Here is a 57,671-nt window from a genome sequence, read left to right on the forward strand (position 1 = left end):
GTCCTTGCCCACCTGGCCCGCAACGCCGACGCCTTCGTCAACCTGCTCACCTCGGCCCGCTCCGGTGCGCGGATCCCGATGTACGCCAGTGCGCAGTCCCGGGACGCCGACATCGCCGCTGGCGCGCCCCGCCCGCCCGAGGAGCAGCTCGACGATCTGCGCCGCAGCGCGGACCGGTTCACCGAGGCGGTCGCCGCGATGCCGCCACAGGCATGGTCGGCAACGGTCGAGACCCGACGCGGGTCCTGGCCGGCCGCCCTGCTGGTCTGGGGCCGGTTGCGGGAGCTGGAGGTGCACCACGTCGACCTGGCCGCCGGTTACCAGCCGGCCGACTGGGCGGCCGAGTTCGGTCACCGGCTGCTGCACGAGGTGGCCACCGCGTTCGCCGGCCGCGACGACGCCCCGCCGATGGTGTTGCGCTTCGACGGCAGCCGCCACGAACTGGTGATCGGCGACCGCGAGCAGGCCCCCGTCGTCGCCGGTACGGCAGCCGAGTTGGCCGGCTGGCTGACCGGCCGCAGCCCCGGCACCAACCTGACCGTCACCCCCGACGGCCAGCTGCCCCGCCCACCCGAATGGATCTAGGAGCTATGCCCTACAGCGGAGACGTCACTTCCGGCGGCCCCCCGGCGGTACGCGAACTCGACCGACTGATCATCACCAAGCTCTCGGTCGGACCGATGGACAACAACGCGTACCTGCTGCGCTGCCGCTCCACCGGCGAGCAGCTGCTCATCGACGCGGCAAACGAGGCGCCCCGCCTGCTGGAGCTGATCGGCGAGGACGGGCTGCGTACGGTGGTCACCACCCACCAACACATGGACCACTGGGTGGGGCTGGCCGAGGTGGTGGCCAGGACCGGCGCTCGCGCGCTGGTGCACGCCGACGACGCGGCCGGCCTGCCGATCGAGACGCAGACCCTGGTCGACGGCGACACCGTGCCGGTCGGCGACTGCACCCTGGAGGTAATCCACATCAAGGGGCACACGCCGGGCTCGGTGGCCCTGCTCTACCGCGACCCCGAGGGCACCCCGCACCTCTTCACCGGCGACAGCCTCTTCCCGGGTGGGGTGGGCAACACCGATCAGGACCCGGAGCGCTTCGCCACGCTCATCGACGACGTCGAGCAGAAGCTCTTCGACCGGCTGCCGGACGAGACCTGGTTCTACCCGGGGCACGGTCGAGACTCGACGCTCGGCGCAGAGCGTCCGCAGCTGCCCGAGTGGCGGGCGCGCGGCTGGTAGCCACGGCGTTGCCTCGGCTCCCGGCCCGACCCTGCCCCGCGCGGCGGTCGGGCCGGCTGCTGTCCGGTACCTGACGGGGTCCGCATGCTGGGCGCAGCCACGGCTCAGCCTGGTCATGCATCGATAAACTCGGATGCCATCTCTTACCCCTTCGGGAGGTGGCCCAGTGCAGCCCCAGTCCCTCTTCGGCAGTCTGACCGCTGCGAATCCATTCTGGACAGACAGGCACTGCGCCGCGTCAACTGGTGGGGCCAGGCCACACCGTGATCCGCACGGTCGACCCGGCCGGGCCGGCCGGGTCGTCAGCCGGTGACGGTACGCAGCCGACGCCGGGTGGCGAGCAGCACCAGGGTGGCCAGCAGCAGGCCACCGACCATGGTGACCAGCAGCGGGCTCGCGCCGGCCGGGAACAGCCCGGCCAGCAACCGCGACGCGGTGCCCACCGCCAGGTAGAGACCGGCCCACGCGCCCGCACCGAGCGCGGCGAAGCCGAGGAAACGCCGGTACGACATGTGCAGCCCGCCCGCCGCCAGGGGCAGCAGCGCGTTGAACACCGGCAGGAAGGGTGCGACGAACACCAGCCGCCCGCCGTCGCGGCGCAGGATGCCCTCCGCGGCCACCCACCGAGCCTCGCCGACCCAGCCGCCGAACCGGCTGTGCCGTAGCCGGTCGCCCCACCTGCGGCCGACGAGGAAGCTCAGGGACCAGCCGGCGAGGCAACCGGTGACCACCGAGACGAAGGCCGCCAGCCCGGTGCCGGGGCTGCCGACCGCCACCGCCGCGAGCACCGCCACGTCGCCCGGGACGAGCACACCGAACAACGGCACCGCGTCGAAGAGCATGACCACCCCGAGCACCGTCATCAGCAGTGCCACAGGTAGCTCTCCGATCTGGGCCAGATGTTCTGCCATACCTCGTACGCTAGGGCCTGCCCCCGGACGTCCGACACCGGGATTCCACCTGAGGTTTCTCCGGGTCGGCCTGGTCCACGACGTGCGGGCTGGCCGGGCGGCGACGTCACCGCGCCGTCATTCCTGAGGCGCTTCGCCCGGCAAATTGCCTTTCCACCGGTTACTGTCGGGAAGGTATTGGGCGATCACCGTCAGAGATCCGGTGACCGTCCGCGAAACAAGGAGAGAGAACGTATGGCAACCGGCACCGTGAAGTGGTTCAACTCGGAAAAGGGCTTCGGGTTCATCGAGCAGGACGGCGGAGGCCCCGACGTCTTCGTCCATTACTCGGCAATCGCGTCGAGCGGCTACCGCGAGCTGGCCGAGGGCCAGAAGGTCGAGTTCGAGGTGACTCAGGGGCAGAAGGGACCGCAGGCGGACAACGTTCGCTCGCTGTGACCGGTGCCACCACGGCTGCGGGCGGTCACCGGTCGTCCGCAGCCAACCCGCACCATTGCCGCCGCCGGCACCATCGGCGCCGGCCCCACGACATCGCAGCCGGCCGTCCATAGCGGCGGCCGGCCTCGCTCAGTGTGCGCCCGGCCACTCGGCCGGGCGCACCACCGGCAAGACCACCGCAGACGGGTGCTCCGGATCGTGCAGGATCTCGCGATAGCCGGCCCGCAGGGTGACCGCCGCACCGAGGGGTTCGCCGGTGCCGGGGTTGCGCGCATACCTCGGGTGGGCGCCGCCGGAGACCTGCACCCGCATCCGGTGCCCGGGCGCGAACCGGTGCGCGGTGGGCCAGAGTTGCACCGGTGCCACCACGACACCCGACGCGTCGGCCGGAAAGCGCACCGGGTCGAGCCGGATCAGGCCGTCGCAGACGTTCCAGGAACGGCCTCGGCGGTCCACGTCGCAGAGCCGCACGAAAACATCGAGGTACGGCAGCTCGCTGCGGAGGTGAATCTCGGCACGGACCGGCCCGACCACCTCGACCGCCCGGTCGAGCGGGTCACTGGTCCAGCTCAGCACGTCCGGACGGGCCTCCACCGGACGGTTGTCGACCGGCCCGGCCCGCTGGGCCACCAGCAGCGGACCGCCCAGCGAGGGCGTCGGGTCGGCGGGGTCGTACCAGAACCCGTCCGGCGAGGACGGCCCGGCTGCCGAGGTTCGCAGCGCCCGACCGGGGTGCAGGTGCCACCGGACGTCCCGGGCCGGGGGCGGCCAGTCCGGCAGGTCGCGCCAGCCCCCGCCGGCACCGCCGACGTGCACCCGTACCGGTGCCGTACCCAGCGGCGCGCCGGTGTCGTCCGGGCGCAGGTGGGCGTCGAGCCAGCGCAGCCCCTCCCGCAGGGCGGCCACCAACAACCCGGGGCTGCCGTGGGTCCACGGCCCGATGGTCAGCCGGGGCCGGGCGCCGCTGGCGCGCAGCGCGGCGTAGTCGCGCAGCTGTGCCGGCAGGAAGAGGTCGTGCCAGCCACTGACCATCGCCACCGGTGCCCGCACCAGGTGCATCCGGTCGTCGAAGACCCGGCGGCGCCAGTAGTCGGACTGCGGGGTGTGCTCGCGCAGCCACTGTTGGAAGAAGGGCACGGTGACCCCGGTGGCCACCCGGTCCGCCTCGACAAGTGGCAGGTGGGACAGCGCGGCGACCAGCCGCGGCTGCCCCCGCTTGAGTTCCCACTGCCGGGCCAGCCACGGCACGGTCTGCGCCTGGAGCAGCTCCGTCCAGGTCAGCACCGTGTCCAGGGCGAACGACTCGCCGTCGTAGGTGGAGTCGCGCATCGCCGAGGCGGTGATCACCGCCACCATGGCCCGCAGTTCCTCGCCCGCCTCGGCCGCCAGGGCCCACTGGACGAAACCCTGGTAACTGGCACCGAACATGCCGAACGCGCCGCACCACCAGCGCTGCCGGCGCAGCCAGTCGAGGGTGTCCAGCCCGTCGTCGCGCTCGTGCACGAACGGGTCGAACGAACCGCCCGAGCCGCCGGTGCCTCGACAGGACTGGATCACCACGTGAAAGCCCTGTTCGGCGGCGAGCCGGCCGAGCAGCCGCATCGGTCCACCCCGGCCGTACGGGGTGCGGATCAGCACGGTGGGCGCGCCCGCCAGGTCGGGGGCGTAGTGGTCGGTGCGCAGGATCACCCCGTCGCGGGCCCGGAGCGCCATGTTCCGGTGGACGGTGATCCCGCGGGTGCGGGCCGGCGGCAGTCGCAGCGCGGCGGTGGCCAGGTGGGACGCGAGTCGCTCCAGCATGGCGCCCCTCAGTCGGTCGGACGTCGGGCCGGTTCGTCCCCGGCGGCCGGCGGCCGGTCCCGGACGTCCCGCGAGCGGTCGCGGTGCTCCCGCAGCCCGTCGCGGTGCTCCCGCAGCCCGTCGCGGTGTTCCCGCAGCGAGGCGCTCATCGCCGTCATGAACCGGTGCACCACTTCGAGTTCCTCGTTCCGGAAGCCGGCCATCACCCGGTCGGTACGCTCGCCAAGCGGCCGGAAGAAATCCATGGCCAGGGCGGCCCCCCGGTCGGCATAGTGCAGCAACACCTTGCGCCGGTCGATGGTGTCCCGATCGCGGCGGATGTGCCCGCCCCGCTCCAGGCGGTCGATCAGCGCGGTGACCGAACCGGAAGAGAGATTCAGCTGTTCACCGAGCCGGCCCGGGGTCATCGGCGCGCCGACGAGTTCGGCGTCCATCACGGCGATCAACGCCTGGAGGTCGGTGGCGTTCAGGCCGTGCCGCCCGGCGAAGGCATGCCCGACGTGCTGGGCATCCGCGCCGTAGCGCCGTAACTCGGCGGCGATCTCCGCGATCAACCAATCCCGCCGCGTGTCACGTCGCCGATACATGCGATGAGCTGCCACGTCCCGCCGTTCCTTCCCCGCCCGAGGGCAGCATAACCGAGCCAGCCGAATATCTCGACTGTCGAGATTCTCACTCCGGGAGAGCTGTTGCGGGATCTCTCTTGATAAGCAAAACTCTCGAAGGTCTAGATATCCCTTGGACAAGATCGGATGGTGCCCGGATGTCCGCGCTCACCCGCGTCGTCGGCAGCCGCCTGGCCGCGTTGCTCACTCTCGTCGCGGCGATCGCGTTCGGTGCGGCCGTCTTCTGGCTGCCGGTACCCGACAATCCGGCTCCGGTCTCCGCCACCGGTCTGTCCGAGCAGTGGCAGTCGACACAGGTCGAGCGGCTCCAGGACGAACTGCCCGGCAGCGACGTCCAGCCCGCCCTGGTGGTGGTCAGCCGCGACGACGGCGCACCACTCACCGACGCCGACCGGGAGGCCGTCACCGGCGGCACCCGTACCCTGGCTCCGCTCGCCGCCGACGGTCAGGTCGCCCCACCGCAGTTCTCCCCCGACGGCACGGTGGCCCTGGTCGCCGTGCCGCTGGCGACCGACGGCGGGCAGCAGGAGGTCACCGACCGGGTGGCCGAGCTGCGCGCGGAGCTGACCGACCTGCCCGCCGAGTTCACCGCCGAGGTGACCGGAGCGCCCGCCTTCACCGCCGACCTGACCAAGGTCTTCGAGGGCGCCGACATCACCCTGCTCGCCTTCACCGCCGCCGTGGTGGCGGTGCTGCTGCTCGTCACCTACCGCAGCCCGCTGCTCTGGATGGTGCCGCTGGCCATCGTGGCCGCCACCGAACAGCTCACCCTGCGTGCCCTCGACACGGTCATTCCGGCGTTCGGCATCAACTTCGCCGGCGGTGCCGTCACCGGCATCGCCAGCGTGCTCGTCTTCGGTGCCGCCACCAACTACGCGCTGCTGCTGATCGCCCGCTACCGGGAGGAACTACGCCGCGAGGAGGACCGTTTCGTCGCCATGCGCGCCGCCCTGCGGCGTACCGCCGAACCGATCCTGGCCAGCGGTGGCACCGTCATGCTCGGGGTGCTCACGCTGCTGCTCAGCGAGCGGGAACTCAACCGTGCGCTCGCCGTCGCCTGCGCCACCGGCATCCTGCTGGCGATGGCCTCGGCCCTGCTCGTGCTGCCCGCCGCGCTGGTGCTGCTCGGGCGCCGCCTGTTCTGGCCGTTCGTGCCGCACGTCGGCAGCACCGGTCGGGAAGGCCGGATCTGGGGCCGGCTCGGCGCCGCCGTGGTACGTCGCCCGGTACCCGTCGCGGTGCTTGCCACCCTGCTGCTGGGCGGCCTCGCCCTGGGTGGGCTGGGCAGCCGCACCGGGCTGTCCGAGACCGAGCAGTTCCGGGTCCAGCCGGAGGCGGTCGCCGGCGCGCAGACCCTCGCCCGCGCCTTCCCCGCCGGCAGCACCCAGTCGGTCGCGGTGATGACCAACCCCGGGGCCGTACCCGAGGTCACCGAGGCCGTCACCGCCGTGCCCGGGGTCGCCTCCGCCCGCCCCGGCACCGCCGGGCCGACCGTCGCCCAGGTGGACGTCGTCCTCGAAGCCGAGCCGGGCACGGCCGCCTCCGACCGTACGCTCAACGAACTGCGGGCCGCCGTCGCCGCCGTCCCCGACTCCGCCCCACCCGCCCCGGCCGGCGTCGACGACCTGACCGGTGCCGTCGTCGGGGGCACCGCCGCAGGTGCCTACGACTCGGCCGAGGCCGACGCCCAGGACCTGCGCCTCATCCTGCCGCTCATCCTGCTGCTCGTCGCCACCGTCCTGGTCCTGCTGCTGCGCGGCCTGGTCGCCCCGGTGCTGCTCGTCGGCACCGTCGTGGCGTCGTACTTCGCCAGCCTCGGCGGCGCCTGGCTGCTCTTCGAGCACGTGCTCGACTTCCCGGCGCTGGACAGCAGCGTGCCGTTGCTCGCCTTCGTCTTCCTCGTCGCGCTCGGCGTCGACTACAACATCTTCCTGGTCACCCGGGCCCGCGAGGACGCCCGCCGGGTCGGCACCCGGGAAGGCATGCTCTCCGCACTGCGGGTCACCGGCGGGGTGATCACCAGCGCCGGCATCCTGCTCGCCGCGGTCTTCGCCCTCCTCGGCGTACTTCCGCTGATCACGCTGACCCAGATCGGGATCATCGTCTGCCTCGGTGTGCTGCTGGACACCCTGCTGGTACGTACCGTGGTCGTTCCCGCCCTGACGTTCCTGCTCGGCGAGCGGTTCTGGTGGCCGGGCCGGATCAAGCCGGCCAGTCAGGTGGAGCAGCCGGCTGGTCAGTAGCCCAGGCAGACGCACTCGGTCATCAGCGCCCGCACGTTGCGTACGTAGTTCGGGTTCGGGATCTTCAGCGGTTGCTCCGGCGCGGCCACCGCCCCGTGCCCGAAGTTGTACGCGGCGATGACCGCGTTGAGCAGGCAGGAGTCCAGCACGCCCGGGGTGCACAGGTCGGCGTCGAGCCGGTAGTCGGCGTCGAAGTACATGTCGCCGATGTACTTGGTGAGCCAGGCCAGATAGGTGGCGCCGAGATACGCGTTGTCCTGGTGATCCCAGACGTCGTAATTCTGGCCGAACCGCTGGTTCATCCAGGTCGCCGTGTCCGGCATCACCTGCATCAGGCCGATGCCCTTGTCGCAGGCGACGATGTTTGACTGCCAGCCGCTCTCCTGCCAGGCGGTCGCCTTGATCAGGGGCAGCGGGATGCTGATGTCCGGGGCCGAGGTCGGCCAGTACGTCCGCCCGGCCGCCTTGGTCAACGCGGCCTTGACCTGTGCCCGGCTGGCTTGGTCGCCCTGGTAGCTGGGCTTGCAGTCGCCCGCCGGTGGCTTCGGCGGCTGCGGCGGCAGCTCCGTCTCCGTCGGCGGCTTCGGCACCTTGCGCGGCGCGGGCGCGCTGCGCTTGGGCTTCGCCTTCGGCTTCGCCGATGCCGACGGCGACGCGCTGGTGCTGGCCTTGGGCGCGGCACCCATCGACTCCACCGCCTTTGGCGTGGCCGTGACGTCATCCGGCAGCGGCGACCCGCTCGGCGTCACCGCCGTGGGCAGATCCTCCGGCAGCGCGACCGGGGCCGGCACCTCCCCCGCCGGGGTCTCCGTGCGGGCGCACGCACCGCCGCTGAGCAGCAGCATCCCCGCGACGAACACGACGCCCAGCCGGGTGATGTTTCGCCCCATGTCGACCCCCTTCGGCAGTGACGAACCCGCCGCACCCTAACAGCCAGCACCGTCACCCGGTGTCCCACGCGATCCGGCCACGCCCGGTACCGAGGGTGACCCCCGACGCGGCGCGGCAACCGCGTAGGCGGGAGGATGGAGTCATGCAGCTGCGCACCGACCTTCGCAACGTCGCCATCATCGCTCACGTCGACCACGGCAAGACCACCCTGGTCGACGCCATGTTGCGGCAGGCCGGCGCCTACGGCGCCCGGGGCGAGGTGACCGAGCGGGTGATGGACTCGATGGACCTCGAACGGGAAAAAGGCATCACCATCCTGGCCAAGAACACCGGCGTGCGCTACCTACCGGCGGACGGCTCCGACCCGGTCACCATCAACATCATCGACACGCCGGGCCACGCCGACTTCGGCGGCGAGGTCGAGCGCGGACTGACCATGGTCGACGGGGTGGTGCTGCTGGTGGACGCCAGCGAGGGCCCGCTGCCGCAGACCCGGTTCGTGCTCCGCAAGGCCCTCAAGGCTCGCCTGCCGATCATCCTGGTGATCAACAAGGTGGACCGTCCCGACGCCCGGATCAAAGAGGTGGTCGACGAGGCGTACGAACTCTTCCTCGACCTGGACGCCGACGAGGAGCAGATCGACTTCCCGATCATCTACGCCTGCGCCCGCGACGGCATCGCCTCGCTGACCCAGCCCGCCGACGGGTCGGTGCCGGACGACAGCCACAGCCTGGAGCCGCTGTTCCGCACCCTGCTGGACACCATCCCGCCGCCCGCGTACGACGAGCAGGCACCGCTCCAGGCGCACGTCACCAACCTCGACGCCTCCCCCTTCCTCGGCCGGCTCGCGCTGTGCCGGGTACGGCAGGGCACCATCGCCAAGGGACAGACCGTGGCCTGGTGCCGCACCGATGGCAGCACCCAACGGGTCCGCATCTCCGAGTTGCTGATGACCGAAGGGCTGGAGCGCAAGCCCGCCGACTCGGCCGGGCCGGGCGACATCATCGCGGTGGCCGGCATCCCCGAGATCATGATCGGTGAGACGCTCGCCGACGCGGAGAACCCCGAGCCGCTGCCGCTGATCACCGTTGACGAGCCAGCCATCTCGATGACCATCGGCACCAACAACTCGCCGCTCGTCGGCCGGGTCAAAGGCGCCAAGGTCACCGCCCGGATGGTCAAGGACCGGCTGGACAAGGAACTGGTCGGCAACGTCTCGCTGCGGGTGCTGCCCACCGAGCGGCCGGACGCCTGGGAGGTGCAGGGCCGCGGCGAGCTGGCGCTGGCCATCCTGGTCGAGCAGATGCGCCGGGAACAGTACGAACTCACCGTCGGCAAGCCGCAGGTGGTGACCCGGGAGGTCGACGGCAAGATCTGCGAGCCGGTCGAGCGGCTCACCATCGACGCGCCGGACGAGTACCTCGGTGCGATCACCCAACTGCTGGCGACCCGTAAGGGCCGGATGGAGCAGCTGGTCAACCACGGCACCGGTTGGATCCGGATGGAGTGGCTGGTGCCGGCGCGCGGCCTGATCGGTTTCCGCACCGAGTTCCTCACCGAGACCCGGGGCACCGGCATCCTGCACCACGTCTTCGAGTCGTACGAGCCGTGGTTCGGCGAGCTGCGTACCCGTAACAACGGCTCGCTGGTCGCCGACCGGTCCGGCGCCGCGACCGCGTTCGCCATGATGAACCTCCAGGAACGCGGCACGCTCTTCGTCGAGCCCGGCACCGAGGTGTACGAGGGCATGATCGTCGGGGAGAACTCCCGCTCCGACGACATGGACGTCAACATCACCAAGGAGAAGAAGCTCACCAACATGCGCTCCTCCACGGCCGAGGAGACCGAGAAGCTGATCCCGCCGCGGAAGCTCTCCCTGGAGCAGGCCCTGGAGTTCTGCCGCGAGGACGAGTGCGTCGAGGTCACCCCCGCCGCCGTACGCATCCGAAAGGTGACCCTCGACCAGACCCAGCGGGCCCGCGCCGCCGCCCGCCGCAAGCACGCCGGCTGACCTGCTTGCCGCTGGTCGGTTAGGAAGGGCCCCTGTCAGTACGGCCTACGGCTGCCCCTGTTAAAAGGGGGCCCTTCCTCTTCACTAGGCGTTAATAAGGGGCCCTTCCTTCCATACTCAAGGGATGGTGTCGGGCACGGTCTCGGTGTACGCGGGTCGACTTGCCGCCCCGCCCACCTGGACCCGGCACGCCGAGGCCACCCACTACGCGGCCAGCACGATGAAGGTGGCCGTGCTCGCGGCCCTGTACCGGGCCGCCGAAGCCGGTCGTCTCGACCTGGCCGCGCCGGTCGAGGTACGCAACCGGTTCACCTCGGCCCGGCCGGACGCGCCCGCGTACTCCTGCGCCCGGCAGCACGACAACGACGGCGCGGTCTGGGATCGGCTCGGCGACCGGGTTCCGCTGCGCTGGCTCGCCGAACGGATGATCGTGATGTCCAGCAACCTCGCCGCCAACCTGGTCATCGAACACGTCGGGCTGGCCGCCGTGGCCGAGGTCTGGGCCCGGGCCGGTGCCCGGCACAGCGTCACCGGTCGCGGCATCGAGGACTTCGCCGCCCGCGAGGCGGGCATCACCAACCTGGTCACCGCCGCCGACCTGGCCGCCCTGCTCGACGCCATCGCCAGCGGCAGCACCATCCCGGGACCGGTCGCCTCCCCCACGGGCTGCGCCGCGATGCTCGATCTGCTCTGCGCCCAACAGATCCGCCAGGATCTGGCCGAAGGGCTCCCCGGCGGCACCCGGCTGGCACACAAGAACGGCTGGGTACGCGGCGTACGGCACGGTGCGGCCGTGGTCTTTCCCGACGACGCCCCCGCCTACCTGCTCGTCGTCTGCACCAGCCGGCCGCTCCGCGACGGCCAGCGCAGCGACCGGGCCGACCGGGCGGCCCGCCGGTTGTTGGCCGGCATCTCCGCCCGGGTCTGGCGCGCCCGCCACGACCTCACCCCCGCACCGCCGGGGCGGTGACCCCGGGCCGCCGGTACGCCTCGGACGGCCCGACTCAGTGGCGTACCTCGGCGAGTTCGCGGCGCCGGTCCCGGGACGACTTGGCCAGGCTGGCCGCGGTGGCGATGCCCAGGGTGGCCACGATGACCAGCAGGGACAACCAGATCGGGATGTGCGGCGCCCAGCTGATCGGCTCGCCACCGTTGAGGAAGGACAGATTGTTCTCCGCAAGCGCCTCCAGGATCAGCTTGACCCCGATGAAGCCGAGCACCACCGCCAGGCCGTAGCTCAGGAAGATCAGCCGGTCCAGCAGCCCGCCGAGCAGGAAGTACAGCTGCCGCAACCCCATCAACGCGAAGACGTTGGCGGTGAAGACCAGGTACGGCTCGTGGGTGATGCCGAAGATCGCCGGGATCGAGTCGAGGGCGAAAATCAGGTCGGTGGTCCCGATAGCGATCATCACGATCAGCATCGGGGTGAACATCCGTCGGCCGTTCTGCCGCGCGGTCAACCGGGCGCCGTCGTATCCACGGGAGATCGGCAGCGCCCGGCGGCTCCACCGGATGAGCACGTTCTCCCGGAACTCATCCTCCTCCGCCGATTCGCCCTGCCGGGCCAGGTTGATCGCGGTGTAGATCAGGAAGGCGCCGAAGATGTAGAAGACCCAGGTGAACTGGTTGATCAGTGCCGCGCCGGCGGCGATGAAGCCACCCCGCATGACCAGTGCGAGCACGATGCCGATGAGCAGCACCTTCTGCTGATACGGCCGGGGCACCGCGAAGCGAGCCATAATGATCATGAAGACGAAGAGATTGTCCACCGAGAGGCTGTACTCGGTCAGCCAGCCGGTGTAGAACTGCCCGGCGACGCTCCCGCCCGCGGTCAGCCAGAGCCCGACACCGAAGAGCAGCGCCAGCCCCACGTAGAAGGCGACCCAGAGGCTCGACTCCCGCACACTCGGCTCGTGCGGCCGGCGCCCGATGATGAACAGATCGACCAGGAGCACCGCGGTCAGCGCGACGAGGGTGGCTGCCCACACCAGTCCGGACACGTTCACAGTCTCATTCCTCCGTCGGGCTCCCGGCAACCGGCACACGGTACGCCTCGATGCCCGGGGCGCTCACGCCCGGCTCCCGGGTGCTCACCCTCGCTTCGGCTTCCTAGGAGGCTAGGTGCATTGCCGGGCACCTGGTGGGCCCGTCCGATCTCGACACCCGCCCGCCGAACGCGCCCGGCCCACCGACCACGCGCCCCGGTCCGGTGGGTGGGAAGCACGGCCCGATGCCGGCGGGACGCTGCCCGCCGTGGCAGGCTGACCGGCATGGTGCTCGAGGTCGCGCTCATCGACATTGTTCCCGGCAGCGAGGACGCCTTCGCCGCCGCGTACGCCGAGGGGCACACGGTGCTCGCCGGCACCCCCGGCTGCCGGTCGGTGCGGATGACCCGGGGCATCGAATCGCCTTCCCGCTTCGTACTGCTGGTCGAGTGGGACTCGGTCGAGGCCCACGAGCAGAACTTCCGGGCCACCGACCGATTCGTACGGTGGCGGGAGCTGATCGGTCCGCACTTCGCCGCCCCGCCCCGGGTCGAGCATTTCATCGACGTACCGGCCTGAGTTTTTGTCACACCCTCGGCCTATCCTGCGCCTCGTGTCGACCTCGGTCCCGACGGCTACGGGGGCGGCGGGCCCGAGGCCGACTCGCCAGCCCCCACTCGGGGCGCGAGCTGCTTCCCGACCGGCGGGCGGGCCGTCACTCGTCGAGTCGGCGGGTCAACACCCGCGCCGTCTCCTCCTCCGGTAACGCCGCCGCCAACAGGCACTCGGTCATCCGCTGGTACCGCTCGACATCGGTCGCGGTGGTCAGCCGCACGTCCGTGGTCAGCGCCTCGACCATCACCGTCCGGGGATCCGCCGGGTCCGGAAACGAGTAGCAGGAGAACGGCGTCAACGGCACCGGCTGCGGCCCGGCACCGGCGGCCGGCAGCAGCCGGATCGTCACGTGCGGCAACTCGGCCAGGTCCAGCAGATGCCGCAACTGCTCGCGCCAGACCTCCACCGGATCGTCGCCCGGCTCGCAGGCCAGCTGCGAGATCAGCGCCGTGTAGTCGGGTGGTTCGACCCGGCGCAGCACCGCGTGCCGCGCCGCGCGGGCCCGCAGATCGGCCTCGATGTCCACCCCGGGATCGACGAGCTGGCCGGCGGCAATGCGCAGGCGGGCGTACGCCGGGGTCTGCAACAGGCCGGGCACCAGGGCCGGCTGGTACTCGACGATGCCCGCCGCACCGGCCTCCAGTTCGGCGTACGTGCGCTGCCGCTCGCCCATCTCCCCAAGCGACTTCCACCAGCCTCTGCTGATCGCGGCGTCCCGGGCGATGACGATAAGCGCGTCCCGCTGCGGCGGCGGCACCTGGTAGACGTCCAGCAGATCGAGCACGTCGGCCAGGTCAGGCCGGCTCTGCCCCAGCTCGATGCGGGACAGCTTGGAGGTCGACGCCCAGCCGAGCCGATCGCACACCTGCTCCAGCGTCAGTGCCTCCCGCCGCCGGAGCTGGCGCAGCTCGGCACCGAGTCGTGCACGTCGAATGACCGGACTCGTTGGTAACGGCATCCCCGCCTCCCCAACGAGGGAGAGTACGCAGGGCCATCACCCAGCGCAATAGTACGCTCGCATAGCGCTATTCCCTCAGTGTGCGAAGTGGACGCGATGACCGGCCCAGCGCTCACTTCACCCCGGCGGCGTCCATCCCGCGCAGTTCCTTCTTCAGCTCGGCGACCTCGTCCCGGATCCGGGCCGCCAACTCGAACTGCAACTCCCGCGCGGCGGCCAGCATCTGGTCGTTGAGTTCCTGGATGAGCTGCGCCAACTCGGCCCGCGCCATGCCCTCCCGGGCCGGGGTGCCGGCGGCGGACCGGACCCGGCTGCGGGTCTCCTTGACCGGCGCCTTGCCCCGGGACAGCTGCCGCACGGCACCACCGACCCGGGTCGCCTCGGTGTCCTCCGCCTCGCGGTAGATGTCGTCAAGAATGTCGTGGATCTTCTTGCGCAGCGGCTCGGGACTGATGCCGTGCGCCTCGTTGTGCGCGATCTGCTTGGCCCGCCGCCGGTTGGTCTCGTCGATCGCGTCCGCCATCGACGGCGTGATCTTGTCGGCGTACATGTGCACCTGGCCGGAGACGTTACGGGCCGCCCGGCCGATGGTCTGGATCAACGACCGGCCGCTGCGCAGGAAGCCCTCCTTGTCCGCGTCCAGGATCGCCACCAGGGACACCTCGGGCAGGTCGAGGCCCTCCCGGAGCAGGTTGATGCCGACAAGCACGTCGTAGTCGCCCCGGCGCAGCTCACGCAGCAGCTCCACCCGGCGCAGGGTGTCCACCTCGGAGTGCAGGTAGCGCACCCGGATGCCGTTCTCCAGGAGGTAGTCCGACAGGTCCTCGGCCATCTTCTTGGTAAGCGTGGTGACAAGCACCCGCTCGTCGCGCTCGGTGCGCAGTTTGATCTCGTGCATCAGGTCGTCGATCTGGCCCTTGGTGGGCTTGACCACGACCTCCGGATCGACCAGGCCGGTCGGGCGGATCACCTGCTCGACGAACTCGCCCTGCGCGTGCTCCAGCTCCCACGGGCCGGGCGTGGCCGACAGGAACACCATCTGGCCGACCCGCTCCAGGAACTCGTCGAACCGCAGCGGCCGGTTGTCGGCGGCGCTGGGCAGCCGGAACCCGTGGTCGATAAGCATCCGCTTGCGGGAGGCGTCGCCCTCGTACATGCCGCCGATCTGCGGAATGGTCACGTGCGACTCGTCGACCACGGTGAGGAAGTCGTCGGGGAAGTAGTCGAGCAGGCAGTGCGGCGGGCTGCCGGGCAGCCGGCCGTCGATGTGCATCGAGTAGTTCTCGATGCCGGAACAGAAGCCGACCTGCCGCATCATCTCGATGTCGTACGTGGTGCGCATCCGCAGCCGCTGCGCCTCCAGCAGCTTGCCCTGCCGCTCCAACTCGGCCAGCCGCTCGGCCAGCTCGGTCTCGATGTCGCGGATCGCCCGCTCCATCCGCTCCGGCCCGGCCGCGTAGTGCGTCGCCGGGAAGATCAGCAGATGGTCCACCTCGCGGACCACGTCACCGGTGAGCGGGTTGAGATAGTAGAGCTTCTCCACCTCGTCACCGAAGAGCTCGATCCGGACCGCCAGCTCCTCGTACGCCGGAATGATCTCCAGCGTGTCGCCGCGGACCCGGAACGTGCCCCGCTGGAAGGCCATGTCGTTGCGGGTGTACTGGATGTCCACCAGCCGGCGCAGCAACTGGTCGCGGTCCAGCTCCTGACCGACCGCGACCCGCACCGCACGGTCGAGGTACTCCTCCGGGGTGCCCAGCCCGTAGATCGCGCTGACCGTGGCGACCACCACCACGTCGCGGCGGGTGAGCAGCGACATGGTCGCCGAGTGCCGCAGCCGCTCGACCTCCTCGTTGATCGAGGAATCCTTCTCGATGTAGGTGTCGGTCTGCGGGATGTACGCCTCGGGCTGGTAGTAGTCGTAGTAGGAGACGAAGTATTCCACCGCGTTGTCCGGCAGCAGCTCGCTGAACTCCTTCGCGAGCTGCGCACAGAGCGTCTTGTTGGGCGCCAGCACCAGCGTGGGTCGTTGCAGCCGCTCGACCAACCAGGCGGTGGTGGCGCTCTTGCCGGTGCCGGTCGCGCCGAGCAGCACCGTGTGCCGGTCGCCGCGGCGCACCCGCCGCTCCAGATCGTCGATCGCCGCCGGCTGGTCGCCGGCCGGCTGGAACTCGCTGACGACCTGGAAACGTCCGTCGAGCCGGGGAATGTCGAGCGCCATGACCTCAACGGTACGCCGCAGGTCCGACAGTCCGGGCCGACTACGCCCGGCACCTGATCGGCTTCGATATTCGCATTGTGTGGGCCTGTTCACCCGGCTACGCTTTTCCCGTAGGCCGCTCGCGGCGGCCGACCGGTCCGGTGGCGAGCCGCACAGGCCACACCGGTGCCGGCACCGAGGGTCGCAGCACCCGGGCACGCCCGGCGTGCGCACCTGGCGTGGTCGCGCCGAACGCGCAGACCGGCCGCCGCGAGCGCCGCCATGCCTCCGGCAAGCGCCCGCTAGGTCTCCGGCAAGCGCCCGCTAGGTCTCCGCAAACGCCCCCAGCCTCCGACAGGTTGCCCCAGGTCTGCGCAAGCGCCCCCAGCCTCCGTTGAGCGCCGCCATGCCTCCGGCAAGCGCCACCAGGTCTGCGCGGGCGCCAGCAGATCGTCACCCCACCCGGGCCCGGCCCGTTCATCCTCCCGTGGAGAACAGCTCACGACCGGCGCCCGGCAGCAACCGCACCGACCCGCCGCAGGACCCGGCAGCCCGCCCCACCCGGACCGGCCGCCCGTCCGCCGCCCCCACCGGCCGCCCGTCAGAGGCTCCCACCGGCCCCCGTCCGCCGCCCCCACCGGCCGCCCGTCAGAGGCTCCCACCGGCCCCCGTCCGCCGCCCCCACCGGCCGCCCGTCAGAGGCTCCCACCGGCCGTCCGCCCGACGCTCGCCCCACCCGGGACGGCCGCCCGTTTGAGGTCCCCACCGGCCGCCCGGCAGAGGTCCCCACCGGCCGCCCGGCGGAGGTGCCCACCGAGCCGTGGGGCGAGCCGACCAGCCGCCCCACCGGGGCCGGCCGCCCGTCCGGCGCGCCCGCCGACCGCTCCGGACGTCGGCACCGGGCCGGCGCACGGCGACACCGGGCCGGCATCGTGCCGCCGGTGATCCTCGGACTCGCCGGCCCGGCGCCGGGCCAGCCCGGCAGCCGACCCGGGCTGCGCCGCGCCCGGGTGTCGCCCGGCCTGCTCGACCCGGCCATGGCCGATCCGACCGACGACGAGGAACTCGCCGGTACCCGCGACGAGGCCGACGAGACACGCCGGCGAGCCGTCCGGCGGCACCGTCTCACCCTGGCCGGACTCGGCCTGACCGCAATGCTCGCCGCGATCATGCTGGTGGTCACGCTGATCAACTGGGCGCCGCCGGCCACCCGCGAGATGACCACGGCCGAGCGGGATCGGCTGGCCGCCATGCGGGTCACCAACCACCGGGATCTGCGTGCCGGGCTGCGTGTCACGGTCGGCAACGGGACCGCCCGGATCGACCTGCTCGGCTGGGTCGACTGGGCCCGGCAGCTGGTCTACCTGGACGTGACCGGGCCCGGTGCCGGCGAGCTACGCGGCCTGGCCCAGGCCACCCCCACCGTGCTGATGCTCCGCCCCGACCCGGCGGCGATGCCGTCGCCGGCCATGCCACCGCTGGTCCCACCGGCCGACGGCTGGCGGCTCCCCGCCGACCGGCGGCTCAACCCGGTGCTGAACCTCGTCTTCGCCCTCGCCAGCGACCGTCCGGACCCGGTCGACGGGCTGTCTGGTCGTTGGCTGGGCCGGGACCGGATCAACGGAGAGGCGGTCGACATCCTGTCGGGCACGGCGCGGCCAGTCGGCGACGAGGCGACGCGCTACTGGCTGGCCGCAGACGGGCGGCTGCACCGGCTGGAAGCCCGACTTCCCGAGGTCGGGCCGGTACACGTGCAGTTGAATCGCGCGGACCGGCCCACGCTACGGCCGGTCGACGCGCTGGGCGGCCGGGTCGGCCTGCCCCGCGCCCTCACCGCTGTCGAGCGGAACCGCTGGCGCGCTCTGTCCACCCGGTTGCGGGCCGCCGGTGGTGCCACCGTCACCGTGACCGCTCCCGCCGCCGCAGGCACGAACCTGCACGGTACGGGATGGCTGAGCTGGACGTCGGCAACGGCGTACCTCGGCGTCACCGACCTCGACGCGGACCGGCGGACCCTGCTGCGGCGGGACCGGAGTGGCCTGGCCCGGATCGAGCAGCCCTCGGCCGGCGGCAGCGCCGAACCCCCACCACTGCCGCCCCCGCCCACCGGGTGGCGCACCGGCCCGCACCGCACCGAGGCCCTGGCTCCGCTGCTGGACACGGCGCTACGGGCCGCCCGTGGCAGCGGGCCGTCGGGCAGCGTACGGCGGATCCGCGGGGACAACCTCGCCGGCAGCGTGGTCGACGTGCTGGAGGTCGAGACGGGCCGGGTTCGGGTGCGCTACTGGGTCGAGCGCACCGGGCTGCTGCGCCGGCTGGAGCTGCCGACCCGGGGCGGCGCCTGGGCGCAACTCGACCTGACCCCCGGCCGGGTGCCCCGGCTGACCGCGCCGGCCAGCCGGCGCTGAGCCGTCCGACTCAGGGCCGCCAACCCGTACCGGCCGCCCACTCCTCGGCCCGCAGCTGCTCCTCGTCGAACCACGGGTCCTTCGCCGTGGCGTACGCCCCGCTGTCCGGTGCGGCGGCCGCCAGCTCCCGCTTCAGCATCAGGTACGCGGCCCGCCGATCCGGATCCGCCCGCAGGTGATCGCGCATCAGCAACGCGTACCGCCAGCCCGGTGAGCCGGTCACCCGCAGGTGCAGATGGACCGGGCGGGCCGGGTCGGCGCTGCCGTGCAACCGCTTCTCCCACCGACCGCTGCCGGCCGGTCGCGGGCTGTCCCACCAGTCGCCGGGCAGCCGGGGAAAGCCGGCGTCGGCGAGTCGCTCGGCCAGCGGCCCGTCGGCGTCGGCCAACGACGGCACGCTGAGCTGGATGTCGATCACGTCCTTGGCGGGCAGCCCGGTCATCGCGGTCGAACCGATGTGGTCGATCCGCAGGTCGGCCGGGGCGATCGCGTGCCGGATCCGGGCGGCGAGCCGGGCGTACTGCTGCGGCCAGGTCGGGTCCGGCTCGGCCAGCGTCACCCGGTGGGTCCGCACTGCCCGCCGGTGCCGCACGTTCTCCTCGTAGGGGAGCAGCCGGTCGGACCAGAGCGCGTCGACCGCCGCGTGCAGTTGCGCGAGCGTGCCGTCGTTGGTGAGCAGCACGTCCGCCGCTGCGGCACGGCGGGCGTCGTCGGCCTGGGCGGCGATCCGCTGCTCGGCCTGCTCGCGACTCATCCCCCGGTCGCGGATCAGCCGCTCCAGCCGGGTGGCCACCGTCGTCTGCACCACCACAACCAGGTGGTACGCGGGCGCCAGCCCCACCTCGACCAGCAGCGGCACGTCGTTGACCACCACCGCGTCCGGCGGTGCCGCGGCGATCAGTTCCGCCGTCCGGGCCCGGACCCGGGTGTGCACGATGGCCTCCAGCCGGCGGCGGGCCGCATCGTCGGCGAAGACCAGTTCAGCCAGGGCGGCCCGGTCCAGGGCACCGTCGGCGTCCAGGATCCGGTCGGAGAAAGCGGCCACCACCTCGGCCAATCCCTCGGTACCGGGGGCCACCACTTCCCGCGCGACCTGGTCGGCGTCGACGAGCACCGCGCCGCGCTCGACCAACCGCCGCGCCACGACGCTTTTCCCTGACCCGATCCCGCCGGTCAATCCCACCCTCAGCACGGCACCAGTCAACCTGATCATCCCGCTCTCACCAAACCCCACCCCACCTGTTGATCATGAGGTTAGCGGCACTTTGAAGATCAACTAATGCCGCTAACCTCATGATCAACGCGAGAGGGCGGGTGGGGGTGGGGGTGGGGGTGGGGGATGGGGAGGGCCCGCCTTGATCCCGGGGTCCGGGGTCGAGGCGGGGCCCTTGTCGTCAGGCGACGGGTCCAGGTCGCGGCGCGGGGTCAGCGCGCCGGACCGGGGTCACTTGCCGCCGGCGAGCTTCTCCCGCAGTGCGGCGAGCGCCTCGTCGGTGGCCAGCGTGCCCGCGGGCTCCTCGGCCTGGCGGCTCGGGGCCGCGCTGGTCGAGGTGGTGGTGCCGGTCGCGGCGGGCTGCGGGTTGGCAGCGGCCTCGGCCTCGGCGGCCCGAGAGGTCTGCACCTGCTTCTGGTGCGCCTCCCAACGCTGCCGCGCCTCGGCGTACTGCGTCTCCCACGTCTCGCGCTGCTTCTCGTACCCCTCGAGCCACTCGCCCGTCTCCGGGTCGAAGCCCTCCGGGTAGATGTAGTTGCCCTCGTTGTCGTAGGTCGCAGCCATGCCGTAGAGGGTCGGGTCGAAGTGCTCCTCGCCCTCGACGAAGCCCTCGTTGGCCTGCTTGAGCGAGAGCGAGATCCGGCGGCGCTCCAGGTCGATGTCGATGACCTTGACCATGACCTCGGAGCCGACCTGCACGACCTGCTCCGGGATCTCCACGTGGCGCTCGGCCAGCTCGGAGATGTGGACCAGGCCCTCGATGCCGTCGTCCACCCGGACGAACGCGCCGAACGGCACCAGCTTGGTGACCTTACCCGGCACGATCTGCTGGATCGCGTGGGTGCGGGCGAACTGACGCCACGGGTCCTCCTGGGTCGCCTTCAGCGACAGCGAGACCCGCTCGCGGTCCAGGTCGACGTCCAGAACCTCGACCTCGACCTCCTGGCCCACCTCGACGACCTCGGACGGGTGGTCGATGTGCTTCCAGGACAGCTCGGAGACGTGCACCAGGCCGTCCACGCCGCCAAGGTCGACGAACGCGCCGAAGTTGACGATCGAGGAGACGACGCCCTTGCGGACCTGCCCCTTCTGGAGCTTGTTGAGGAACTCGGTGCGCACCTCGGACTGCGTCTGCTCCAGCCAGGCCCGGCGGGACAGCACCACGTTGTTGCGGTTCTTGTCCAGCTCGATGATCTTGGCTTCGAGCTCGCGGCCCACGTACGGCTGAAGGTCGCGCACCCGCCGCATCTCGACCAGGGAGGCGGGCAGGAAGCCGCGCAGCCCGATGTCGAGGATGAGGCCACCCTTGACCACCTCGATGACCGAGCCGCGGACGACACCGTCCTCGTCCTTGATCTTCTCGATCGTGCCCCAGGCCCGCTCGTACTGCGCCCGCTTCTTGGAGAGGATCAGCCGCCCCTCCTTGTCCTCCTTCTGGAGGACCAGGGCCTCGATGTGGTCACCCACCGAGACGACCTCTGCCGGGTCCACGTCGTGCTTGATCGACAACTCCCGAGAGGGAATGACACCCTCGGTCTTGTAGCCGATGTCGAGCAGGACCTCGTCCCGGTCGACCTTGACGACGGTGCCTTCGACAATGTCGCCGTCGTTGAAGTACTTGATGGTCTCGTCGATCGCGGCGAGGAAAGCTTCCTCAGAGCCGAGGTCGTCGTGGGTGACCTTGGTGGCGCTCGAGGGGGCCTCGATGCTGCTCGTCATGTGGGCGGTTGCTCCGGTCGGATGTGTGTCACAGCAGGCTGGTGTCGCGGTGACCTGTGCGCGCCAACGGATCCGTCGGCGGGCCCACCTGGAAATCGCTGAACGAGATCTTGATGTGACTCCGTCGACCGCGCACCTGCTCCCTGCCGAGGCACACGATCCGCGAGCGCATCGTCTACCCTACCCGCTGCATTACCACAGCGTGCAAGCCCTCCCGGCTGCTGATCGCCGCACCACCCGCGAAAGCGGAGATTTCGCCCCAGCCGGTACCACCCGGGCCCGGGCTGCCGCCGGCCCCGGTCCCGGCGGGGCCTAGCGTGAGCTGATGGACGACGACAACCGGGTGACCCGACGGCGGGTCGACCACGCCGAGGCGCGCCACGCCAACCGCCGCTGGTGGGATGCGGACGCCGACGCGTACCAGGCCGAACACGGGCACTTCCTGGGCGACGTGGACTTCGTCTGGTGCCCCGAAGGGCTGCGCGAGGCCGACGCCCGGCTGCTCGGCGAGCTGGCCGGACGCCGGGTGCTGGAGGTCGGCTGCGGTGCCGCGTCGTGCGCCCGCTGGCTGGCCACCGAGGGTGCCCGGCCGGTCGCCGTGGACCTCTCCGCCGGCATGTTGCGGCACGCCACCCGGGCCGCCGAGCGCAGCGGGGTACGCGTACCGCTGGCCCAGGCCGACGCGCTGGCGCTGCCGTTTTGCGACGCCAGCTTCGACATCGCCTGCACGGCGTTCGGAGCGGTGCCGTTCGTCGACGACTCGGCGGCGCTGATGCGCGAGGTGCACCGGGTGCTGCGTCCCGGCGGTCGTTGGGTTTTCTCGGTGACCCACCCGATGCGCTGGATCTTCCTCGACGACCCGGGCGAGGGCGGGCTGACCGCCGTGCACTCGTACTTCGACACCCGCCCCTACGTGGAGCAGGACGAGCGCGGTGTGGCCAGCTACGTGGAGCAGCACCGCACCCTCGGCGACCGGGTCCGCGAGCTGGTCGGCGCCGGCTTCCGGCTGCTGGACCTGGTGGAACCGGAGTGGCCCGAGGGGCACGAGGGAATCTGGGGGCAGTGGAGCCCGTTGCGCGGGCGGCTCTTCCCCGGCACCGCCATCTTCGTCACCGAGAAATCCGACCTCGCCCCGTAGCACCCGGCCCACTCCGGTCGTTTCCGCCCGGGGACCCGGGGTAACCCGGCGCATGGCCGACAAGGAGTTCCGCACCGGCGACCACGTCTCCTGGGCCAGCCACAGCGGCCGGGCGTACGGAGTCGTCAAGGAGAAACTCACCGAACGCACCCACGTACGCGGACACCCGGTGAACGCCTCGCCGGAGCAGCCGCAGTACCGGATCACCAACGACGACTCGGGTCGGGACGTCGCCCACCGCCCGGAGGTGTTGCGTCGTGAGCAGTCGTGAGGATCCCGACCAGACCTACCGGGAGTTCACCGAGGCGGTGAACATGAAGCCCGGTGAACTCTCCACCTGGTTGGAGACGGAGGAGTCCCAGCAGGTCGGCTGGCGCAAGGGCGGCAAGGGCGGCGAGTCCGTCGGCCACGAGTCCGGCCGGAAGATCATCGACCTGTTGCGGCGCAAACGCGACAAGCTCACCGAGGCCGACTACAAACACATGCGCAAGGTCGTCGGGTACGTCCGGCGGCACATGGCGCAGCGGCCCAGCGGCGACGTCCGCGCCACCCGGTGGCGGTACTCCCTGATGAACTGGGGCCACGACCCGGTCAAAGCCAAGCTGCCGCCACCTGGCGGCCCGTCCCGCAAGGCGCTCGAACGGCACGGGGCTCCGCCGAAGGCCCGACGGACCCGGCCGGCTTGACCTTGCCGCTGACGGCAGGGTCGCAGGATCGGCGGCATGAATGATGTGCAGCGCAGAGCCGTCGTCGTCACCGGTGCCGGAACCGGCATCGGCCGCGCCACCGCCCGAGGCTTCAGCGTCGGCGGCGCCCAGGTGCTGGCGGTCGGCCGCCGCAGCGGGCCGCTGACCGAGACCGCGACCGGTCACCCGCTGATCACCCCGTTGGCCGTCGACGTGACCGCCGCCGACGCGCCCCGCCGGGTGGTCGACGCCGCTCTGGATCAGTACGGCCGGTTGGACGTGCTTGTCAACAACGCGGGGATCGCCGGTGCCGGCCCGCTCGCCGACTTCGACGAGACGCACGCCCACGCCCAGCTCGCCACGAACCTGCTCGCCCCGGCCCGCCTCGCCCACGCCGCTCTCGACGCGCTCACCGCGAGCCGTGGCGTGATCGTCAACGTCACCACGGCGATCGGTCAGCGGGGCTGGCCGGGCTCCTCGATGTACGCGGCCGGCAAGTCCGCCCTCGACTCGCTGACCCGCAGCTGGGCGGTGGAACTGGCACCGCGCGGCGTCCGGGTGGTCGCGGTCGCCCCCGGCGCGATCGACACGCCGATCGGCGACCACCAGGGCCTGACCCCCGAGCAACGCGCGGCGCTGCGCCGCTGGCAGGTCGATCACACGCCGCTGGGCCGCATCGGGCACCCGGAGGACGTAGCCTGGGCGATCCGGCAACTCTGCGACCCGGCGGCGGGCTTCGTCACCGGCGTGGTGCTGCCGGTCGACGGTGGAGCCGTCATCGGCTGACACCGGCCCCCACCGTCGAGAGCTCGACGGGGCCGGGGTGATGGCAGACCGGGAACGAAGGGCGGGCGAATGCGGATCGGCACACTGGCCAGGGTCACCGGCAGCACACCGCGTGCGCTGCGCCACTACGAGCAGCACGGTCTGATCGAGTCGCACCGCTCCGCAAACGGCTACCGGTGCTACCACCCGAGCGCCGTGAACCGGGTCCGCAACATCCGGCACCTGCTCGCCGCCGGGCTGACCCTCCAGGATGTCGACTTCTTCCGGCCCTGCCTGGACGGCGACGTGACCACGGCTCCGCCGTCACCCGCCGGCCTTCGGGTGGCCCAGGCCAGGCTCGCCGCCATCGACGCCCGGCTAGCCCAGCAGCACGGCATCCGCGACCGCCTCGCCGCCGCCCTGGACAGCGTCGGATAGATCCTGGTACGACAGCGCCCGCCGGAGGGCAGTTCTGGACCAGGATCTCCGGCAGGGTGCGGTCAGTGGTCGGCGCTGTTCCAGTCGGGACCGTCGCCGACCGACACCTCCAACGGCACGGAGAGCGGGTAGGCCCCACCCATCTCCCGCCGGACCAGTTCCTCCAGCACCACCCGCTCCCCCGGCGCCACCTCGAAGACCAACTCGTCGTGCACCTGGAGCAGCATCCGGGAACGCAGCCCGGCGTCGCGCAGCGCGGTGTCGACGTGCAGCATGGCGACCTTGATGATGTCCGCCGCGGAGCCCTGGATCGGGGCGTTGAGCGCCATCCGCTCGGCCATCTCCCGACGCTGCCGGTTGTCGCTGACCAGGTCGGGCAGGTAGCGACGGCGACCCAGGATGGTGGAGGTGTAGCCGTCCTGGCGGGCCCGGGCGACCACCTCCTGGAGGTAGTCGCGGACCCCGCCGAAGCCGGCGAAGTAGACCTCCATCAGCCCGCGCGCCTCCTCGGCGCTGATGCCGAGCTGCTGGGACAGGCCGAACGCGCTGAGCCCGTACGCCAGGCCGTAGTTCATCGCCTTGATCTTGCGCCGCTGGTCCGGGGTGACCTCGGCCACCGGCACCCCGAAGACCGACGAGGCGGTGGCGGCGTGGAAGTCGTGCCCGGAGTTGAACGCCTCGATCAGCGCGTCGTCGGCCGACAGGTGCGCCATGATCCGCATCTCGATCTGGCTGTAGTCGGCGGTGAGCAGGCACTCGTAGCCCTCCCCCACCACGAAGGCCCGCCGGATCCGCCGGCCCTCCTCGGTGCGGATGGGAATGTTTTGCAGGTTCGGCTCGGTGGAGGAGAGCCGTCCGGTGGCGGCCACCGTCTGGTTGAAGGTGGTGTGGATGCGCCCGTCGTCGGAGACCGACTTGAGCAGCCCGTCGACAGTCGACTTGAGCCGGGCCACGTCCCGGTGCCGCAGCAGGTGGTGCAGGAGCGGGTGCTCGGTCTGCGCGTAGAGCCACTGCAACGCGTCCGCGTCGGTGGTGTAGCCGGTCTTGATCCGCTTCGTCTTGGGCAGGTTCAGCTCACCGAAGAGGATCTCCTGCAACTGCTTGGGCGAACCGAGGTTGAACTCCCGGCCGATCACCTCGTACGCCCCCTGCGCCGCGGCCTTCACCTCGGCGGCGAAGTGCGCCTCCAACTCGGAGAGATAGTCGGTGTCGGCGGCGATGCCGGTGCGCTCCAGGTCAGCGAGGACCCGCATCAGCGGCAGCTCCACCCCGGCCATCAGCCGGGCGGACTGCTCGCCGTCGCGGGACAGCTCCGCGTCGATCGCCTCCGCCAGGTCCAGGGTGGCCCGGGCGTGCAGCATGAGGTTCTGCTCGGCCTCGCCGTCACCGCCCAGCCCGTCGAGCGTCAGCTGGCCGTTGTCCGGCGCGTCGACCCGCAGCTCGCGGTGCAGGTACCGCAGCGCCAGGTCGGTCAGGTCGTAGGAGCGCTGGTCGGGGCGGGCCAGGTAGGCCGCGATCTGGGTGTCCCGGGCGATGCCGGCCAGGGACCAACCGTGCGCGGCGAAGGCGAGCACGGCCGGCTTGCTGTCGTGCAGCACCTTGGGCCGGGTCTCGTCGGCCAGCCAGCCGGCCAGGGCCGCCTCGTCGCTCGCGTCGAGAGCACTCGGATCGAACCAGGCCGCCGCGCCGGCGGCGGTGGCCAGCGCCATGCCGGTGACGGTGGCGGTGTGTCGCCGGTTGGGGCCGGTGTCGAGCTTGACCGCCACGCCGACCGGGGTGCCCACCGGTGCGTACGTGCTCAGCCAGCCGGTCACCGCGCCCGGCGCGGTGAGCAGCTCGCCAGCCAGCTCGAAGCCCGCCTCCGCCTCCGGCTCGACGGCGTCCAGGTACTGGTAGAGACGGTCGCGCAGGATGCGGAACTGGAGGGTGTCGAAGACCTGGTGCACGGCCTCGCGGTCCCACCCCGGCCAGCGGGCGTCCTCGGGGCGCACCGGCAGCTCCAGGTCGGCGACCAGGCAGTTGATCTCGTAGTTGCGGATCACGTCGGCGAGCCGCTCGCGCAGGCTGTCGCCGGCCTTGCCCTTGATCTCGTCGGCGCGGGCCACCACGCCCTCCACCCCGCCGTACGCGTTGATCCACTTGGCTGCGGTCTTCGGCCCGACACCGGGGACGCCGGGCAGGTTGTCGCTTGTCTCGCCGACCAGCGCGGCCAGGTCGCGGTAGCGCTCGGGGGGCACACCGTACTTGGCCTCGACCGCGGCCGGGTCCATCCGGGCCAGGTCGGAGACGCCCTTGCGGGGGTAGAGCACGGTGATCTGCTCGTCGACGAGTTGGAAGGCGTCCCGGTCACCGGTGCAGATCAACACCGGTATGCCCGCGTCGCGGGCCTGGCAGGCCAGGGTGGCGATGATGTCGTCGGCCTCGTAGCCCTCCTTCTCCACCACCGGCACGCGCAGCGCGGCGAGAACCTCCTTGACCAGGCTGACCTGGCCCTTGAAGTCGGTCGGGGTCTCGCTGCGGCCGGCCTTGTACTCGGCGTACTTGTCGGTGCGGAAGGAGCGGCGGGACACGTCGAAGGCGACGACGATGTGGGTCGGCCGCTCGTCGCGCAGCACGTTGATCAGCATCGAGGTGAAGCCGTACACCGCGTTGGTCGGCTGGCCCGTCGTGGTGGAGAAGTTTTCCACCGGCAGGGCGAAGAAGGCCCGGTATGCCAGGGAATGTCCGTCGACGAGGAGCAGGCGCGGCGTCGTAGCTGTCACGGTGGCGACTCTAGTCCGTACCGCCGACAACTCCGCGATACGGGCGCTCCCACCCGAACTGCGATCCGCCGTACCTGGTGGCGGCCGGACGGGAAGGAAACGAGAAGGTACGGGGGTGAAGGCTGGACTGCCGGCACCGACGCCCGGCGTGCCGGGCGTGGGCACGGCGGATCCAATTCGGGGGCGGGCGGACCACCGACCCGTGGGCCGCCCGTCAGGCTCCGCCGGGCGCTCTGGCGCCCGGGCTCGGGCCGGCCCCCACCAGTTCGTCGACGGGCCAGCACGGGCCCCGAACCGGTCCGCGCCCGCGCCACCGGGCGGAATCCGCCGAGCGGTACCGCGTACTAGGCTGTCGGCTCCGCCACCTGCCTAGCCAATCGGGGACGCCGTTGGAGCTCCGCCTGCTCGGTCCCGTCGAGATCGGCCACGGTGACACGTCGATCGTTCCCGGCCGCCGAATGCACCGCCTGTTGCTCGGCCTGCTGGCGCTCCAGCCCAACGCCGTGCTGCCGAGCGACGACCTGGTCGAGGCGCTCTGGCAGGGTCGCGCCCCCCGGACCGCCCGCTCGATGATCCACTCGCGGATCTCCGAACTGCGGGCCGCCCTGGCCGACGCGGGACTCGGCGCGGACCGGATCGCGATCCTGACCGCCGGGGACGGTTACCGCCTGGTGCTCGACCCGGAGGCCGTCGACGCCCACCGGTTCCGCCGACTGCTCGCCCGGGCCCGCGCCGAACCGGCGGGACTCACCTGGCCGCAGCGGCGCGACCTGCTGCGCGAGGCGGTCGGCCTGTGGCGCGGGCCGGCGTTCGGCGGCTGGTTGCCGCACCGCCCGGCACCACCCGAGGTGCAGGCGCTCGAGGAGGCCCGGCTCACCGCCCTGGAACAGTGCTACGAGGCGGAACTCAACGCCGGCACCGACGGCTCGTCGGTGGTGGACGCGGTGGCGCCGTTGGCCGCCCAGCATCCGAGTCGGGAGCGGTTCACCGCGCTGCTGATGCGGGCGTACGCCGCCGCGGGACGCGCCGGGGAGGCGCTGCGGGCGTACGAGCGGCACCGTCGCTGGCTCGCCGCGGAGCTGGGTAGCGACCCGGATCCCGAGCTGCGACGCCTGCACCTGGAGCTGTTGCGGTCGCTGCCACCGGCGGCCGGGACGGCCACCGCACCGCCCGGTCCCGCCCAGCTGCCGGCCGTGCCGAGCGGGTTCGTGGGCCGGCGGCGGGAACTGGATCAGCTCGACGAGTGGGTGGAACGCGGCACGCGTACCGTCGCCCTGGTCGGACCGCCCGGGGTCGGCAAGACCGCGCTGGCGCTGCGCTGGGCCCACGCCCACTCCCGTCGGCCTGAGGTCACCGGAGCGCTCTACGCCGACCTGCGTGGCAACGACGACGCCCCGCCGCTGCCACCGGAGGCGGTACTGGAGCGGTTCCTGCGTGCGCTCGGCGTACCCGGTGAGGCCGTGCCGGCCGACCCGGAGGAACGGGCGGCCCGCTACCGGACCGAGTTGGCGCACCGGGCCGGCATGGTGGTGCTGCTGGACAACGCCGCCAGCTCCGCCCAGGTCCGACCGCTGCTGCCCGGCAGCGGCGAACACCTGCTGCTCGTCACCAGTCGATACCGGCTCGACGGGCTGGTCGCCTCGCACGGCATCGGCCGGCTGTCGGTGCCGCCGATGACCGAGCAGGAGGCGGCCGAGCTGCTCGTCCGTTCGGCCGGGCCGGCGCAGAGCGACCCGCTGCGCCGCGTCGCCGCGCTCTGCGACCGGCTGCCGCTGGCCCTGCGGATCGCCGCCGCCCGACTCGACGAGGGCGGCGCGGCGGCGCTGGCCGACCGGCTGGCCGGTGAGGGCTCCCGGCTGGGCCTGCTCACCACCGAGGACGTGTCGGTCCGGGCGGCGCTCGGCGTCTCCGCCCGGGCGCTGCCGGCCCCGGCCCGGGCGATGTTCCAGCACCTCGGCGTGCACCCCGGCCCGCGGCCCTCCACCCGCGCCGCCGCCGCGCTGGCCGGCGTGCCTGTCGAGGGTGCCCGGACGCTGCTGGACCAGCTGACGGCAGCGCACCTGGTGCAGCCGGTCGCCGAGGAGCGCCACCAGCTGCACGATCTGGTCCGGCTCTTCGCCGCCGAACAGGCGGCCACCCGGCCCGAGGAGGCCGATGCCGCCCTGCTGCGCGCCCTCGGCTGGTACCGGGACGCCGCGAACGAGGCGGACCGCACGCTACGCCCGGCGGAGCGACCCAACTTCGACTCGTCCGACCCGGGCCTCGCCCTCACCACTGCGGCAGCCGCCCTGGCCTGGCTGGACGCCGAGGCCGACAACCTGGTCGCCGCGGTCGAGTCGGCCGCTGCCCGGCACCCCCGGCTGGCCTGGCAGATCGCCGCCGCGATGTACGGCTGGCTGTTCCGCCGGCAGCACCGGGACCGGTGGGTGCAGCTGTACACGCTTGCCGCCGAGGCGGCCCGGCGGGCCGGCGACATCGACGGGGAGGCGATGATCGCCGGCCGGCTGGCCATCCCGCTCAGCCTGCTCAACCGGCACGACGAGGCGGCCCGCAGCACTGGTCGGGCGTACCAGCTGCGGCAGGCGTCCGGCGATCGGCTCGGTGCCGCCACCGCGCTGCTCAACCTGGCCGCGATCGAGAACAACGCCGGCCGGCCCGAGGCGGCGATCCGCCGGCTCACCGAGGCCGAGCGGCAGAGCCGGACGCTCACCGAGGCCACCCACCTGCGCGCCCTGGTCCGCAGCAACCTCGGCGAGGCGCACCTGCTGACCGGCCGGTACGCGCAGGCCGTCGAGCACTACACCGCCGCGCTGGAGCTGGCGGAGGCCGGGTGCGGGGCCCGCGACGTGGCGGAGATCCTGGTCGGGCTGGCCCGTACCCACCGGGAGGCGGGGACGCCGCGCGCCGCCCTGTCGTACGCCGAACGCGCCGTCACGCAGGCGCAGACCGCCGGTGACCTGCTGATCGAGGCGGAGGCGCGGGAGCAGTCCGGGCGGGCGCGGATCGATCTCGGTGACCTGCCGACCGGGCTGGGCGAGCTGCGCGACGCGCTGCGGACGTACCGCTCGAAGGGGCACCGCGCCACCGACGCGCTGGCGCGGTACGTGGCGGGACTCGCCGGCGACGGCGATTGCTGAACCGACCGGACCCGGTGCGCCGGTCACGGCCGCACCGGGTCCGCGCCGGTCAGAGCACCTTGGCCAGGAACGCCTTGGTGCGCTCGTGCTTGGGGTCGGCGATCACCTCACGCGGGTTGCCCTGCTCGACCACCACACCGTCGTCCATGAAGACAAGCGAGTCGCCGACCTCCCGGGCGAAGCCGATCTCATGGGTCACCACGATCATCGTCATCCCGTCGCGGGCCAGGTCCTTCATCACGTCCAGGACCTCGCCGACCAGTTCGGGGTCGAGTGCGCTGGTCGGTTCGTCGAAGAGCATCAGCTTCGGCTGCATGGCCAGCGCCCGGGCGATCGCCACCCGCTGCTGCTGCCCGCCGGACAGCTGGCTCGGGTAGTTACCCAGCTTGTCACCGAGCCCGACCCGCTCCAGCAGCGCCACCGCCCGGTCGCGCACCTCGGTCCGCTTCTCCCGGCGCACCAGCAACGGCGCCTCGGTGACGTTCTCCAGCGCGGTCTTGTGCGGAAAGAGGTTGAACCGCTGGAACACCATGCCGATCGAGCGGCGCTGCGCGGCGACCTCCTTCTCCCGCATCTCGTGCAGCTTGCCGCCGCGCTCGCGGTAGCCGATCAGGTCACCGTCCACCCAGATCCGCCCGGCGTTGATCTTCTCCAGGTGGTTGATGCAGCGCAGGAAGGTCGACTTGCCCGAGCCGGAGGGCCCGAGCAGGCAGCACACCTCACCGGTCCGCACCGCAAGGTCGATGCCCTTGAGCACCTCGATCGAGCCGAACGACTTGTGCACCTGCTCGGCGCGGACCATGGGATCCGACTCCGTGGCCGGCACGCCGGCCTGGGTCGGCACGCTCACCTGCGTCATACGCCCCCTGCCCCTCCGGTGGCGCCGCCGCCACCGACCGCCATGCCGCGCAGTCGGGCCTTCGCCTGCCCGGTCCGACCGGTGCCCTTGGCGAAGTGCCGCTCCAGGTAGTACTGCCCGACCAGCAGCACGCTGCTCAACAGCAGGTACCACAGGGTCGCCGCGACCAGCATCGGGAAGACCTGGAAGGTCCGGCTACCGACCGCCCGGAGCTGGAAGAACAGCTCGGCGGAGACCGGCACGAAGGCCACCAACGAGGTGTCCTTGAGCATCGCGATCGTCTCGTTGCCGGTCGGCGGGACGACCACCCGCATGGCCTGCGGCAACACGATGCGGCGCAGGATCTGGGTACGGGTCATGCCCAGTGCCTGGGCGGCCTCCGTCTGTCCCTCGTCCACCGACTGGATGCCGGCCCGGACGATCTCCGCCATGTACGCGGCCTCGGAGAGCCCCAGCGCCAGCATGCCGGCGACGAAGCCGGTGAGGATGTCCACCGCCGAGAAGCCGAACAGCCGCGCCTCGAAGTCCTGCACCCCGAACAGCGCGCCGAGCTGCCGGTCGAAGGGCAGCCCGAACTCGATCCGGGCCCAGAGGATGCCCAGGTTGCCGAAGAGGATCGCCAGCACCAGCCGGGGCACCGCCCGGAAGAACCAGGTGTACGCCCAGGCGACGCCACGCAAAATCGGGTTCCCCGACAGCCGCATGATCGCGATGATGACGCCAAGCACGATACCGATAAGCATGGCGGTCACGAGCAGCGCGATGCTGCCACGCACGCCGGCCATGATCGGCGGGCGGAACATCTCGTTCACCATGAACGACCAGTTGAACGCCTCGTTCGTCACCAGCAGGTGCACGAACATGGCGACCAGCACCCCGATCACGGCGACCGCGACCCACCGCCCGGGATGCCGCACGGGCACGGCCTGGATGGGTTCCGGCCGTGCCCGTTCGGGTGTATCGGTGTCGATCGACATGTCAGCTGGTCGGGTTCAGTGCCGAGGAGGTGATGGCCCCACCCTCGACACCCCACTTCTTCAGCGCCGCCTCGTAGCTGCCGTCGGCGATGACCGCCTGCACGGCCTCCTGAAGCACCTCGGCGAACGCGGTCTGGTCCTTCTTCACCGCGTAGCCGTACGGCGCCGACTCGTAGATGTCGCCGAGCACCTCCAGCTGGCCGTTGCTCTGCTGCACGGCGTACGCGCCGACCGGCGAGTCGGCAAGCATGGCGTCGTTCTTGCCGCTGACCACGGCGGCCGTCGCGTCGCTCTGCGCCTGGTACTGGTCGATGCTGATCTCCGGCTGGCCGGCGTCGGTGCACTTCTTCGACCGGGCCTGGATGTCGTCGAGCTGGACGGTGCCGACCTGCACGGCGATCTTCTTGCCGCAGGCGTTGTCCGGGTCCACCTGGGCCGGGTTACCGGTCTTGGTGGCCCACTGGGTGCCGGCGGAGAAGTAGCTCACCATGTTGACGGTCTGCAACCGCTCGGCGTTGATCGTGAACGAGGAGACACCGACCTCGTACTTGCCGGAGTCCACACCCGGCAGGATCGCGTCGAACGGCGCCGACTCGTACTCCGCCTTCAGGCCGAGCTTCTGCGCCACCGCATTGAACAGCTCGATGTCGAAGCCGATCACCGTGCTGCCGTCGGTGTCGAGGAACTCCGCCGGGGCGTACGTCGCGTCGGTGCCGACCTTGATCACGCCGTCGGCCTTGATCGTGTCGGGCACCTTGGCGGCCAGGTCCGCGTCGGCAGCGGCGGTGACGGTGGCTCCCGCACCGGGCTCGTCGGCGCTGTCCTGCTCACCGCAGGCCGCCATGGAGAGGGTGAGCAGCGCCGCACCGGTCACGCCGAGCACCGCCCGGCGGCGACCGTTGAAGTTGAACAACATGTGGTACTCCTTGCTGAGAGGGATGACGGCTGGTCAGGCCACGCCGAGGTAGGCCTCCTTGACGGCCGGGTCGTGCAGCAACTCCGCGCCGGTGCCCTCTTTGACGATCCGGCCCGTCTCCAGCACATACGCGCGGTGCGCCCGGGCGAGAGCCTGCTGCGCGTTCTGCTCCACCAGCAGGATCGTGGTGCCCTGCGCGTTGATCTCCGTGATGATGCTGAAGATCTGCTGGATCAGCATCGGCGCCAGCCCCATCGACGGCTCGTCGAGCAGCAGCAGCTTCGGCCGGCTCATCATCGCCCGACCGACGGCAAGCATCTGCTGTTCACCGCCGGAGAGCGTGCCACCGACCTGCTTGCGCCGCTCCGCCAGCCGGGGGAACAGCTCCAGCACCCGGGCCAGGTCCTTGGCCACCTCGGAGCGGTCCCGCCGGGTGTAGGCACCCATGTCCAGGTTCTCCAGCACCGTCATGCCGGGGAAGATGCCCCGACCCTCGGGCGCCTGGCAGAGCCCACGGCGTACCCGCAGGTCGGCCCGGAGCTTGGTGATGTCCTCACCGGCGAACCGGATGCTGCCCGAGGCCACCGGACGGATGCCGGAGATGGCCCGCATGGTGGTCGACTTGCCGGCACCGTTGGCCCCGATCAGGGCCACGATCTCGCCCTCGTTCACGGTCAGGCTGATGCCGTGCAGCGCCTTGATCCGCCCGTAGAGCAGGCTGACGTCTTCGATCTCAAGCAACGTCGTCATCCGGCACCCCCAGGTAGGCAGCGATCACCCGGTGGTCCTCGCGCACCTCGGCGGGGAGCCCTTCAGCGATCTTCTTTCCGAACTCCAGCACCACGATCCGGTCGGTGACCCCCATGACCAGACGCATGTCGTGCTCGATGAGCAGCACGGTGATGCCCTGGTCCCGGATCTTGCGGATGAGCTGGAGCAGTTCCTCCTTCTCCGCCGGGTTGAAGCCGGCAGCCGGCTCGTCCAGGCAGAGCAGCACCGGGTCGGTGGCCAGCGCCCGGGCGATCTCCAACCGGCGCTGCTCGCCGTACGACAGGTTGCGCGCGGCGTCGTGCATCCGGTTGGCGATGCCGACGAAGTCCAGCAACCGCTGGGCCTTCTCCAGCCCGTCGCGCTCCTCCCGGTGGTGCCGGGGCAGCCGGAACAGCGCGGACAGCACGCTGGTCTTGTGGTGCGCGTCGGCGCCCACCTGGATGTTCTCCAGCGCCGTCATCTCCGGGAACAGGCGGATGTTCTGGAACGTCCGCGCCATGCCCATCTTGGTGATGTGGTGCTTCTTCTTGCCGGTGATCCGCTGGCCGCGGAACCGGATCTCGCCCTCGGAGGGCTGGTAGATCCCGGTCATCGCGTTGAAGCAGGTGGTCTTGCCGGCGCCGTTGGGGCCGATCAGCCCCAGGATCTCACCCTTGTAGAGGGTGAAGTCCACGTCGTTGAGGGCCACCACGCCGCCGAAGCGCAGCGTCACGTGGTCGACCTCAAGCAGCGGCTCCCGGGCGGCGGCGGTGGACTCCACCGCCGGCGCGCCGGCCTGCTCAGGAACGGTCGGCTTCTGCACGGTCTCACCCACCGACGATCACCTCCTTGCGACGATCCTTGAACTCCGCCGCTCGTCGTCGGTTCGGTATCAGACCCTGCGGCCGGAAGATCATCATGATCACCAACACCAGGCCGAAGAACATGAACCGGTACTCGTACAGCTCGACGCCGAAGAACTCGATGCCGCGGAACCGCTCGATCATGTACGCCACCAGGCCACCACCGACGATCGCGCCGACGATGTTGCCCGAGCCGCCGAGAATGACCGCGGCCAGAATGATGATCGAGTTGAGCAGCTCCAGGTTCTGCGAGCTGACGAAGTTCTGCTTGCCGGCGAAGAGTGCCCCGGCCAGACCACCGATGAACGCACCCGAGGCGAACGCCCAGAGCTTGAACTTGAACGTCGGCACACCCATCAGCTGCGCCGCGTCCTCGTCCTCCCGGATCGAGATCCAGGCCCGGCCGACCCGGCTGCGGTTCAGGTTACGCACGCCGATGACCACCAGGATGATCAGCGTGAGGACCAGCCAGTAGTACGGCCGCGGGTCCAGCACACCGAAGATCGGCTTGCCGTCGGAGTAGTTGCCCGGCGGGTGCGGGATCTGGTTGAAGCCCCGCTGTCCCTTCAGGAAGTCGGAGCTGGTCGCCGCGACCCGGATCATCTCGGCGAAGCCGAGCGTCACGATGGCCAGGTAGTCACCGCGCAACCGCAGCGTCGGCGTACCCAGCATCACGCCGGAGATCATGGTGAGCACCAGTGCCACCGGCAGCGCCAGCAGCCACGGCCAGAGCGTCTTGAGGTCACTGCTCGGCGAGGTCAGCACCGCCACCGTGTACGCACCGACCGCGAAGAAGCCGAAGTAGCCCAGGTCCAGCAGGCCGGCGAAGCCGACCACGATGTTCAGGCCGACCGCCAGCAGCACGTAGATGGAGATGGTGAAGAGCACCTGCCCGAAGTTCGACCCGGTGGTCGGGATCGGCCCGAGCCACTGGTAGAACTCCCGGTTCGGCAGCGCGTAGAAGAAGACGATGACCGCCGCGATGACGGCCCAGCGCATCCAACGTGGCGCGTTGTGCCACCGCTCGGAGACCGCGTGGCGGCCCGAATCGATCCATTCCCTCACGCTTGTCATGCGCGGGCCCTCCCCAACGACTCGCCCAGCAGACCGGTCGGCCGGAACATCAGCAGCACGACCAGCACCACGAAGGCGACCAGGTCCTTCCAGTTCGCCCCGAACAGGGCGGAGGCGTAGTTCTCGACCAGGCCGAGCAGCAACCCGCCGAGCAGCGCACCGCGCAGGTTGCCGATGCCGCCGAGGACCGCCGCGGTGAACGCCTTCAACCCGAGCAGGAAGCCGACGCTGTAGGTAAGCGTGCCGATCCGGATGTCGTAGAGCATTCCGGCGACCCCGGCCATCACACCGCCGATGATGAAGACGACGAGGATGATCCGGTCCTTGTTGATGCCCATCAGCGCTGCCGTGTTGGCGTCCTGGGCGACCGCGCGGATACCCCGGCCGGTCCGGCTGCGGTTGATGAACAGGTCCAACGCGATCATCATCGCCAGCGCCGATCCGATGATCAGCAACTGCACCACTGTGACTTCCGCACCGGCGATGGTGAACAGGACGTCGTTCTTGACCACTGTGGGAGCACCGACCGGGAGTCGGCGGGTGTAGATGCCGAACGCCTCGGCGATCGCGATCGACGCACCGATCGCGGTAATCAAAAAGGCCAGCGGCGGAGCGTTGCGCTTGCGCAGCGGCCGGTACGCCACCCGCTCGATCACCGTCGCGGTGCCGGCCGAGGCCACCGCCGCGATCAGTGCACCGACAAGCAGGTAGAGCATGATCGAGCCGAAGCCGCTGACCACCGAGTCACGGCCCAGGCCGAGAGCGGCCCAGCCCCAGATGGCGGCGAAAGCACCCGCGATGAAGACCTCGGAGTGAGCGAAGTTGATGAGTCTCAGCACGCCGTAGACCAGCGTGTAACCCAGTGCGACAAGGGCATAGATGGCGCCCACTGTCAGCCCGGTTATCGTGTATCCCCCGAAATCGGAGAACAGGGCGTTGAAGTCCAAGGAAGGCACTCCGTACAGGATGAAGAAACATGGGGGTGCGGCCGGGAGTCAGCTCCCGGCCGCACCCACGATCACCACTCGACCGATCTAGCAGCGACCGGCGTCAGGACTTCGGGATCTCCCGAGCCGGCACGATCTTGCCGCCCTCGACCTTGTACGCGAACACCCGCACCGACTCCGGCGCCAGGTCACCGTTCTCGGTGAACTTGTAGTTGGCCGCCACGCCCTGGCCGGTGTAGCCCTTCACGAACTCCAGCAGCTTCTCCCGGGTGGTGTTGCCCGCCTTGATGCCCTGCAGCAGGATGTTCGCCGCGTCGAACGCGGTGTCGCTGTAGGTGCCCGGGTCGACGCCGTGCAGCGCCTTGTAGTCCTCTTCGAAGGTGCCACCGGTCTCCGAGGCCGGCAGGCAGGGGCAGGTCAGGATGCTGCCCTCGGCGGCCGCCGCGCCGGCGCCCTCGATGTAGGCGGCGTCGTTGGAGCCGTCGCCGGCGACCAGGGTCGCGGTGACCCCGGCAGCGGTGAGCTGCTTACGGATCAGGCCGGCCTCCTGGTAGTAGCCGCCGTAGTAGACCGCGGTCGCGCCGGAGGACTTGACCTTGGTGACGGTCGCCGAGAAGTCGTTCTGCTTGCCGTCGCCCTGCACCTTGTCGCTGCCGACGACCTTGGCGCCCAGGGTCTTCTTGACCTCGTCGGCCAGGCCGGCGCCGTACGCGGACTGGTCGTCGATGACGTAGACCTTCTCGGCCTTCAGCTCGTTCTCGATGTACCAGGCAGCGGCCGGGCCCTGGCTCAGGTCGTTACCGACCACCCGGAAGAAGGTCTTCCAGCCCTGGTCGGCCAGGTTCGGCCGGGTCGCGGACGGGGTGACGTGCACCAGACCGGCCTCGGAGAAGAGCGGGTTGGCCGCCTCCGACTCGCCGGAGAACGCCGGGCCGACGATGCCGAGCACCTGGGCGTCGTCGATCGCCTGCTGCGCCAGCGCCGGGGCCTGCTCCGGGTTGCCCTGGGAGTCCAGCGGCACCAGGGTCACCTGGCAGTCGGCGTTCTCCTTGTTGTACTTATCGAGGGCCAGCTTGACGCCGTTGTTCTCGTTGATGCCCAGCGCCGCGGCCGGGCCGGTGAGCGCGCCGAAGAATGCAATCTTGCTGCCGCAGCCGTCACCGCTGGCCTCGTCGGATCCACTGTCAGACTTGCAGGCGGTCGCGCCACCCAGAGCGAGAGCGGCGATCGCCACCCCACCGACCAAACGTACGAGCTTCTGCCTCACGGCCCGAACCCTCCTCCATCCCATGGCCCGAACCACCCGCTGCCTATTGGCCCTTGCGAGGGCGGACGAACCAGACCGTCGTCGCGGTCTGGGGCCGGACGTTATCCCACCGTGCAGCAATGGCGTAAGCCCCGGGAGGGGCCGTTGACCGAACCGTTACACGCGGTGGCGGATAGGGGGTGATCGCTGTAAGAAGCCGCCGTCGAAGCGTCGGTTACGAGGATTTTTCGCTTTCGTTTCGTCGCCACCGGTCCAGGCTGCGGGCAGAATCCGTCACGACCCCGCCGGCAAGGCCCCCCACCAGGCACGGGACCCGTTTCCAGGGTCGGTCAACATGACCAATTGATCTTCTTGGACGGCCACCGCGAGCCCCCCGTCGCCGCCGGACGGCACCTCCACCGGCAGCATGACGAAACGCCACGAATCTCCAGCGTCCGGAGAGAACCACAGCCGGTGACCCCCAGCGTCGGCGGTCGCCGCCACCACCCGATCGCCGCTGGCCGCCAGCGACCGCACCGACGGCGCGACCGCACCACCCCCGCCGAAGGAACCCACCCAACGCCCCTCGGCGCCGGCCCACCGCCACACCCCGAAACCGCCCGACACCGGACCGACCACCAGCACCGCGCCACCCGACGTCCTGGTCACCCGCTGCGCCTGACCACGCCCATCCGCCCCCGGCAACGCCAGCCGCCGCCACACCCGGGCATCCGGCGAGGTCCAGGCCACCGGCGACACACCGGCCGCCAGCACCACACCCACCGCCAACCACCCCGACGGCACCGCCACCGCGTCGTACGCGAGCGTGCGGCCCCGGCCGTCGCTCGCCAACTCCGGCAGACCCTCGTGCAGCGTGAAGTGCTCCCCATCCGGGGCGGTCCAGACCGCCGCCCCGGCCACCCGGTTGCCCACCAGCAGCCACCCACCCGGCCCGGCCGCCAGCCGGGAAACACTCACCGCCCGCTCGCCGCCATACAAACCGACAGGTGCGGCCACCTCGCGGAGCACCCCGTCCGACCCCTGCGACCAGGTGGCCGTACGGGGATTTCCGTGCGCGCCCCCACTCGCCGCGCCCAGCGCCACCAGCCGCCCGTCCCGGCAGGCCACCGCGTAGAGCACGTGCCGGCGACCGTGGAAACTCGACGGCACGGTAGCCAGCACCGTCCACTCCCGACCGTCCGGACTGGCCCAGGCCGCCGGGCCGCTCCGCCCGGCCGCGTCGGCGACCCCACCAACGGCGTACCAGCGCCCGGCGCAGGTCACCGCGTCGCGCACCATGGTCCGGTCAGCATCGCCGGGCGGGGCGGGCAGCACCGTGGACTGCCAGGCCGGACGCAGCAGCGGCACCGCCTTCGGCGCACCCGGTCCGGTGCAGCCGGCAAGCACCACCGCCAGGCCCGCAACGACCGGGATCAGCCGCCGGATCGACACGGCGTCGATATTATCGACGCCGGCCACTTCCGGTGGGCCGGCGTCGCTCAGGACGCCGGCTGGGTCACCTCGCCACCGGCGGTCTCGGCCAGGATCCGCTCGGAGACCTCCTTCATGGTCATCCGGTGGTCCATCGCCGTCCGCTGGATCCACTTGAACGCCTGCGGTTCGGTCATGTTGTACGTGGTCATCAGCGCGCCCTTGGCCCGCTCGACGGTCTTGCGGACCTCCAGCCGGTCGGTCAACCCGGCGACCTCGGCCTCCAGCGCCGCGATCTCCGAGTAGCGGGACAGCGCGATCTCCACCGCCGGCACCAGGTCGCTCTTCTGGAAGGGCTTGACCAGGTACGCCATCGCACCCGCCGCCCGAGCCCGCTCCACCAGGTCACGTTGGCTGAACGCGGTCAAGATGATCACCGGGGCGATCCGGGCGCCGGCGATCCGCTCGGCGGCGGCCAGCCCATCCATGATCGGCATCTTGATGTCGAGGATGACCAGATCGGGCTTCAACTCCTCGGCCAGCCGGACGGCGGTCTCGCCGTCACCGGCCTCCCCGACCACCTCGTAGCCCTCTTCGGCCAGCATCTCGGCCAGGTCCAGCCGGATCAGCGCCTCGTCCTCGGCGATCAACACCCGCCTGCGCGCGGCATCCGTCTGCGTCTCGGCCACGAGCCACTCCCACCAGTCTGAGCCCCGACACCCGCGGTACCGGGTGTCGCCCTCCCTAGCGTAGTAGGTAACCTATGGGGCGACGCGACAGGCGTTAAGCGAGAAAGTCCCCGTATTCCAACCGGTAGAGAAACGGAGCTCAAACCTCCGACAGTGTGGGTTCGAATCCCACCGGGGACACCACAAGTGTCGTACAGCCGTTCGACAATGACGCCATGCATCCACCCGAGGTGCGTGCACGCGCACGAAGCTTATACCTGACTGGTGCGACCGTCGCCGAGGTTGCCAGGAGCATCGGCCTGCCCTATGCCACCGTGCGCCACTGGTGCCGGGACCAGCCAGTCGCGAGGATGCGCGTCACCGCCTTACGTTGCTTCCGGTGTCGCACCGACGTCGACAACCCGACAATCGTTGCCGCCTCGACGGCTGCCGGATCGCCAACCGGGTCACCGTGCGCGGCAAGGCGTACGTCTACCCGCGCTACATGCTCGTCAACGAGTCGGCCGACATCATGGGATTGTGCCAGTGGGCGCTGGACCTGCTCGGCATCGCCTGGCGGATGAACCGCCGCAACAGCCTCTTCGTGGCCCGCCGGGAGGCGGTCGCCGCGCTGGACCGGCACGTCGGCCCGAAGTCGTGACCTACCGGCCGCCGGCTGACCATGGGCCGACGGGGGCCGGTCGGCCGGCTCCGGCGCCCCGGCCACCCGTCATCCCGGCCACCCGCCATCCGGCCCGACCAGCTCGGCTGCCTCGCGGTCAGCTCGCGGCGAGCGCCTGGGCCAGGTCGGCGCGGAGGTCCTCCGGGTCCTCCAGGCCGACCGAGACCCGCAACAGTCCGGGCACGGGCTTCGCGTCCCGCTCGACCGGGCGGTGGGTAAGCGATGCCGGGTGCTGGATGAGGGTGTCGACGCCGCCGAGGGAGACGGCGTGGGTGATCAGCCGGCAGGCGCCGGCCACCGCCGCTGCGGCGGGCGCGCCGCCGCGTACCTCGAAGGCGAGCAGGCTGCCGGGGCCGGACATCTGCCGGCCGACGAGCCCGGCCGGGTCGTTGACGCCGGGGTGGTGTACCCGGGTCACCGCCGGATGGTCGCTGAGCCAGGCGGCGAGCTTCTCCGCGCCGGCCTGCTGGGCGCGTACCCGCAGTGGCAGCGTCTGTAGGCCGCGGTGCAGCAGGTACCCGCCGAGCGGGTGCAGGATCGCGCCGGTGAGGGCGCGGACCTGGCGCAGCCGGACGGCCCATTCGGTGTCGCAGGCGAGCACTCCGGCGAGGACGTCGCCGTGGCCGCCGATGCTCTTGGTGGCGCTGTGCAGGACGAGCCGGGCGCCGTGCCGGGTGGGTTGTTGGAGCACCGGGGTGGCGACCGTGTTGTCGATGAGCAGCGGCACCTCGCCGGCGGCGTCGGCAAGGGCGGCGATGTCGAGCAGGTCGAGGGTGGGGTTGGCCGGGGTCTCGGCGATCACCAGGGCGGTGTCGGGGCGGATGGCGGCGGCGACCTCCTCGGGGCGGGCCCAGCTGACCTCGGTGCCGAGCAGGCCGGTGGCGAGTACGTGGTCGGTGCCGCCGTAGAGGGGGCGGACGGCAACCAAATGTCGTTTGCCGGTGTGGGTGGCGGCGAGCAGGGCGGCGGTGAGGGCGGCCATGCCGCTGGCGAAGGCTACCGCTTCGGCGGTGCCCTCCAGCTCGGCGAGGGCGGTTTCGAAGCGGGCCACGGTGGGGTTCCACAGCCGCTGGTAGACGGCGCTGGTGCCGGCCGGTGCCGGGTTACCGGTGGCCAGGGTCTCGTATGCGTCTCCGCCGGCCTCGACCGACGGTAGAGGGTTGGTGGTCGACAGGTCGATCGGTGGCACGTGGACGCCGAGGGCCGCGAGGTCGTCGCGGCCGGCGTGCACGGCTCGGGTGTCCACGGTCACCATGCTGGACAGGATCGAACATGCAGCTGACCAGGGGCAATACCTCCGAACATCATTCGCGGAAAACGCCTTCCGTGTTGGGCTGGTTCGGTGAAGGATGGCCGCATGCCCCTCGCATCGAATGATGTACGGCCGTTCGCGGCCCTCGACGACACCGACCGCGCGATCCTGGCCGAGTTGTCCGCGGACGGGCGGCTGCCGAACAACGCCCTCGCCGAGCGGGTGGGGGTGGCCCCGTCCACCTGTCTGGCGCGGACCCGGGCGCTGCGGGAAAGTGGCGCGATCCGCGGGTTCCACGCCGAGGTGGACCCGGCGGCGGTGGGTCTGCCGTTGCAGGCGCTGGTGTCGGTACGGCTGACCGAGCATGCCCGGGGGGCGGTGGACGCGTTCCGGGCCCGTTCGGTGCGGCTGCCCGGGGTGGTGTCGGTGTTCCACGTGGCGGGGGCGGATGACTACGTGCTGCACGTGCGGGCCGCCTCGGCGGAGGCGCTGCGGGACTTCGTCCTGGATCATCTGGCCGTGGATCCTGCGGTGCAGCACACCCAGACCAGCCTGATCTTCGAGCAGGCGCGTGGGATGGGCTGATCACACCGGTGCCGCGGCGGGAACAAATCCGGCATCTGCCGGGTTGGCCAGGCGTGTGATCGACGTACCGCTTTCTGTTCTCGACCTCGCCCCCGTCGCGGCCGGCGCCTCCGCCGGCGAGGCGCTGCGGCACACCACCGAGCTGGCCCGGCGCACCGACGAGCTGGGCTACCACCGGTTCTGGGTGGCCGAGCACCACAACATGCCGGCCATCGCGTCGTCGGCGCCGGCGGTGCTGATCGCGCACCTGGCCGCGCAGACCGAACGGATCCGGCTCGGCTCGGGTGGGGTGATGCTGCCCAACCATGCGCCGTTGGTGGTCGCCGAGCAGTTCGGGACGCTTGAGGCGCTGCATCCGGGCCGCATCGACCTGGGCATCGGCCGGGCGCCGGGCACCGACCGGATGACCGCGCTGGCGTTGCGCCGGACGATGGAGGGGTTGTCGGCCGAGGGTTTCCCGCGCGAGCTGGCCGATCTGATGAACTACTTCGCCGACGACGCGGGTGGGCCGATCACGGCCACCCCGGGGCGCGGCCAGCGGCCGGCGGTCTGGCTGCTGGGTTCCAGCGGGTTCAGCGCCCAGTTGGCCGGCGCGTTGGGGCTGCCGTTCTCGTTCGCGCACCATTTCAGCGCCGAGAACACGCTGCCCGCGCTGGCGCTGTACCGGCAGAGTTTCCGGCCGTCGCAATGGCTGCGCGAGCCGTACGCGATGGTGGCGGTGAACGCGGTCTGTGCGGAGACCGACGAGCGAGCGGAGTGGCTGGCCGGGCCGGCCGGGTTGTCGTTTCTGCGGCTGCGCGCGGGGCGGCCCGAGCCGCTCGCCACGCCGGAGGAGGCTGCCGCGTATCCGTACCAGGATCTGGAGCGGGAGTTCCTGGCGCAGCGGCGGCAGGGGCAGGCGACCGGCTCGCCGGAGACGGTCCGCGGCCAGTTGGGTGAGTTGTTGGCGCGCACCGGTGCGGACGAGTTGATGCTCACCACGATGGTGTACGACGTTGCCGACCGGGTGCGTTCGTTCGAGCTGATCGCCGAGGAGGTCGCCGGGGGTCTGCGCGGCCGGGCGGCCGGGTTGGGCGGCTGACGTAGCCAGCCGGTCCGGGCGACGGCGCGGGCTTTCCGCTCGGCGGCTTGGTGGCCCAGGTCACAGCGGTTCCGGACCATGAAACATGAGCTTCATGACAGCGTCACCCTCGCGACGCGGACGCTGCCTAATGTTGGTTCCGGTGGTGGTACGGCACTCCCCGGTCGGGACGGGTCGGGGGTGCCGCGGTGTGGGGCACCGGGCCGCGATTGAGCGGATTCCGCGATTGCGGCCCGGTGCCTGTTCCGTTTTCCTACCGGCGGGTCAACGCAGGTAGATGCGGGGTGCGGGCGGGCTGGCCATCCCGTCACCGAGGAAGAAGCTCGGGTGCGGGGGCTGGTTGTAGGCGGTGTTCTGCCAGGCGATCGCGACCCGATATTGCAGGTCGTGCAGCAGGGTGTGCAGCCGGAGGTTGGTCGCCGTCGGAGTGCTGTAGATGCGCAGCGCCCGGCTGTCGGTGGTGCGCCAGACCACCTCTTCCCGCCAGTCGCCGAACAGGTCGGCGGAGAGGTTCGGGGTGGCCTTGGTGCCGTTGTTTGACGAGACCCCGCTGGCGGTGAGCAACCGGGTGTCGCTGCTGGTGCCGTACTTGTCGATCCGGGTGGCGTCGAGCAGTTCGCGAACCGGGTCGCCGTCCCACCAGATGAGGAAGTTCGTCGAGGAGGGCTTGCGGCCGACGTTCTGGCCTCGGGTGTTGGCCAGGCCGCTCACCGCGGCCGACCAGGATTCGGCGCCGGGGCTGCCGGCCCAGATGTCGGCGGAGACGCCCCGGCCGTTGTCCCCGCCGGCCGCGGTGGACCAGAGGATCTGGCCGGTGCGGGCGTCGGCGAACCAGGAGCTGGGCCGGCTGGCTTCTTCGCTGACCTTGAAGTACTCCAGGCCCGGGCGGGACGGGTCGAGGTCGCCGACGTGCCCGGCGTCGCCGTGGCCGAGTCCGGTGGACCACAGCAGTCGGCCGTTGTCGTCGATGGTGGCCGCGCCGTAGACGATCTCCTGCCGGCCGTCGCCGTCGACATCGGCCACCGAGAGGCTGTGGTTGCCCTGCCCGGCGGCGGCTCCGTTGCCGCTGGTGTTGGAGTCGAAGGTCCACCGCTTGGTGAGGGTGCCGTTGCGGAAGTCCCAGGCGGCGACGACCGCGCGGGTGTAGTAGCCGCGCGCCATGATCAGTGAGGGCCGTTGGCCGTCCAGGTACGCGGTGCCGGCGAGGAAGCGGTCGACCCGGTTGCCGTACGAGTCGCCCCAGGAGGAGACGGTGCCGCGCGGCGGGTCGTAGTTGACGGTGGAGAGGGCGGCACCGGTACGACCGTCGAACATGGTCAGGTACTCCGGCCCGGCGAGCACGTATCCGCTGGAGTTGCGGTGGTCGGCACTGGCGTTGCCGATCACCTGGCCGGTGCCGGTGCGGGTGCCGTCGGCGGTCTTCATGGCCACCTCGGCGCGCCCGTCGCCGTCGTAGTCGTACACCTGGAACTGGGTGTAATGGGCGCCGGCCCGGATGTTGCGGCCGAGGTCGATGCGCCACAGCCGGGTGCCGGTCAGGGTGTACGCGTCGACGTAGACGTTGCCGGTGTAGCCGGACTGGGAGTTGTCCTTGGCGTTGGACGGGTCCCACTTGAGCACGAACTCGTACCGGCCGTCGCCGTCCAGGTCGCCGACGCTTGCGTCGTTGGCGCTGTAGGTGTACGCCTCGCCGCTGGGCGTGGTGCCACCCGGCGGGATCTGCAACGGCACGTCGAGGTAGCCGGCCGGGAACTGGAGCGCCGGTGCGGAGGCGGCCTGTTCGGCGCCGTCCACCACGGCCCGCACGGTGTACGCCGCCCCGGCCGGAGCGCCGCTGTCGAGGTAGTTGGTGGCGCCGGTGATCGGGCTGGCGTTCACCCTGGTCGTACCCCGGTAGAGGTTGAACGCCACGCCGGTGGTCTCGGTGCCGAGCAGCCGCCAGGAGACCAGGTTGGCCGAGCCGGAGCGGACGCTGATCAGGCCCCGGTCCAGGTTCTCCGCCTGCATCGCGCCGGCCGGCGGGGTGGTCGGCGGCGGGGTGGTCGGCGGTGGCGTGGTGGGTGCCGGCGTGGTGGGTGCCGGCGTGGTGGGTGCCGGCGTGGTGGGTGCCGGCGTGGTGGGGGCCGGCGTGGTGGGGGCCGGCGGCGTGGTCGGGGTGGTGCCGCCGGTGCAGCTGGTGCCGTTCAGGGCGAAGCTGGTCGGGGCCGGGTTGCTGCCGCTCCAGGAGCCGTTGAAGCCGAAGTTGACGCTGGCGTTGGTGCCGATGGTGGCGTTGTAGTCGACGTTGCGGGCGCTCACCTGGGCGCCGGACTGGGTGACGGTGGCGTTCCAGACCTGGGTGATCTGCTGCCCACTGGCGTAGGACCAGGTAAGCGTCCAGCCGTTGACCGGGTCGCCGAGGTTGGTGACGGTGACGTCGGCGCCGAAGCCGCCGGTCCACTGGTTGGTGACGCGGTAGTCGACGCGACATCCAACGGCGGCGGCCGAGGCGGTCAGGGTGGTCAGCGCGCCGGCGGCAGCGACAGCGGTGGCGGTAGCCGCGGCGAGCAGGGCCGCCCGGGGGGCGGTGCGATGCATGGTTCCTCCGGTGGAGGTCGGACGCGCGGCAGCCGGTGGTCCGCCGGCCGTGCCCGAAGCCGACCGGGTCGTTGGTCGCCGGCCGTGCCCGGAGCCGACGAGGTGCCGCGCTGCTGGAAAGATCTCGATTGATCGATGCCCATGAGTACGCTCCCGCGCATCTGCGATGCTAGGGCAAGCGCTTTCTTGAGACAATCGGCCTGCTCAGCTTGCCTGAAGCCGGGTCTCTTTGATCAACTCACGGGGTGGCTGCACACATGACTCCAGAGGAGTTTCGCCAGGCCGGGCACGCGGTGGTCGACTGGATCGCGGACTACTGGGCCACGCTGCCCGAGCGCCCGGTCACCTCCCAGGACCCGCCCGGCACGGTGGCCGCCGGCCTACCGGCCGGACCGCCGGAGCGGGGCGAGCCGGTCGAGGCGGTCCTCGCCGACCTGGACAAGCTGGTCGCGCCGGGGCTCACGCACTGGCAACACCCCGGCTTCTTCGGTTACTTTCCGGCCAACACGTCCGGCCCCAGCGTGCTTGGCGACCTGGTCAGCGCCGGCCTGGGCGTACAGGGCATGCTCTGGGCCACCGGTCCGGCCTGCACCGAGCTGGAGACGGTGATGCTCGACTGGCTGGCGGAGGCGCTGGACCTGCCGGCGCGGTTCCGCTCCACCGGCCCCGGCGGTGGCGTCATCCAGGACTCGGCCTCGTCCGCCACGCTGGTGGCCACCCTGGTCGCCCTGCACCGGGCCGCCGGCGGGCGGTGGCGCGAGGTGGGCGTCGACCGCCGCTACCGGGTGTACGCCTCCACCGAGGCGCACTCGTCAATCGAGAAGGCCGCCCGGATCGCCGGCCTCGGCAGCGACGGGGTACGGCTGATCGAGGTGGACCCGGAGAGCCAGGCCATGTCGGTGACGGCGCTGCGCGCCGCGATCGAGGCGGACCGGGCGGCCGGGGTGGTGCCCGCGCTGGTCGTGGCGACCGTCGGCACCACCTCCAGCACGGCGGTGGACCCGTTGCCGTTGATCGGACCCGTCTGCGCCGAGTACGGGGTGTTCCTGCACGTCGACGCCGCGTACGCGGGTGCCGCGGCGGTCTGCCCGGAGCTGCGGTTCGGCCACGCCGGCCTGGAGTACGCCGACTCCTACTGCTTCGACCCGCACAAGTGGCTGCTCACCGGCTTCGACTGCGACGCGTTCTGGGTCGCCGACGCCGACGAGCTGGTCGAAGCGTTGACCGTCCTGCCGGAGTACCTGCGCAACGCGGCCACCGAGTCCGGCGCGGTGATCGACTACCGGGACTGGCAGGTGCCGCTGGGCCGGCGGTTCCGTGCCCTCAAGCTGTGGTTCGTGCTGCGCTGGTACGGCGTCGAGGGTCTGCGTACGCACATCCGCCGGACGGTGGCCCTGGCCGCCCGCTTCGCCGACCGGGTACGCGCCGACGACCGCTTCGAGTTGGTCGGCCCGCACCCGTACGCGCTTGTCGTTTTCCGGCTGCGCGCCCCCGACGGGGCGAACGAGCAGCTGCTCGCGGCGGTGAACGCGACCGGCCGGGTGTTCCTGACGCACACCCGGGTGGCCGGTCGGTACACGCTGCGCCTCGCCGTCGGCGCGCCGCAGAGCACCGAGGCCCACGTGGACGAGGCCTGGCAGCTGCTCGCCGAGGCCGCGACGGCACTCGCACCGCCCGGCTGAGCCGGGGTCAGCGCCGCAGCTGCCGCCCGGATGGACCGGTAAGCGGTCGGTGCCGGCCGCCCGGATGGACCGGGGTCAGCGGTCGACGCCGGAGAGGGCGCCCGCCCGAGCCGGGTCGGGCGCGACGTCGGCGCCGTCCGGTCCGCCGGACGCCGCCTCGGCGAGGGCGCGCTCGCGGCGGGTACGCCGCAACAGCCGGACCGCCAGCACCAGCGCGGTGGCCCAGCCGGCGGCCAGCAGCAGGTAGACCAGCACCGGCAGGGTGCCGTCCAGATCGACGGCGCGCATCAGGACCCGGGCGTTGGTAAGCACGATCACGCCGCCGACCGCCGCGCCGAGCAACTGGGCCGGGATGATCCGGACCAGCCACGCCGCGATCGGGGCGGCGATCAGGCCACCGGCGAGCAGAGCGAGCACGATCGGCAGCAGGAAACCCTCGGTGCCGAGGCCGATCACGAAACCGAGGCTTGCCGCGCTGGCGACCACGAACTCGGAGGTGTCCACCGAGCCGATCACCTTGCGCGGCGCCAGCCGCCCGCTGACCAGCAGGGCCGGCGTGGCGACCGGTCCCCAACCGCCGCCGCCGGTGGCGTCGACGAAGCCGGCGACCAGCCCGAGGGGGGCGAGGAAGCGCCCGCGCAGGCGGCCGGCGGCCGGACTGCGACGCAACGGTCGGGAGAAGCGGACGAGCAGGTACGCGCCGAGCGTGAACAGGATCGCGGCCATCCAGGGGGCCGCCGCCTCGGTGGAGAGTGCACTGAGGAAGGTGGCACCGGCGAAGGCACCGATCGCGCCGGGTAGCGCGATGCGGCGCACCACCTGCCAGTCGACGTTACCGAACCGCCAGTGTGCCGCCCCGGAGGCGAGGGTGGTGCCGATCTCGGCCAGGTGCACCGACGCGGACGCCGCCGCCGGTGCGACACCGGCCAGCAGCAGCAGCGTTGTGGAGGTCAGCCCGTATGCCATGCCGAGCGCGCCGTCGACCAGTTGCGCGGCGAGCCCGACAAGTGCGATCACCAGCAGCTTGCGCACGGACGCCTCCCATCTTTTCGGCATCTCCTATCGACTTGGTCGACAATGCGGCACGGGAGGGCCTCCGGTCAACCCCTGACCGGTCAGTGGGACGAATGCGCCGTGGGGTGCTGGGTCAGGTCCAGGCGTCCGGGTCGGCCGCCAGCTTGGTGACCGGCTCGGGCAGGCTGCCCTGCGCCACGTCGGCCACCGTGACCAGTTCGAGGATCTGCCGCTCGCTGGCCCGCAGCGCGATCCAGACGTCCTGGAGCGCGCGGGCCGCCCCGGTGTAGCCGAGTTGTTCGGGGCGCTGTCCCCGGATGTGGGCCAGCGGCCCGTCGATCACCCGGATCACCTCGGCCAGGGAGATCTCCTCGGCCGGGCGGGCCAGCCAGTAGCCGCCCTCCGGGCCACGCTGGGCCTGCACGACGCCACCGCGGCGCAGTTGCAGCAGGATGCTCTCCAGGAACTTCGGCGGGATCTCCTGAGCGCGGGCGATCTGTTCGGCGGTGACCGGACGACCCCGGCCCACACCGGCCACCGAGGCCAACTCGGTGACCGCTCGGAGGGCATAGTCGACCCGGGCGGAGAGGCGCATGGCGGACAGGTTAACGGCCGGGCGATCCGGCCGGACGATCACCCCTTCACCAATCGACCCGCTCGGTTATGCGGGCCTTCGGGTCACTCACCGACCCGGCGCAGCAGCCCTTCCTGCACGGGATCACTCACCGACCCGGCGCAGCAGCCCTTCCGGCACGGGATCACTCACCGACCCGGCGCAGCAGCCCTTCCTGCACGGCGCTGGCGATGTGCCGCCCCTCGACGGTGAACAGCCGGCCGGCGGCCAGGCCCCGGGCGCCCGAGGCGGACGGGCTCCAGCAGTCGTAGAGGAACCACTCGTCGGCGCGGAACGTCCGGTGGAACCAGAGCGCGTGGTCCAGGCTGGCGCCGACCACCCCGCCCGGCCCCCACACCTCGCCGTGCGTGGAGAGCACCGAGTCGAGCAGGGTCAGGTCGGAGGCGTAGGTGAGCGCGCAGGCGTGCAGCAGCGGGTCGTCGGGCAGCTTGCCGTCGATGCGCATCCAGACCCGCTGGTGCGGGTCGGCCGGCCGGTCGCCGGGACGCACCCAGCCGGGCTCCCCGATATAACGTACGTCGATGGGGCGCGGGATCTGCCCCCAGATGCCCAGCCGCTCCGGATAGCGGGCGAGCCGGTCGGACATGGTGGGGACCGCCTCCGGCCCGGGCACGTCCGGCGGGACCGGAGCCTGATGGTCAAGCCCCTCCTCCGGCCGCTGGAACGAGGCGGACATGAAGAAGATCGGCTTACCGTGCTGGAGCGCGACCGAGCGGCGGACCGAGAAGGAGCGGCCGTCGCGGATGTTCTCCACCTCGTACTCGATCGGCTCGACCGGGTCCCCGCCGCGCACGAAGTAGCCGTGCAGCGAGTGAACCACCCGCTCGGGATCGACGGTCCGGCCGGCGGCGACCAGAGCCTGACCGGCGACCTGGCCGCCGTACACCCGCTGCGGGCCGACCGGCGGGCTCATCCCCCGGAACGACATGGTGCCGGTCGACGCGAGGTCGAGCACCTCCAGCAGCTGGTCGACGGCGGCCTGACCGACGATCGGCTCGGTCGTCACTGCAACGCCCGCGCAGACGCCGCGTCGACAAGCGAACCGAGCTGGTGCACCCGCAGGGTGTTGGTCGAGCCGGGGGTGCCGGGCGGGCTGCCGGCGACGATCACCACGTAGTCGCCGGGGGTGGCCCGGTTCAGCCCGAGCAGCGCCTGGTCGACCTGGCGGAACATGTCGTCGGTGTGCTGCACGAACGGCATCAGGAAGGTTTCCACGCCCCAGCAGAGGGCGAGCTGGGCGTGCACCTCGGGCACCGGGGTGAAGGCCAGCAGCGGCAGGTCGCAGTGCAGCCGGCTCAGCCGCCGCACGGTGTCACCGGTCTGCGAGAACGCCACCAGGGCCTTGGCGCCGATGGCCCGGGCGATCGAGGACGCCGCGACGGTGAGCGCGCCGCCGTGCGTACGCGGATCGTGCTGAAGTCGGGGCACCGCGATCGAACCGGCCTCGGTGGTCTTGACGATCTTGGCCATGGTGCTGACCGTGAGCACCGGGTACTTGCCCACGCTGGTCTCGCCGGAGAGCATCACCGCGTCGGCGCCGTCGAGCACGGCGTTGGCGACGTCGGACGCCTCGGCGCGGGTCGGCCGGGAGTTCTCGATCATCGAGTCGAGCATCTGGGTGGCCACGATGACCGGCTTGGCGTTCTCCCGGCACAGCTGCACGGCGCGCTTCTGCACCAGCGGCACCTCGTCCAGCGGCAGTTCCACGCCCAGGTCGCCACGGGCGACCATGACCCCGTCGAAGGCGAGCACGATCGCCTCGAGGTGGTCCACCGCCTCCGGCTTCTCGACCTTGGCCAGCACCGGCCGGTGCACGCCGACCTCGCTCATGATGGCGTGGGCCAGCTTGATGTCCTCGGCGGAGCGGACGAAGGAGAGCGCGATCAGGTCGACACCGAGGTTGAGCGCGAAGCGCAGGTCCGCGGCGTCCTTCTCCGACAGCGCGGGCACGCTTACCGCCACGTTGGGCAGCGAGACGCCCTTGTTGTTGCTGACCGGCCCGCCCTCGGTGACCAGCACCCGGATGTCGTTGCCGGTGACATCGGTGACCTCGACGGCCACCCGGCCGTCGTCGATCAGCAGCCGGTCACCCGGCTTGACCTCCTGCGGCAGCTTCCGGTAGGTGCACGAGACCCGGTCCTTGCTGCCCAGGATGTCGTCGCCGGTGATCACCACGGAGTCACCGGTGCGCCACTCGTGCGGGCCGTCGGCGAACCGGCCCAGCCGGATCTTCGGCCCCTGGAGGTCGGCCAGGATCGCCACCGGCTGGCCGGCCGCCTCGGCGGCCTCCCGCACGAGGTGGTACACCGCCTCGTGGTCGGCGTGGCTGCCGTGGCTGAAGTTGAGCCTCGCCACATTCATGCCGGCCTCGACGAGCCCACGGATGCGCTCGGGCGACGAGGTGGCGGGGCCAAGAGTGCAGACGATCTTCGCGCGGCGTGTCACGCCCATCAGGCTAGTCTCTCCTCCGGGTCGGACAACGGCCCGACCCCTTGCGCAAAGCGGAACAATTGTCCAACGGCGCACGGCGTACGCGCGCAGTCCGGCGAGCGGAACCGCGCCGGACGGTCGATCGCGGGCGACAGCGACCGCGCGCCGGAATGGTACGCCCCTCGCGCCAGTCCGCGCCGAACCGCTCCTCCTCGATAACCATCTGTGATCCCCCAAAAACCCACCGCCACCCCCTCAACCTCGCCGATCTCGCACTTTTGGTCGGTGTTACGCCCCGGTATGGGCAGTTGACCCCGACGGAAAGTGCAAGATCCGCGTAGCTGGCGGGGTGGCGGTGGCGACGGAGGGCGGTGGGATGTCAGAGGGCCAGGCAGTTGGGGTTGATGGGTTGGTCCCGGAGAGCCTGGCGGATCACGGAGTAGGTGGTGCCGTCGACCACCAGGGCCAGGTGGCCGACCACCCGGAGCGGACACCTGGCCTGGATCAGCACGTTTGTGGCGCCGTCGGCAAGCATCGCGTTGTCGACCGGCCGGACCAACTCGTCCTGCCAGGTGCGTACGGTGGTCCAGCGCACCGCGCCCGGGGTGTCGTCACCGGCGTTGAGCGCGGTCAGGAACGACGAGCCGATCGTCATCTGCTGGCAGGCGACGACACCGGCGCAGCTGCCCAGTCCGAGGAACGCCACGATGTTCGCGACGTACGTGCCGTACTGCGGCGTACCCAGGCTGACGTAGCGACCGATCACCTCGCCGCCGCCGAGGTTCTTGATGTAGTAGCGGCTGGCCAGGCCGCCCTCGGAGTGCGCGACCAGGTCGATCCGGCTCGCGCCGGTGTTGGCCCGGACCTGCCCGACGAAGCTGCGCAGGCTGTTGGCGGAGGCGGCGATGTCGCCGAGCCCGAGGTTGGGCAGTTGGTAGATCCAGACCCGGTAGCCGTCGGCGCGCAGCCGGGCGGCGAGCGGCTCGTAGACGGCGGCGATGCCGCTGAGTCCGCCGACGACGATTACCGGGTTGGCGCTGGCGAGCGCCCGCAGCCCGTCGTCGGCGGCGGCCTGCCCGGCGCCGGCCGGCCCGGTAGCGGCTTTACCGGGGGCGGACTGCCCGGTGGCGGGGGCGGCCTTTCCGGTGGCGGGGGTGGCTTCGGCGCCGGCGCGGTCCGCGCCGGGGCCGCGGTGGCGGCGGCCGGGGTGAACAGGGCGGCGGCGAGGGTGAGCGCGAGGACGGGGACAGCCTTTCGGAGCAGCATCGCTGCACCTCCCATGAGGGAACCCGGGATTGCCGGGGTGGAGGTGGATGTGTCCGATCGACCGTGAGTTGATGATGCCGGCAACAATCTGGAAACGTCAATGAAAAGTTACGCGCGGGTAGCCGTGGTCCCGCCAGCGGCCCGGCCCGCCACCGCGCTGGGGCCGCCCACCGGGGCGCGCCGCGCGCCACGCGCTGGGGCCGCCCACCGGGGCGCGCCACGCGCTGGAACCGGACCGCCCGCCACCGCGAGCTGGGCCGCCGCAGACCAGCGACGCCGCACGCACCCGGGTGGATGCGTGCGGCGTCGGCGGGGACCGCGCGTGACCCGGCGGCCCGACCAGGGCGCGCTGCGGGCCGGTGACCGGGCTGCGCGTGGATCAGGCCGTCGGGGTCGCCTCCGGCTCGGGCGCCGGCCGCGCCGGAGCGTTCTTCACGTACGTCGGGTGCAGCTGCACCGGCTTCGCCTCCTGACGGCGCTGGCGGGCCCGGACCCGCAGGTTGAGGAACTCCACGAAGATCGAGAAGGCGATCGGCCCGTACACGTAGCCCTTCGGGATGTGCTGGTCGAAGCTTTCCGCGATCAGGCTCGCGCCGATCAGCAGCAGGAAGGACAGGGCCAGCATCTTGACCGTCGGATGCTGGTTGACGAAGTTGCTGACCGCGCCGGCCGAGACCAACATAATGATCATCGCGATGACCACGGCGGCCACCATGATGGCGAGTTCGTCGACCATGCCGACCGCGGTGATCACCGAGTCGAGCGAGAAGACCACGTCCAGCACCAGGATCTGCGCGATGACCACACCGAACGAGACGGTCTTCTTGGTCGATCGGCCGTGGTCGGCCCCCTCCAGGTGCTCGTGGATCTCGTACGTCGCCTTGCCGACCAGGAACAACCCGCCGAGCAGCAGGATCAGATCCCGTCCGGAGATCTCCTGACCGAGCACGGTGAACAACGGCGCGGTCAGGCCGATGATCCAGGACAGCGAGGCCAGCAGCAGCAGGCGGGTGATCAGGGCGAGCGAAATGCCGATCGTGCGAGCCCGAGCCTGCTGATGCTCGGGCAGCCGACCGGACAGGATCGAGATGAACACGACATTGTCGATGCCCAAGACGATCTCCAGCAGGAGCAGGGTCGCGAACGCGATCCACAGCTCGGGACTGGTCAAGAACTCCATGCCATCCTCGACTTCCAGACCGCCGCCGAGTGGGGCACCCGGAGCCATCGGTCGGTCTGCGTACGCATGGCGTACCGTCCCGGACGCCCGCCCGCAACCCCACCGCGGCCGGATAGGGGATCGGCACCAAATCGGTACCGCGTCCTCGGCTGCTGGCCTCATGCTCTACGGCGTGACCGACAGCTGGCGCAGCGCCGCCCTGGCCCGGACCATCGGTCGGATCGAGGCGGAACTCGACCTGGCCTGGGCCCGCCTGCGCAGCGAGTTCAGCATCGCCGAGGGCAGCGCGGACGAGACGGCGCTGGGCTGGCTCGTGATCGACAGCCCCGACGAGCATGACTGGCGCGTCGTCGACGCCGCTCTCGACCGCCTCACCTGTACGGCCTGCGGCTGCACCCTGACCAGCGGGCCGGTCACCTGCCAGCGCTGCGCCTACCACCACGAGTTGCGCTTCGCTGCCCGGGAGACCGACCGGCCGAACGTGCCGCCCGGCAACGAGCACGCCATCCGCGTCTCCTTCGCCGTCGCCCGCAACCGCACCCGGTACCATCCCCGGGCGCGGGTCGGCTACGAACTGATCCTGCCCGACCTCGTCGCCGGCCAGCTACCCAGCACGAGACAGGCCCAGGCGGCCAAGGCGCTGATCAACAAGTTGACGCCCGAGGAGTGCGACCGGGTAACGAGCTTCGCCGAGGTCGAAGCCCTCACCCGCCTCCGCTGACCGTGCCCCGAGGCGACCCGACTGGAGGACGGCCGACGAAGGCGACGCCGGGTAGCCGGCGCAGCGGGCGACCGGCCACAGCGGGAATCGGGCCAGCGAGAACCGGACCGGATAATGCCCCAAGCAGATCGAGGACGGGCTCTTCGGAATCATCGACTCGATCACCGACGGGACGTTCGACACCATCGACCCCGAGCGGTACGAGCTCATCCCCGAGCGGATCAACGTGCCGCGTAGCTGAGCTCCGTGACAGCAGCGTCGCCCCGGCTCGGCCGGGCCGTACGATGCTGATCTTCAGGCCAACGAGGAGGATCATGTCCGAGACACCGCAGACCTCAACGCTCCGGCTGTTCGCCGTCGATGTGGGCATGCTGGTGGCCACCCTGACCACCCTCTTCGGATATCTGATGCCCTGGTTCAGCCGGAGCGAGCGCGCCCTCTGGTCGTTCTCCGGCTGGGAGTACGCGTCGCTGAGCGACGGAGGCGGCTGGACCCTGCTCACCTTCGGTTGGCTGGTGCTGGCCGCCGGGGCCGCACTGTGCGCACGCCGGAGCATGGTGGCGGCGATGACCGGGATGGTCGCCGCAGTGGGCACCCTGGTCACCGCCCTTGCGGTGGTGGCGGCCAGCTTCGCCATGCTCGGCGAAGCCAGCTCGCTGAACGCGGTGGTGGAGCGACCGTTCGGCATCGGGTTGCCGGTCATGGCGGCCGGTGTCGGGCTGCTGCTCGCCACCTCGTGCCGGGCGATCGTGCGGTGTCATCTGCTGGGTCTCGCCGAGGACCGGTACGAGCCGTCAACGACGTAGTCCGCCGCTCACCTCGGTTCGATGGCGTGCGCGACGGCGAGCATGGTCTGCTTGTCGATCCGCTCCGGGTCGACAAGCACGTTCACCGCGACACCCGGCTCGGTCAGCCAGAACACCTGAGCCGCACCCGCCAGGCCGGGCCCGTCGTCGTGGTGGAACTCGGTCAGCTGCCAACCGTCGAGGTCACGTTCGTGATAGTCGACGAGGAAGGTACGCAGCCCGTCGAGGTCGCCGAGTCGGTTGCCACGCAGCACATGCACCCGCAGGTCCACCCGGTACCCGTCGGCCGTCTGCCGCTCCCAGACCCGACTGGTGATCTGCACGTCCCCCCACTCGCTGGCGAAGTCGGACACCTCCTCGCCCAACCCGTCGGGGACCTGCCCGATGTGGAATCCGTCAAGCGTCCCGCCGTCGCGCGTCACGTCGCTCACCCCGCCATCTCGGTCAGCCGATGCCATCTCGGGTGGTCAGTTTCCCAGCGCACGTACCTTGGCGATGGTTTCCTGCACGTGCTGCTTGGCCGGCTCACCGCCCTGGGCGGCCTGCGCGAGCGCCTGCCGGTACGAGTCGATCATGTTGATCAGCGGGCCGGCGGCAACGCCCTGCAACGCGCCCGCGACGAGTTGCCGCGCCTCGGCCGCGTCCTGGGCGGCGGCGGCCGTCTTCGCCTTCGCCTCGTCCAGCTTCTGCCCGGCTGCCGCCAACCTGGCGATCATCTCCGCTGCACTCACACGCCCTCCCCCAGCTCATCCACCCGCCCACGTGCCACCTGTCGCACGAGCAGCGACCACACCGGAGCGTACTGACGTCCCGCCGTCCCCGCGACCGCCCTCACGCCGTAGCTCTTGGTCAGCGAACGCCCCCAGCGGGGCAAGGATCGTCAAAGGTCTCGCCTTGCCCCGCATTCGGCAGGGCGGGCGACACGACGCCGCAGCCGCTCAACGCATGGCCCGGAACAGCAGCAGGTAGCCGCAGTAGGCAAGCGGGACGGCGAGGAAGCAGAGCAGGAAGCCGAGCACCGGGTAGCGGGGCGGGGTGGCGGCACCGACGGCGGGCCGGCCCCAGCGACCGAGCACCAGCCAGCCGCCGATCAGCGAGACGGCGGGCAGGCCCGCGCACATCCAGGCGTACAGGGTGCCGGTGCCGACCACACCCACTCCGGAGGCGAGGACCATGACCAGCATCAGCACCACCGAGGCGGCGGCGAAAGCGAGGTAGACGGCGACCGCGCGGGCCATCGGCGACCAGGTGGGAAGCAGCGCCGGCTGCTGGGCGAGCAGCTCCGCCTGCTGCGCGTGCCGGTCGGCCTCGTCGGCCCAGCGCCGCGCCAACTCCAGCTCCGTCGCCGGGTCGACCTGCCCGGCGCGCTGGGCCGGCACACCGGCCGCCGTCGCACTCACCACCACCGGCAACGACCGGTCCGCCTCCCCGCCACCCGGCTGGGCGTACGCCTCGACATCCGGCCGCCCCGGCGCGGCGGCTGCGCCGCCGGTCGACCCCGTACCCGGTCCCGAGCCGACCCCAGCGCCCGGCCGCCCAGCCAGCGGCGGCCCGGAAACCGGTGCCCCAGACCCGGGCGGACCGGACACCGGCGGACCCGACACCGGCGGCCCAGACACCGGCGGCCCAGAGTTCGGCGGAGCCGACACCGGTGGACCGGAGATCGGCGGGCCGGAGATCGGTGGGGAGCCTGCGGGCGGCGGGGCGGGGGTGCCGGGCTGGATGCCGATCGTCCGGCCGAGTTGGTCGAGGCGCTGGCCCTGGGCGTCGAGCCGCCGGTCCAGGTACTCGACGGTGGCGTCCAGGTCACGCCGGCGTTCCGCCGCGGCGGCGGCGCCCTGC

General features: G+C 71.4%; 49 protein-coding genes, 1 tRNA gene and 3 pseudogenes (2 of these 53 only partly in view). 22 read left to right on the plus strand and 31 right to left on the minus strand.

Going from position 1 to position 57,671, the window contains the following annotated elements; all coding sequences use genetic code 11:
- Both QQG74_RS22905 and QQG74_RS22910 read left to right on the plus strand, forming a co-directional pair.
- Nucleotides 1-585 carry the 3' portion of a maleylpyruvate isomerase family mycothiol-dependent enzyme gene (locus QQG74_RS22905; protein ID WP_341716808.1) on the plus strand. 132 nt of this gene lie to the left of the window's left edge, so the window shows 585 of its 717 coding nt (coding positions 133-717); its start codon lies off the left edge, out of view; the stop codon is at nt 583-585.
- A 5-nt stretch (nt 586-590) separates the two neighbouring features.
- Entirely contained in the window at nt 591-1,244 is a 654-nt protein-coding gene (locus QQG74_RS22910) for an MBL fold metallo-hydrolase (RefSeq protein WP_341716809.1), read from the plus strand.
- 302 nt (nt 1,245-1,546) lie between these two features.
- Here the strand turns inward: QQG74_RS22910 and QQG74_RS22915 are convergent, their stop codons facing one another.
- Nucleotides 1,547-2,155, minus strand: a complete 609-nt coding sequence (locus tag QQG74_RS22915; protein WP_341716810.1) for a VTT domain-containing protein — start codon at nt 2,153-2,155, stop codon at nt 1,547-1,549.
- Nucleotides 2,156-2,389: 234 nt separating this feature from the next.
- Here QQG74_RS22915 and QQG74_RS22920 point away from each other — a divergent pair, with 234 nt between their 5' ends.
- Nucleotides 2,390-2,593: a cold-shock protein gene (locus QQG74_RS22920; RefSeq protein WP_341716811.1), complete on the plus strand. Its 204-nt coding sequence runs from the start codon at nt 2,390-2,392 to the stop codon at nt 2,591-2,593.
- A gap of 129 nt (nt 2,594-2,722) precedes the next feature.
- Here the strand turns inward: QQG74_RS22920 and QQG74_RS22925 are convergent, their stop codons facing one another.
- Together QQG74_RS22925 and QQG74_RS22930 are read right to left on the minus strand one after the other, a co-directional pair.
- Nucleotides 2,723-4,393 carry a CocE/NonD family hydrolase gene (locus QQG74_RS22925; protein WP_341716812.1) on the minus strand — a complete coding sequence of 557 codons (1,671 nt, stop codon included), beginning with the start codon at nt 4,391-4,393 and terminating at the stop codon, nt 2,723-2,725.
- Between the two features lie 110 nt (nt 4,394-4,503).
- Nucleotides 4,504-4,980: pseudogene (locus QQG74_RS22930) on the minus strand (MarR family transcriptional regulator); the annotation flags it as partial.
- Between the two features lie 176 nt (nt 4,981-5,156).
- Between QQG74_RS22930 and QQG74_RS22935 the strand changes: the two are divergent.
- Entirely contained in the window at nt 5,157-7,262 is a 2,106-nt protein-coding gene (locus QQG74_RS22935; RefSeq protein ID WP_341716813.1) for an MMPL family transporter, read from the plus strand.
- Here QQG74_RS22935 and QQG74_RS22940 read toward each other — a convergent pair.
- On the minus strand, nt 7,256-8,152 hold the full coding sequence (locus QQG74_RS22940) for a lytic transglycosylase domain-containing protein (protein ID WP_341716814.1): 897 nt from the start codon (nt 8,150-8,152) through the stop codon (nt 7,256-7,258). The two genes, QQG74_RS22935 and QQG74_RS22940, sit on opposite strands and share 7 nt — an antisense overlap.
- Nucleotides 8,153-8,295: 143 nt before the next feature.
- Between QQG74_RS22940 and typA the strand changes: the two genes are divergently transcribed.
- A complete protein-coding gene (typA, locus tag QQG74_RS22945) occupies nt 8,296-10,164 on the plus strand; it encodes a translational GTPase TypA (protein ID WP_341716815.1) in 1,869 nt (622 codons plus the stop codon).
- A gap of 124 nt (nt 10,165-10,288) precedes the next feature.
- A complete protein-coding gene (locus tag QQG74_RS22950; protein WP_341716816.1) occupies nt 10,289-11,134 on the plus strand; it encodes a serine hydrolase in 846 nt (281 codons plus the stop codon).
- Nucleotides 11,135-11,168: 34 nt separating this feature from the next.
- Here QQG74_RS22950 and QQG74_RS22955 read toward each other — a convergent pair whose 3' ends face one another.
- Nucleotides 11,169-12,170, minus strand: a complete 1,002-nt coding sequence (locus tag QQG74_RS22955) for a TerC family protein (protein ID WP_341716817.1) — start codon at nt 12,168-12,170, stop codon at nt 11,169-11,171.
- A 264-nt stretch (nt 12,171-12,434) separates the two neighbouring features.
- Here QQG74_RS22955 and QQG74_RS22960 point away from each other — a divergent pair, with 264 nt between their 5' ends.
- Nucleotides 12,435-12,728: an antibiotic biosynthesis monooxygenase family protein gene (locus QQG74_RS22960; RefSeq protein ID WP_341716818.1), complete on the plus strand. Its 294-nt coding sequence runs from the start codon at nt 12,435-12,437 to the stop codon at nt 12,726-12,728.
- Nucleotides 12,729-12,864: 136 nt separating this feature from the next.
- Here the strand turns inward: QQG74_RS22960 and QQG74_RS22965 are convergent, their stop codons facing one another.
- Together QQG74_RS22965 and uvrB are read right to left on the minus strand one after the other, a co-directional pair.
- The gene (locus tag QQG74_RS22965; protein WP_341716819.1) at nt 12,865-13,722 is read right to left on the minus strand and encodes a helix-turn-helix transcriptional regulator; all 858 of its coding nucleotides are present in this window, start codon (nt 13,720-13,722) and stop codon (nt 12,865-12,867) included.
- A 112-nt stretch (nt 13,723-13,834) separates the two neighbouring features.
- Entirely contained in the window at nt 13,835-15,943 is a 2,109-nt protein-coding gene (gene uvrB, locus QQG74_RS22970; RefSeq protein WP_341716820.1) for an excinuclease ABC subunit UvrB, read from the minus strand.
- 785 nt (nt 15,944-16,728) lie between these two features.
- On the opposite strand from uvrB, the gene QQG74_RS22975 reads away from it, so the two are divergent.
- On the plus strand, nt 16,729-18,330 hold the full coding sequence (locus tag QQG74_RS22975) for a hypothetical protein (protein WP_341716821.1): 1,602 nt from the start codon (nt 16,729-16,731) through the stop codon (nt 18,328-18,330).
- Nucleotides 18,331-18,340: 10 nt separating this feature from the next.
- Here QQG74_RS22975 and coaE read toward each other — a convergent pair whose 3' ends face one another.
- Nucleotides 18,341-19,522, minus strand: coding sequence for a dephospho-CoA kinase (gene coaE, locus QQG74_RS22980; RefSeq protein WP_341716822.1), 1,182 nt, complete (start codon nt 19,520-19,522; stop codon nt 18,341-18,343).
- A 252-nt stretch (nt 19,523-19,774) separates the two neighbouring features.
- Nucleotides 19,775-21,262, minus strand: coding sequence for a 30S ribosomal protein S1 (gene rpsA / locus QQG74_RS22985; protein WP_341716823.1), 1,488 nt, complete (start codon nt 21,260-21,262; stop codon nt 19,775-19,777).
- Nucleotides 21,263-21,587: 325 nt separating this feature from the next.
- On the opposite strand from rpsA, the gene QQG74_RS22990 reads away from it, so the two are divergent.
- From QQG74_RS22990 to QQG74_RS23010, 5 genes are all read left to right on the plus strand, one after another.
- A complete protein-coding gene (locus QQG74_RS22990; protein WP_341716824.1) occupies nt 21,588-22,400 on the plus strand; it encodes a class I SAM-dependent methyltransferase in 813 nt (270 codons plus the stop codon).
- Between the two features lie 52 nt (nt 22,401-22,452).
- Entirely contained in the window at nt 22,453-22,671 is a 219-nt protein-coding gene (locus QQG74_RS22995; RefSeq protein WP_341716825.1) for a DUF2945 domain-containing protein, read from the plus strand.
- A complete protein-coding gene (locus tag QQG74_RS23000; protein WP_341716826.1) occupies nt 22,658-23,086 on the plus strand; it encodes a DUF3140 domain-containing protein in 429 nt (142 codons plus the stop codon). Before QQG74_RS22995 ends, QQG74_RS23000 begins: the two co-directional genes overlap by 14 nt.
- A 36-nt stretch (nt 23,087-23,122) precedes the next feature.
- Nucleotides 23,123-23,872: an SDR family oxidoreductase gene (locus QQG74_RS23005; RefSeq protein ID WP_341716827.1), complete on the plus strand. Its 750-nt coding sequence runs from the start codon at nt 23,123-23,125 to the stop codon at nt 23,870-23,872.
- 69 nt (nt 23,873-23,941) lie between these two features.
- On the plus strand, nt 23,942-24,289 hold the full coding sequence (locus QQG74_RS23010) for a MerR family transcriptional regulator (protein WP_341716828.1): 348 nt from the start codon (nt 23,942-23,944) through the stop codon (nt 24,287-24,289).
- A 62-nt stretch (nt 24,290-24,351) separates the two neighbouring features.
- On the opposite strand, the gene polA is transcribed toward QQG74_RS23010, so the two are convergent.
- Nucleotides 24,352-27,051 (minus strand): DNA polymerase I, encoded by a 2,700-nt coding sequence (gene polA, locus QQG74_RS23015; RefSeq protein WP_341716829.1) that lies wholly within the window; start codon nt 27,049-27,051, stop codon nt 24,352-24,354.
- 389 nt (nt 27,052-27,440) lie between these two features.
- Between polA and QQG74_RS23020 the strand changes: the two genes are divergently transcribed.
- Nucleotides 27,441-30,188, plus strand: a complete 2,748-nt coding sequence (locus QQG74_RS23020) for a BTAD domain-containing putative transcriptional regulator (protein WP_341716830.1) — start codon at nt 27,441-27,443, stop codon at nt 30,186-30,188.
- 49 nt (nt 30,189-30,237) lie between these two features.
- On the opposite strand, the gene QQG74_RS23025 is transcribed toward QQG74_RS23020, so the two are convergent.
- From QQG74_RS23025 to QQG74_RS23070, 10 genes are all read right to left on the minus strand, one after another.
- Complete coding sequence (locus QQG74_RS23025; protein WP_341716831.1) at nt 30,238-31,047, minus strand: amino acid ABC transporter ATP-binding protein; 810 nt, start codon at nt 31,045-31,047, stop codon at nt 30,238-30,240.
- Nucleotides 31,044-32,024 (minus strand): amino acid ABC transporter permease, encoded by a 981-nt coding sequence (locus QQG74_RS23030; RefSeq protein ID WP_341716832.1) that lies wholly within the window; start codon nt 32,022-32,024, stop codon nt 31,044-31,046. Before QQG74_RS23030 ends, QQG74_RS23025 begins: the two co-directional genes overlap by 4 nt.
- Before the next feature lies 1 nt (nt 32,025).
- Nucleotides 32,026-32,937: an ABC transporter substrate-binding protein gene (locus QQG74_RS23035; RefSeq protein WP_341721326.1), complete on the minus strand. Its 912-nt coding sequence runs from the start codon at nt 32,935-32,937 to the stop codon at nt 32,026-32,028.
- 36 nt (nt 32,938-32,973) lie between these two features.
- Nucleotides 32,974-33,690: an ABC transporter ATP-binding protein gene (locus QQG74_RS23040; protein ID WP_341716833.1), complete on the minus strand. Its 717-nt coding sequence runs from the start codon at nt 33,688-33,690 to the stop codon at nt 32,974-32,976.
- On the minus strand, nt 33,674-34,471 hold the full coding sequence (locus tag QQG74_RS23045; RefSeq protein ID WP_341721327.1) for an ABC transporter ATP-binding protein: 798 nt from the start codon (nt 34,469-34,471) through the stop codon (nt 33,674-33,676). Before QQG74_RS23045 ends, QQG74_RS23040 begins: the two co-directional genes overlap by 17 nt.
- Nucleotides 34,472-34,517: 46 nt before the next feature.
- Nucleotides 34,518-35,627 carry a branched-chain amino acid ABC transporter permease gene (locus QQG74_RS23050; protein WP_341716834.1) on the minus strand — a complete coding sequence of 370 codons (1,110 nt, stop codon included), beginning with the start codon at nt 35,625-35,627 and terminating at the stop codon, nt 34,518-34,520.
- Nucleotides 35,624-36,574: a branched-chain amino acid ABC transporter permease gene (locus QQG74_RS23055; RefSeq protein ID WP_341721328.1), complete on the minus strand. Its 951-nt coding sequence runs from the start codon at nt 36,572-36,574 to the stop codon at nt 35,624-35,626. Before QQG74_RS23055 ends, QQG74_RS23050 begins: the two co-directional genes overlap by 4 nt.
- 103 nt (nt 36,575-36,677) lie before the next feature.
- Nucleotides 36,678-37,841 carry a branched-chain amino acid ABC transporter substrate-binding protein gene (locus QQG74_RS23060; RefSeq protein WP_341716835.1) on the minus strand — a complete coding sequence of 388 codons (1,164 nt, stop codon included), beginning with the start codon at nt 37,839-37,841 and terminating at the stop codon, nt 36,678-36,680.
- 273 nt (nt 37,842-38,114) lie between these two features.
- A complete protein-coding gene (locus QQG74_RS23065; RefSeq protein WP_341716836.1) occupies nt 38,115-39,272 on the minus strand; it encodes a hypothetical protein in 1,158 nt (385 codons plus the stop codon).
- 47 nt (nt 39,273-39,319) lie between these two features.
- Nucleotides 39,320-39,940, minus strand: coding sequence for a response regulator (locus tag QQG74_RS23070; protein WP_341716837.1), 621 nt, complete (start codon nt 39,938-39,940; stop codon nt 39,320-39,322).
- 106 nt (nt 39,941-40,046) lie between these two features.
- Here QQG74_RS23070 and QQG74_RS23075 point away from each other — a divergent pair.
- The 3 genes and pseudogenes from QQG74_RS23075 (at nt 40,047) to QQG74_RS23085 (ending at nt 40,580) form a co-directional block, all read left to right on the plus strand.
- Nucleotides 40,047-40,123 (plus strand) — tRNA-Leu (locus QQG74_RS23075).
- 32 nt (nt 40,124-40,155) lie between these two features.
- Nucleotides 40,156-40,223: pseudogene (locus QQG74_RS23080) on the plus strand (hypothetical protein); the annotation flags it as partial.
- Between the two features lie 96 nt (nt 40,224-40,319).
- The gene (locus QQG74_RS23085; protein WP_341721482.1) at nt 40,320-40,580 is read left to right on the plus strand and encodes a hypothetical protein; all 261 of its coding nucleotides are present in this window, start codon (nt 40,320-40,322) and stop codon (nt 40,578-40,580) included.
- Between the two features lie 118 nt (nt 40,581-40,698).
- Here QQG74_RS23085 and QQG74_RS23090 read toward each other — a convergent pair whose 3' ends face one another.
- A complete protein-coding gene (locus QQG74_RS23090) occupies nt 40,699-41,856 on the minus strand; it encodes a PLP-dependent transferase (protein ID WP_341716838.1) in 1,158 nt (385 codons plus the stop codon).
- A gap of 102 nt (nt 41,857-41,958) precedes the next feature.
- Between QQG74_RS23090 and QQG74_RS23095 the strand changes: the two genes are divergently transcribed.
- Nucleotides 41,959-42,438, plus strand: coding sequence for an Lrp/AsnC family transcriptional regulator (locus QQG74_RS23095; protein WP_341716839.1), 480 nt, complete (start codon nt 41,959-41,961; stop codon nt 42,436-42,438).
- 55 nt (nt 42,439-42,493) lie between these two features.
- Nucleotides 42,494-43,519: an LLM class flavin-dependent oxidoreductase gene (locus QQG74_RS23100; protein ID WP_341716840.1), complete on the plus strand. Its 1,026-nt coding sequence runs from the start codon at nt 42,494-42,496 to the stop codon at nt 43,517-43,519.
- Nucleotides 43,520-43,783: 264 nt separating this feature from the next.
- Here QQG74_RS23100 and QQG74_RS23105 read toward each other — a convergent pair whose 3' ends face one another.
- Nucleotides 43,784-46,096 (minus strand): cellulose binding domain-containing protein, encoded by a 2,313-nt coding sequence (locus QQG74_RS23105; protein ID WP_341716841.1) that lies wholly within the window; start codon nt 46,094-46,096, stop codon nt 43,784-43,786.
- Nucleotides 46,097-46,353: 257 nt separating this feature from the next.
- On the opposite strand from QQG74_RS23105, the gene QQG74_RS23110 reads away from it, so the two are divergent.
- Complete coding sequence (locus QQG74_RS23110; protein WP_341716842.1) at nt 46,354-47,778, plus strand: pyridoxal-dependent decarboxylase; 1,425 nt, start codon at nt 46,354-46,356, stop codon at nt 47,776-47,778.
- A gap of 75 nt (nt 47,779-47,853) precedes the next feature.
- Here the strand turns inward: QQG74_RS23110 and QQG74_RS23115 are convergent, their stop codons facing one another.
- From QQG74_RS23115 to QQG74_RS23140, 6 genes and pseudogenes are all read right to left on the minus strand, one after another.
- Nucleotides 47,854-48,810, minus strand: a complete 957-nt coding sequence (locus tag QQG74_RS23115) for a sulfite exporter TauE/SafE family protein (protein WP_341716843.1) — start codon at nt 48,808-48,810, stop codon at nt 47,854-47,856.
- 115 nt (nt 48,811-48,925) lie between these two features.
- The gene (locus tag QQG74_RS23120) at nt 48,926-49,387 is read right to left on the minus strand and encodes an Rrf2 family transcriptional regulator (protein WP_341716844.1); all 462 of its coding nucleotides are present in this window, start codon (nt 49,385-49,387) and stop codon (nt 48,926-48,928) included.
- Nucleotides 49,388-49,550: 163 nt separating this feature from the next.
- Nucleotides 49,551-50,432, minus strand: coding sequence for an acyl-CoA thioesterase II (locus QQG74_RS23125; protein ID WP_341716845.1), 882 nt, complete (start codon nt 50,430-50,432; stop codon nt 49,551-49,553).
- Entirely contained in the window at nt 50,429-51,877 is a 1,449-nt protein-coding gene (gene pyk / locus QQG74_RS23130; protein WP_341716846.1) for a pyruvate kinase, read from the minus strand. The genes QQG74_RS23125 and pyk overlap by 4 nt, the downstream gene beginning before the upstream one ends.
- A 358-nt stretch (nt 51,878-52,235) precedes the next feature.
- Nucleotides 52,236-53,122, minus strand: a pseudogene (locus QQG74_RS23135) (alpha/beta fold hydrolase).
- Nucleotides 53,123-53,501: 379 nt separating this feature from the next.
- A complete protein-coding gene (locus QQG74_RS23140; protein ID WP_341716847.1) occupies nt 53,502-54,302 on the minus strand; it encodes a TerC family protein in 801 nt (266 codons plus the stop codon).
- Between the two features lie 172 nt (nt 54,303-54,474).
- Between QQG74_RS23140 and QQG74_RS23145 the strand changes: the two genes are divergently transcribed.
- Nucleotides 54,475-55,023: a hypothetical protein gene (locus QQG74_RS23145; RefSeq protein ID WP_341716848.1), complete on the plus strand. Its 549-nt coding sequence runs from the start codon at nt 54,475-54,477 to the stop codon at nt 55,021-55,023.
- A 314-nt stretch (nt 55,024-55,337) separates the two neighbouring features.
- Nucleotides 55,338-55,829 carry a hypothetical protein gene (locus QQG74_RS23150; protein ID WP_341716849.1) on the plus strand — a complete coding sequence of 164 codons (492 nt, stop codon included), beginning with the start codon at nt 55,338-55,340 and terminating at the stop codon, nt 55,827-55,829.
- Between the two features lie 8 nt (nt 55,830-55,837).
- On the opposite strand, the gene QQG74_RS23155 is transcribed toward QQG74_RS23150, so the two are convergent.
- The 3 genes from QQG74_RS23155 to QQG74_RS23165 form a co-directional block, all read right to left on the minus strand.
- On the minus strand, nt 55,838-56,260 hold the full coding sequence (locus QQG74_RS23155) for a hypothetical protein (RefSeq protein WP_341716850.1): 423 nt from the start codon (nt 56,258-56,260) through the stop codon (nt 55,838-55,840).
- A gap of 36 nt (nt 56,261-56,296) precedes the next feature.
- Nucleotides 56,297-56,560: a DUF6244 family protein gene (locus QQG74_RS23160; protein ID WP_341716851.1), complete on the minus strand. Its 264-nt coding sequence runs from the start codon at nt 56,558-56,560 to the stop codon at nt 56,297-56,299.
- A gap of 207 nt (nt 56,561-56,767) precedes the next feature.
- Nucleotides 56,768-57,671, minus strand: partial view of a hypothetical protein gene (locus tag QQG74_RS23165; protein ID WP_341716852.1) — the 3' portion only. The gene runs 65 nt beyond the window's last position; 904 of the gene's 969 nt are visible here — the last part of the coding sequence; its start codon lies beyond the right edge, outside the window; it ends in the stop codon at nt 56,768-56,770.

This window comes from Micromonospora sp. FIMYZ51 (assembly GCF_038246755.1).
Taxonomy (GTDB): domain Bacteria; phylum Actinomycetota; class Actinomycetes; order Mycobacteriales; family Micromonosporaceae; genus Micromonospora.

What these genes read in the sequence shown, in the direction of transcription:
- QQG74_RS22910 (WP_341716809.1), top strand. Translation starts at nt 591, where the DNA reads ATGCCCTACAGCGGAGACGTCACTTCCGGCGGCCCCCCGGCGGTACGC.
- QQG74_RS22915 (WP_341716810.1), bottom strand. Translation starts at nt 2,155, where the DNA reads ATGGCAGAACATCTGGCCCAGATCGGAGAGCTACCTGTGGCACTGCTG.
- QQG74_RS22920 (WP_341716811.1), top strand. Translation starts at nt 2,390, where the DNA reads ATGGCAACCGGCACCGTGAAGTGGTTCAACTCGGAAAAGGGCTTCGGG.
- QQG74_RS22925 (WP_341716812.1), bottom strand. Translation starts at nt 4,393, where the DNA reads ATGCTGGAGCGACTCGCGTCCCACCTGGCCACCGCCGCGCTGCGACTG.
- QQG74_RS22935 (WP_341716813.1), top strand. Translation starts at nt 5,157, where the DNA reads ATGTCCGCGCTCACCCGCGTCGTCGGCAGCCGCCTGGCCGCGTTGCTC.
- QQG74_RS22940 (WP_341716814.1), bottom strand. Translation starts at nt 8,152, where the DNA reads ATGGGGCGAAACATCACCCGGCTGGGCGTCGTGTTCGTCGCGGGGATG.
- typA (WP_341716815.1), top strand. Translation starts at nt 8,296, where the DNA reads ATGCAGCTGCGCACCGACCTTCGCAACGTCGCCATCATCGCTCACGTC.
- QQG74_RS22950 (WP_341716816.1), top strand. Translation starts at nt 10,289, where the DNA reads ATGGTGTCGGGCACGGTCTCGGTGTACGCGGGTCGACTTGCCGCCCCG.
- QQG74_RS22960 (WP_341716818.1), top strand. Translation starts at nt 12,435, where the DNA reads ATGGTGCTCGAGGTCGCGCTCATCGACATTGTTCCCGGCAGCGAGGAC.
- QQG74_RS22965 (WP_341716819.1), bottom strand. Translation starts at nt 13,722, where the DNA reads ATGCCGTTACCAACGAGTCCGGTCATTCGACGTGCACGACTCGGTGCC.
- uvrB (WP_341716820.1), bottom strand. Translation starts at nt 15,943, where the DNA reads ATGGCGCTCGACATTCCCCGGCTCGACGGACGTTTCCAGGTCGTCAGC.
- rpsA (WP_341716823.1), bottom strand. Translation starts at nt 21,262, where the DNA reads ATGACGAGCAGCATCGAGGCCCCCTCGAGCGCCACCAAGGTCACCCAC.
- QQG74_RS22990 (WP_341716824.1), top strand. Translation starts at nt 21,588, where the DNA reads ATGGACGACGACAACCGGGTGACCCGACGGCGGGTCGACCACGCCGAG.
- QQG74_RS22995 (WP_341716825.1), top strand. Translation starts at nt 22,453, where the DNA reads ATGGCCGACAAGGAGTTCCGCACCGGCGACCACGTCTCCTGGGCCAGC.
- QQG74_RS23005 (WP_341716827.1), top strand. Translation starts at nt 23,123, where the DNA reads ATGAATGATGTGCAGCGCAGAGCCGTCGTCGTCACCGGTGCCGGAACC.
- QQG74_RS23010 (WP_341716828.1), top strand. Translation starts at nt 23,942, where the DNA reads ATGCGGATCGGCACACTGGCCAGGGTCACCGGCAGCACACCGCGTGCG.
- QQG74_RS23025 (WP_341716831.1), bottom strand. Translation starts at nt 31,047, where the DNA reads ATGACGCAGGTGAGCGTGCCGACCCAGGCCGGCGTGCCGGCCACGGAG.
- QQG74_RS23030 (WP_341716832.1), bottom strand. Translation starts at nt 32,024, where the DNA reads ATGTCGATCGACACCGATACACCCGAACGGGCACGGCCGGAACCCATC.
- QQG74_RS23040 (WP_341716833.1), bottom strand. Translation starts at nt 33,690, where the DNA reads ATGACGACGTTGCTTGAGATCGAAGACGTCAGCCTGCTCTACGGGCGG.
- QQG74_RS23050 (WP_341716834.1), bottom strand. Translation starts at nt 35,627, where the DNA reads ATGACAAGCGTGAGGGAATGGATCGATTCGGGCCGCCACGCGGTCTCC.
- QQG74_RS23090 (WP_341716838.1), bottom strand. Translation starts at nt 41,856, where the DNA reads ATGGTGACCGTGGACACCCGAGCCGTGCACGCCGGCCGCGACGACCTC.
- QQG74_RS23095 (WP_341716839.1), top strand. Translation starts at nt 41,959, where the DNA reads ATGCCCCTCGCATCGAATGATGTACGGCCGTTCGCGGCCCTCGACGAC.
- QQG74_RS23105 (WP_341716841.1), bottom strand. Translation starts at nt 46,096, where the DNA reads ATGCATCGCACCGCCCCCCGGGCGGCCCTGCTCGCCGCGGCTACCGCC.
- QQG74_RS23110 (WP_341716842.1), top strand. Translation starts at nt 46,354, where the DNA reads ATGACTCCAGAGGAGTTTCGCCAGGCCGGGCACGCGGTGGTCGACTGG.
- QQG74_RS23120 (WP_341716844.1), bottom strand. Translation starts at nt 49,387, where the DNA reads ATGCGCCTCTCCGCCCGGGTCGACTATGCCCTCCGAGCGGTCACCGAG.
- pyk (WP_341716846.1), bottom strand. Translation starts at nt 51,877, where the DNA reads ATGGGCGTGACACGCCGCGCGAAGATCGTCTGCACTCTTGGCCCCGCC.
- QQG74_RS23140 (WP_341716847.1), bottom strand. Translation starts at nt 54,302, where the DNA reads ATGGAGTTCTTGACCAGTCCCGAGCTGTGGATCGCGTTCGCGACCCTG.
- QQG74_RS23150 (WP_341716849.1), top strand. Translation starts at nt 55,338, where the DNA reads ATGTCCGAGACACCGCAGACCTCAACGCTCCGGCTGTTCGCCGTCGAT.